Genomic DNA, 55,380 nt, shown 5'->3' on the forward strand with positions numbered 1-55,380 from the left:
CAGGGATGGCCCGTCGTGGCGTGCCCCTGAAACTTCGMTYCAACGAGGGWATTTTTCGCCCCAAGCGAAAAACCGGATGGAGGGGCAAGCGCTTTGGTTACTTTCTCGCGTTTGAGAAAGTGACTCGCCCGAGGGGGCGAAACCAGAAGTCCCAGTGCACTCCGAGGCGGTGCATGAACACTAAGCAAGAATGCTCAATTCACAACGTTCCGCACAAACCGCACCAGCACGTCCCCATGGTTCTGGTAGGAAAACGGTTGGTTGCTCTTGAACACATGGAATCCGCCGGCCTCGACCTCCACCGTCTCCTCGGCCAGCACGATGGTCAGCCGGCCCTCGATGACATAGGCCATGTCGTACCAGCCTTCGGCGTCGGGCTCGGCGTTGTAGCGGTCGCCGGGGGCGAGTGCCCAGTGCCAGAGTTCGGCCTGGCGCGTGGCGGGCGTGCTGGCGAGGAGGGTGCCGCGGCTGTCGGGCTGCTGGCCGCCCCAGGCGACGGCGTCTACGCGGGTCAGGCCGCCGGTGGCCGGTGGGCGTACCAGGTCGGCGAAGGTCACGTGGAGCGCGGCGGCGATGCGGTCGAGGGTTGCGAGGCTGACGTTGTTGTCGCCTCCCTCGATGCCGACCAGCATCCGCCGGCTGACGCCCGAGGCCTTGGCCAGCGCGTCCTGGCTGAGGCCGGCGCTACGACGGTGCGTCTTCACGTTATCGGCGACGTGGACCAGCACGCTGGGACGTTCAGAAGGGGTGGGCAGTATATTGCTCATTCTGGCCTTTTTGCGCATTATGTTGCGCATAACAGTCAATCAAGATTTTCCCACCGTTGCAACGCCTGTCCTGGTCCGCATCATGCCTCGCTCTCGCTTTCTTTCCACTGTCTTTCCCATCCTCATCCTGATCGTGTCCATGGCCTCGATCCAGACCGGTGCGTCCGTCGCCAAGAGCCTGTTCCCGGTGCTCGGCGCGGAAGGCGTGACTTCCATGCGCCTGATCTTCGCCGCCATCCTCCTGCTGGCGATCCTGCGGCCGTGGCGCACCTCCCTGCGCGGTAAACCGCTCAAGCCGCTGTTCATCTATGGCGTGACGCTGGGCCTGATGAACCTGACCTTCTACATGGCGCTGCAGACCATCCCGCTGGGTGTCGCCGTGGCCCTGGAGTTCACCGGGCCGCTGGCGGTGGCGCTGTTCTACTCGCGTAAACCCATCGACTTCCTGTGGATCGCCATCGCGGTGGTCGGTCTCGGCCTGCTGCTGCCGATCGCCGACTTCGGCAACGGCATCGACCCCAAGGGCGCCGCGCTGGCGCTGGGAGCGGGAGTCTGCTGGGGGCTCTACATCATCTTCGGCCAGCGCGCCGGCAACGACCTGGGCGCCCAGGGCGCGGCGCTGGGCATCAGCATCGCGGCGATCTGCGTGGCGCCGATCGGCCTCGCGCACAGTGGCATGGGGTTGTTCGATATCAGCCTATTCCCGGCGCTGCTGGGCGTGGCGATCCTCTCCAGCGCCTTGCCCTACACCCTGGAAATGATTGCGCTCACCCGTTTGCCTGCACGCACTTTCGGCACGCTGATGAGCATCGAGCCGGCGTTCGGTGCGTTGTCCGGCCTGGTGTTCCTCGGCGAGCAGCTGACATCGCACCAGTGGATCGCCATCGGTGCCATCATCGTCGCTTCGGTGGGCACCACGTTGAGCAGTCGGCCAAAGCCGGCGCTGGTCGCCGACTGAGAGCGGTGTCCGACAGGAAAAAGCCGCCCGAGGGCGGCTTTTTTGCGTGCGTGGGTGTCATCCCTCCACGCGCATTTCCTTCAGCAGGATCTGCCGCTTGGCGCTGCGCGACAGGCGGATGCACAGCATGACCGCCGCGCAGGTCAGGCCGACGATCAGGCCTTCCCACAGGCCGCGCGGGCCGGTGGGCTCCTGCAGCCAGTGGGCCAGGCCGAGGCTGTAGCCCACCGGCAGGCCGATGCCCCAGTAGGCGAACAGGGTCATGATCATGGTCGCGCGGGTGTCCTGGTAGCCGCGCAGGGCGCCGGCGGCAGTGACCTGCACGGCATCGGAGAACTGGAACAGCGCCGAGAACACCAGCAGCGTGGCGGCCAGCGCCAGCACTTCCGGGTCCTGGGTGTAGAGCCCGGCGATGTGCTCGCGCATCAGCAGCATGCCGCTGGCGGAAATGCAGGCGTACGCCAGCGCCGCGCCCATGCCCACGCCGGCGGCGAAGCGCGCATCGCGCGGTGCGCCGGCGCCGAGGGACTGGCCCACGCGCACGGTCACGGCCATGGCCAGCGAGTAGGGGATCATGAACACCAGTGCACTGAAGTTCAGCGCCACCTGGTGCCCGGCGACGACCTTCTCGCCGAGCTCGCCGATCAGCAGGGCGATCACCGAGAATATGCTGGATTCGGCGAATACCGCGATGCCGATGGGCAGGCCCACCGCCACCAGGCTGCCGATCACCTTCGGCTGCGGCAGTTCCCAGTGGCTGAACAACTGGCTCGGCTGGTAGACCTTGGCCCAGTTCACCCAGAACAGCATGCCCAGCAACATGAACCACATCACCGAGCCGGTTGCCCAGCCGCAACCGGGGCCGCCCAGGGCCGGGAAGCCGAGGTGGCCGTAGATCAGCACGTAGTTGATCGGGATGTTCAGCATCAGCCCGCAGATGCCCAGCACCATGCTCGGCCGGGTGCGGCCCAGGCCGTCGCTGTAGCAGCGCAGTACGTGGTACAGCGCCACCGCCGGCAGGCCGCAGGCGATACCGCGCAGGTAGAAGCAACTGGGCTCGATCAGCGCTTCCTCGACCTTCATCGCCCGCAGTACCGGCTCGGAGAGCAGCCACAGCGTCGCGCCCGCCAGTGGGCCGACCAGCAGCGCCAGCCACAGCGCCTGGCGTACCAGCGGGCCGGTCCCGGCCTGGTCGCCGGAACCATAGCGCTGGGCCACCTTGGCGGTGGTGGCAAGCAGGGTGCCGGTCATCAGCAGGAACACCGGAATCCAGATCGAGTTGCCCAGCGCCACGGCCGCGAGGTCACGCGGGCCGACGCTGCCGGCCATCACGGCATCGACGAAGCCCATGGCGGTAGTGGCCAGCTGGGCGATCATGATGGGCGCTGCGAGGGTCAGCAGTTCCTTGAGTTCGGTGGCGGTGCGCCGTCCGCGGGAGACGGGCTGGGCGAGGCTGGTCACGGCTTTCCTTGGCGAAAGAAATTGGCGGGAAGCCGACCAGTTTAAGGGCTGACGGGCCAGTCAGGAAGTCTTGCCCGCGCCGCGCGGGACCGCGCGCAGGGCTGAAGGATCGGCGCTGACGCAGGGCGGATAACGCGCCAGCGTTATCCGCCTTGAAGGGAGCGGCGGATAATCTGTTCCAGGTGATGCGCCCTACATGGCTGTGCGGGACCGCGCGCAGCAGCGCTGGTAAAGTACCTGCTGCCGATTTCTGGAGTCAGCCCATGCGTATCCTTGCCGATGAAAACATTCCCCTGGTCGAAGCCTTCTTCGGTGCCCACGGCGATATCCGCCGTCTGCCGGGACGCGGCATCGACCGTGCCGCCCTGGGCGATGCAGAAGTGCTGCTGGTGCGTTCGGTGACAGACGTCAGCCGCGAGCTGCTCCAGGGCAGCCAGGTGAAGTTCGTCGGCACCTGCACCATCGGCACCGATCATCTCGATCTCGATTACTTCGCCGAGGCCGGTATCGCCTGGTCCAGTGCGCCGGGTTGCAATGCCCGTGGCGTGGTCGACTGGGTGCTGGGCAGCCTGCTGGCGCTGGCCGACGTGCACGGCGCGAAGCTCGCCGAGCGCCGCTATGGCGTGATCGGCGCTGGGCAGGTAGGCGGTCGTCTGGTGGACGTGCTGCGCGGTCTGGGCTGGGATGTGCGCGTCTGCGATCCGCCCCGCGCGGCTGTCGAGGGCGGCGATTTTCGCAGCCTGGAGGAAGTGCTGCGCGAGTGCGACGTGATCAGCCTGCACACGCCGCTGACCCGCGACGGCGACAACCCGACCCGCCACCTGATCGACGCCGAGCGCCTCAAGGCACTGCGCCCCGGCACCTGGCTGATCAATGCCAGCCGCGGCGGTGTGGTCGACAACACCGCGCTACGCGTTCACCTGGAATCCGGCGCGAATCTCGACGTGGCGCTGGATGTCTGGGAGGGCGAGCCGGAGGTCAATGTGCGCCTGGCCGAACTCTGCCGCATCGCGACGCCGCACATCGCCGGCTACAGCCTCGACGGCAAGCTGCGCGGCACCGCGCAGATCTACGAAGCGTTCTGCGCCTGGCAGCAGCGCGCGCCGGAAGTCGATCTCGACGACCTGCTGCCCGCGCAATGGCTGGCCGAACTGAGCCTCAAGGAAGAGTGCGACCCGGACTGGGCGCTGGCGATGCTCTGCCGTGCGGTCTATGACCCGCGCAGCGATGACGCCAACTTCCGTCGCAGCCTGGTAGGCGATACCAAGACCCGGCGGGCGGCCTTCGACGCGCTGCGCAAGCACTACCCGCCGCGGCGCGAGATCACCGGGCTGTGGGTGGACATCCAGGGTGATTCGCCGCGCCTGGAAAGCCTGCTGACCGCCTTGGGCGCCAACCGGGTCGGGGAATAGGGCGGACGCGCCGCCGCACCGACTGTCAGCGGCGTGGCTGCTCGCAGGTCTTGTCCAGTTCCTGGCAGGCGCGCTGGATCATGTCTTCGGTGATCGGGACCTCGCGGCCCTGGGCATCGATGATCGAGCCGCCGACCGGCTGCTGCGGGTTGCGCGGGGCGGGGCGGGGAGTGGGTTCACGGTGGGTTTGCAGGCTCATGGCCAATCTCCTCTACATCAGGTTCGTTGCAGTCTAGGCAGATCAGATGAAAGCCCGGTGACAGAGGCTGCGCGTGGCAGCGCCGAAGAACCGTCACCGAAGACAGGCGACCAATGCCCTCGCAGATTGCATGCCAATCGCGTGGTCCCCGGTCGTCTGCTTGTCGTTATAGTGAGTGGAACCGTCGCTTCCCTGGTCCGACCCGGCCTTGCGCCGGTGGTTCGAAGAAGTTTCCCTCGAGGTTGAGTATGGACAGGATTCGCATAGGGCTGATCATCAATCCGCTGGCCGGTATTGGTGGGCCGACGGCGCTCAAGGGCAGTGACGGGGTGGCGGAGCTGGCCCTGGCGCGCGGCGCGCAGCCGCGGGCAGCGGAGCGCACCCGCGTGGCGCTGGAGCATCTGTTGCCGGTGCGCGAGCGCCTGGAGTTCCTCACTTTTCCCGGCGCCATGGGCGCCGAGCTGCTGGCGAGCATGGGCTTCGGCCACCGCCTGGTCGGCGTGCTGGAAAAGGAGCAGAGCAGTGCGGCGGATACCCGTCACGCCGTACAGGCGCTGCAGGAGGCTGGCGTGGCGCTGATCCTCTTCGCCGGTGGCGATGGCACCGCGCGGGACGTCGCCGAAGCGGCCCGCGAAGGCCAGCCGGTGCTAGGCATCCCCGCCGGGGTGAAGATCCACTCCGGCGTCTATGCCATCAGCCCGCGGGCCGCCGGGGAACTGGCACGACGACTGGTGGACGGCGGCCTGGTGCGCCTGACCCAGGGCGAAGTGCGCGACCTCGACGAAGCGGCGCTGCGCGAGGGGCGTGTCGCTGCGCGCTGGTATGCCGAACTGACGGTGCCCGAGGAAGGTCACTTCATGCAGCATGTGAAACAGGCTGGCATGGAGACCGAGGAGCTGGTGCTGGCCGATCTCGCCGCTTGGCTGGAAGACAGCTGGGAAGAAGACGTACGTTACGTCTTCGGCCCCGGTTCGACGCTGCATGGGCTGGCTGCCGACCTGCACCTGGATACCACGCTGCTGGGCGTCGACGTGGTCGAGAACGGTGAAGTGATCGCCCGCGATGTCACCGAGGCGCAGTTGTTCGAGCTGGTGCACGGCCACCCGGCCTTCCTGCTGGTGACGGCCATTGGCGGCCAGGGGCATATCCTCGGCCGTGGCAACCAGCAGATCAGCCCACGGGTGCTGCGCGCCATCGGCATCGAACGGCTGCGGGTGATCGCCACCAAGCGCAAGCTCGGCACCCTCGAAGGCCGGCCGCTGCTGGTGGACAGCGGCGACGCCGAGCTGGACGCAAGCTTCCCCGCTGCAGTGCGGGTGTGGGCCGGTTATAAGGAAGAACTGCTCTATCCACTGGGCTGGGGCAGCGAGGGTTGAAACCGCTCGAAGGCACGGTGGTGATTACCCGCGTTGCTGATCTAGACTCCTGCACTTCGTGAAAACGGGACGAGGGAGCAGGGCCATGCATTCGGGCGGTTGTCTGTGCGGCGCAGTGCGTTTCGAGATCGATGGCGAACTGGCGCCTGTCCAGGTCTGCCATTGCAGCCAGTGCCGCAAGGCCCAGGGCGGGCCGTTCGCCACCAACATTCCCGTGGACCGCGCGGCCTTCCGCCTGCTCGGCGGCGAGTCGCAGCTGGGCGAGTATCGCGCTACCGCCGATAAGAAGCGCGTGTTCTGCCGCACCTGCGGCTCGCCGATCTACAGCGCCCGCGATGCCCTGCCGGAGACTTTGCGGGTGCGTGCGGGAACCCTGGACGAGCCGGTACGGACAAAGCTCGAAGCACATTATTACGTCGCGTCCCGCGCCAGCTGGTGGCCGCTGGAGGACAATCTGCCCCGTCACGAGGGTGCAAAACCAGGATGAATGAGCTGGCGCAGCCGCCAGTACTCAGGGAGTAGCAGGGTCAGTGGGAATGGAACGAAAATTTCGCGTGCTGGTGCTCGGGGGCTACGGCAACTTCGGCAGCCTGATCGTACGGCGTCTGAGCGGTATCGAAGGAATCCGCGTCCTGGTGGGCGGACGCGACCAGCGCCGCGCCAATGAGCTGGCCGCGCAGGTGGGCGGCGAGGCGGTGTGCCTGGATATGAACCAGCCGACCCTGGCCGGCCGCCTCAACGAGCTGAAGGTGGACCTGGTGATTTCCACCGCCGGTCCCTTCCAGGGGCAGGATTACCGCGTCGCCCGTGCCGCCATCGGCGCCCGCGCCCATTACGTCGACCTGGCGGACGCGCGCCAGTTCGTCTGCGGCATCCACGAACTCGACCGCGCCGCGCGCAGTGCCGGCGTGCTGGTCTGCAGCGGCGCCAGTTCGGTGCCTGCGCTGGCCGCCTCGGTGATCGACGAACTGCTGCCACGCTTCCAGCGGCTGGACAGCATCCACCATGGCATCAGCTCCTCGGCAAAGATTCCCGGGGAGGCCACAGTGTCCGCAGTGCTCGGTTACTGCGGCAAGCCGTTGCGGCAGTGGCGGCAGGGACGCTGGCAGGACGTGCACGGCTGGCAGGGGCTCAATCGCCACCGCTTTCCCGCCCCCCTGGGCAAACGCTGGCTGGCCCATTGCGATGTGCCGGACCTGGATCTCTTCCCGCAGCGCTATGCCGGCGTGCAGGACGTACGTTTCTCCGCCGGCCTGGGGTTGCGGCTCACCCAGTTCGGTACCTGGGGCCTGTCCTGGCTGGTGCGCGCCGGCCTGGTGAAGGATGCCGCACGACTGGGCGCAGGCCTGCATCGCATGGCCGTGGCCATGGAGCCGCTGGGCGATGGCCGCAGTGGCATGTTCGTCCAGCTGCAAGGCCTTGACGGCGAAGGCAAGCCACTGCTGCTGTGTTGGGAAATACTTGCGCAGCGCGACCATGGCCCGAATATCCCCTGCATGGCAGCGGTGGCACTGGCCCGCAAGCTGGCCGCCGGGGAACTTCGTCAGCGTGGCGCCACGCCCTGTATCGGCCTGCTCAGCAAGGATGAATACGTGGCTGAACTGGAGGGCCTGGATATCTCCCACGGCCTGCGTGAGCTGGCCGTGCATTGAGTGCCGGCTGTTGCTCAGGCAACAGTCGATCAGCAGCGCTGTTGCCTGAGTGACATGAGTCATCCCCGGTCCCTCGCTCAAGTGCCCTGAAACCGCACATTTCCCTGTTGGTACGGCCCTTGCTCAAGGCTTCTGTACCTAGCGCAACAGTCAACAGGGAAAACCCATGACCAGCCCCATCAAAGTGGTCGCCGTCTCCGGCGGCACCTATCGCCCCTCGCGCACCCTGGTGCTTACCCAGGCCGTGCTCGACGCCCTCGGCGAGCAGCTCCCGGTAGAAGCCCAAGTCATCGAATTGGCTGACATCGCCCGCCCGCTGGGTGCCGCGCTGTCCCGCCAGGAGCTCTCCGCCGAGCTGGAAGCCACCTTGCGCGAGATCGAGACCGCCGACCTGCTGGTCGTCGCCTCGCCGGTCTACCGCGGTTCCTATCCGGGCCTGCTCAAGCACCTGTTCGACCTGGTGGACATGAACGCCCTGATCGACACCCCGGTGCTGCTCGCCGCCACCGGTGGCAGCGAGCGCCACGCGCTGGTCCTCGACCACCAGTTGCGCCCGCTGTTCAGCTTCTTCCAGTCGATCACGCTGCCCATCGGCGTGTACGCCAGCGAGGCGGACTTCGCCAACTACCAGATCACCAGCGACACCCTGCGCGCGCGCATCCAGCTGGCCGCCGAGCGCGCCGCGCCGCTGTTCGCCCGTCCGCAACTGCGCAAGACCGCCTGAGGAGCCCTCGATGAACGTGTTCTGGTTCCTGCCCACTCACGGCGACGGCCACTTCCTCGGCACCAGCGAGGGCGCGCGCCCGGTATCGCTGCCGTATCTCAAGCAGATCGCCCAGGCCGCCGATTCCCTCGGCTACTACGGGGTGCTGATTCCCACCGGTCGTTCCTGCGAAGATTCCTGGGTGGTCGCCTCGGCCCTGGCGCCCCTCACCGAGCGCCTGCGCTACCTGGTGGCGATTCGTCCGGGAATCATCTCTCCGACCGTCTCCGCGCGCATGGCCGCGACCCTGGATCGCCTGTCCGGCGGACGCCTGCTGATCAACGTGGTCACCGGTGGCGATCCGGATGAAAACCGTGGCGACGGCATCCACCTCAGCCATGCCGAGCGCTATGAAGTCACCGACGAGTTCCTGCGCATCTGGCGCCGCGTACTGCAGGGCGAGTCCGTGGACTTCGCCGGCAAGCACCTGCAGGTGGAGAACGCCAAGGCGCTCTATCCGCCGATCCAGAAGCCGTATCCGCCGCTGTACTTCGGCGGCTCTTCCGCGGAGGCCCACGACCTCGCCGCCGAGCAGGTGGACGTCTACCTGACCTGGGGCGAACCGCCACAGGCGGTCGCGCAGAAGATCGCCGACGTGCGCGAGAAGGCGGCGAAGCAGGGGCGCAGCGTGACGTTCGGCATCCGCCTGCACGTGATCGTCCGCGAAACCGCCGAGGAAGCCTGGCAGGCGGCCGACAAGCTGATCGCCAACATCTCCGACGAGACCATCGCCAACGCGCAGAAGTCCTTCGCCCGCTTCGATTCCGAAGGCCAGCGGCGCATGGCCGCGCTGCACGGCGGTCGGCGTGACCAGCTGGAGATCTACCCCAACCTCTGGGCCGGCGTCGGGCTGGTGCGCGGCGGCGCCGGCACCGCGCTGGTGGGTAACCCGCAGCAGGTCGCCGAGCGCATCAAGGAGTACGCGGACCTGGGGATCGACAGCTTCATCTTCTCCGGCTACCCGCACCTGGAAGAGGCGTATCGCTTCGCCGAGCTGGTCTTCCCGTTGCTACCCGAACCCTATGCGAGCCTCGCCGGACGCGGCGTGACCAACCTGACCGGGCCCTTCGGCGAAATGATCGCCAACGATGTGCTGCCCGGACGCAAGGCCGGCTGAGCCCCACCCATGAAGTGCCGGGCAGGAGCCCGGTACGCATTCAATCGAACAAAGAGGAAGCGAGCGTGAACGCCAAGACGCGTCTCGACGCACAGACACCTGGGCAAATAGCTCAACGACTGGCCGGCGGTTTCGCCGAAACCGCCGCCGAACGCGACATCCGCGGCGGCACGCCGAAAGCCGAGCGCGACGCGCTGCGCCAGAGCGGCCTGTTGTCGCTGATCATCCCCAGCGAATACGGCGGCCTGGGCGCCGACTGGAGCACCACGCTGGACATCGTCCGCCAGTTCGCCGTGGTCGATAGCTCCATTGCCCATGTGTTCGGCTTCCAGCACCTGATGCTGGCCACCGTGCGCCTGTTCTCGCGACCCGAGCAGTGGCAGCCGTGGTTCGAGCTGACCGCGCGCAACCAATGGTTCTGGGGTAACGCCCTGAACCCGCTGGACACCCGCACCGTGTCGCGCAGCTTCGCCGGCTGGCGCGAGTTCTCCGGGCGCAAGAGCTTCTGCTCCGGCGCGCTGGATTCGGAAATGCTCATCGCCTCGGCGCTGGACGGCGAGGGCGGCAAGCTGCTGATCGCCGCCATTCCCACCGCGCGCAGCGGCATCAGCCTCGCCCACGACTGGGACAACATGGGCCAGCGCCAGACCGACAGCGGCAGCGCCACCTTCGAGCGCGTGCGCGTGGAGGAGAGCGAACTGCTGCTCGACCCGGGCCCGCTGAGCACGCCGTTCGCCTGCCTGCGCCCGCTGATCGCGCAACTGATCTTCACCCATGTGTTCCTTGGCATAGCTGAAGGTGCGTTCGAAGAGGCGCGGCAGTACACGCTCAAGGAAGCCCGCCCGTGGTTCCGCTCCAACGCCGCCACGGTCAGCGAAGACCCTTACGTGCTCGCCCATTACGGCGAGTTCTGGGTCGGCCTGGAAAGCACCCGCCTGCTGGTGCGCCGTGCCGCGCAACTGCTCGACGAGGCCTGGGGCAAGGGCGCCGCGCTGGACGCCGAGGAGCGTGGCCGGCTGGCCGTGGCCATCGCCACCGCCAAGGTCGCGGCCACGCGCAACGGCCTGGAAATCTGCAACCGCCTGTTCGAGGTCACCGGCGCACGTTCCACCCATGCCGCACTGCGCATCGACCGCTACTGGCGCAACCTGCGCACCCAGACCCTGCACGACCCGGTGGACTACAAGGTCCGCGAGCTGGGTGACTGGGCGCTGAACCAGCAACTCCCGCAACCGACTTTCTACTCATGAATGCGACCACACCCGAGGGTCTGCTGACCCTGCCCAAGTCCCCCGCGCTGGCGACTTCCATCCGCGCCACGGCCCAGGTTTTCGAAGACCCGAAATCCCAGGCGTTGCTCGACCACCTGCAACAGGTCGCGCCCAGCGAGGCCAGCGTGCTGATCATCGGCGAGACCGGCACCGGCAAGGAATTGGTGGCGCGGCACATCCATAATCTCAGCGTGCGACGGGGCGGTCCGTTCGTGGCGGTGAACTGCGGCGCCTTCTCCGAATCCCTGGTGGAGGCCGAGCTGTTCGGCCACGAGAAAGGCGCCTTCACCGGTGCGCTGGCGGCGAAGGCCGGCTGGTTCGAGGAAGCCGATGGAGGCACCCTGTTCCTCGACGAGATCGGTGACTTGCCGATGCCGATCCAAGTGAAACTGCTGCGCGTGCTGCAGGAACGCGAAGTGGTGCGCCTGGGCTCGCGCAAGAGCATCCCGATCAACGTGCGGGTGCTGGCGGCCACCAACGTGCAGCTGGAGAAGGCGATCAACGCCGGGCACTTCCGCGAGGACCTCTACTACCGGCTCAACGTGGTCAGCCTGGAGCTTTCGCCGCTGCGCGAGCGGCCCGGCGACATCCTCCCGCTGACCCGCCATTTCATCGCCGAATACAGCCGTCGCCTGGGCTACGGGCAGAGCCAGCTGAGCGCCGAGGCGGCGCAGAAGCTGCGCAGCTATTCCTGGCCGGGGAACATCCGCGAGCTGGAAAACGTCATCCACCACACTTTGCTGATCTGCCGTGACGGCGTGGTGCGCGCGCAAGACCTGCACCTGTCCAACCTGCGCATCGAGCGCAGCGACGAGCCGCGCCTGGAATCGCTGGGCGCCGAGCAGATTCTCCAGCAGGCCTTCCAGCGCCTGTTCGAGGAGCAGGGCGGCAACCTGCACGCACGGGTGGAAGACGCGCTGCTGCGCGCGGCCTATCGCTTCTGCCACTGCAACCAGGTGCACACTGCCAATCTGCTGGGCCTGAGCCGCAACGTCACGCGCACGCGGCTGATCGAGATCGGCGAACTGGTGGTGAACAAGCGCCGGGGCGCGGCGGTGATCGACCCGGACAGGGGCGTGCGGTTGTCGATCTAGACTCGTCTATTTGGAGGTATTCGCCACGGGCAACTGATCCACGGCAACGAAACCGGCCACTGGCCAGCCTAGACTCCGGGACCGCCCCTCCCCAGCGAAAGGAGTCACCCATGCACGTGGACATCGCCATCGTCGGCGCCGGCCCCGCCGGGCTTTGCCTGGCCCGCTCGTTGTCGGGCAATGGCCTGTCGATCCTGCTGATCGAGCGCCAGCCGCTGGCCGCCGTGGCCGAACCCGCCGAGGATGGCCGGGAGATCGCCCTGACCCACGCTTCACGCGCCGAGTTGCAACGCCTGGGGATGTGGTCGCGGATCGACCCGCAGGAAGTCTCGCCGCTGCGCGATGCCCAGGTGCTCAACGGTCCGTCGCTGTTCACCCTGCGCATCGAGGCGGAACAGGCCGGGGCCGAACAGCTGGGCTACTTCGTGTCGAACCAGATGATCCGCCGCGCGGCCTTCGATGCAGTGCACGAGTGCCCGGACGTCTCGCTGGTCTGCGGGCGTGCACTGCGCTCGCTGCGTGTCGGGCAGAACGGCGTGGACCTGACGCTGGATGACGACAGCCGCGTCCATGCGCGCCTGCTGGTTGCCGCCGATAGCCGCTTCTCCGAGACCCGCCGCATGCTGGGTATCGGCGCGAGCATGGAGGACTTCGGCAAGACCATGATGGTATGCCGCATGGCCCACGAGAAACCGCACCACAACGTCGCCTGGGAATGGTTCGGCTACGGCCAGACCTTGGCGCTGCTGCCGATCAACGGCGACCGCTCCTCGGTGGTACTGACCCTGCCGCAGCGCGAGATGGCGCCGCTGCTGGAGATGGACGAGAAAGCCTTTGCCGACGAGATGGAACGTCGCTTCGACCGCCGCCTGGGCGGGATGGAACTGCTCGGCCCGCGGCACAGCTACCCGCTGGTGGGCGTTTACTCCGACCGCTTCGTCGGCCCGCGCAGCGCGCTGATCGGCGATGCCGCCGTCGGTATGCATCCGGTGACGGCGCACGGCTTCAATTTCGGCCTGCAGAGCCAGCGCCGGCTGGCCAATGAAATCCTCGCCACCCATCGCCGTGGCGGCGATATCGGCGGTTCCTGGCCGCTGCGCCGCTACGCCATGGCCCATCGCCTGGCGACCTGGCCGCTGTACCAGGCCACCCGGCTGATCGTCGGCATGTACACCGACCCGCGTCCTCCGGTTCGTCTGCTGCGCAATGCCGGCCTGCGCCTGGCGCAGAACCTGCCGCCGCTGCGGTCGGCGATTGCCAGGCACTTGACGCAAGGCGCCTGAGAGCGTTCTCCCGACGCTTCAGGCGGCCTCGGTCCGCCGCGCCTTCTTCTGCTCCAGCTCCTTCACCAGCGGCAGTACCTTCTCGCCGAAGTAGCGCACCTCTTCCTGGAAATGCAGGAAGCCCGCCAGCACCAGATCCACGCCGACTGCCTTTAGCGCGACGATGCGTTCGGCGATCTGTTGCGGCGTGCCGATCAGGTTGGTCTTGAACCCGTCGTTGTACTGCACCAGGTCCTCGAAGGTGGATTTCGCCCAGTTGCCTTCGCCTTCGGGCGAGGCGGCGCCGGCCTGTTTCGCCGCGTGGCCGAAGGCGTTCACTGCTTCCGGGTCGGCCTTGTCGATGATTTCGGCGAGCACCGCGCGGGCCTCTTCCTCAGTGTCGCGGGCGATGACGAAGGCGTTGACCCCGATTTTCACCGAATGACCGTTGGCGGCGGCCTTCTCGCGGATGTCGTCCACCTGAGCCTTGATGCCTTCCACGCTGTTGCCGTTGGTGAAGTACCAGTCGGATACCCGCGAGGCCATGTCGCGCGCGGCCCGGGAGCTGCCGCCCTGGAAGATTTCCGGGTGCGGGCGCTGGATGGGTTTGGGTTTCAGGTTGTAGTCGTGGAAGCGGTAGAAGTCACCCTTGAAGGTGAAGTTGTCCTGGGTCCAGATGCCCTTCAGGGCGCGGATGAATTCCTCGGAGCGACGGTAGCGCTCGTCGTGCTCCAGCCAGGGTTCGCCGATGGCCTGGAACTCGCCCTTGAACCAGCCGCTCACGATGTTCACGGCGATGCGGCCGGCGGTGAGCTGGTCGATGGTCGCCAGCTGCTTGGCGGCCAGCGAGGGCGTCCAGGGCCCGGGGAGGATAGCGGCGATCACCTTGAGCTTTTCGGTGGCGCCCAGCAGCGCGTGGCTGAAGGCGACGGACTCGTGCTGGTTCTCGGCGCCGTAACCGGCGGTGAAGCGAATCTGTGTCAGCGCGTAGTCGAATCCTGCGTTCTCGGCGATGCGCGCCAGTTCGCGGTTGTAGTCGATGTCCCAGTGGGTGCGCTGTTCGATCTTGCTGACCACCAGGCCGCCACTGACGTTGGGGACCCAGTAGGCGAAACGGATCGGTTGCTGGCTCATGGCTCGGCTCCTCGTTGCTGCACGGCGGCGAAGGTGCCGCAAGGTGAACAGAGCGAAAGCCGTGCCACGCGAGGAAACTCCAGCCTGATCAGCAGCTTGCCGATTCGCCGGGACAGCCGCCGGTGTTTTGCCGGGAGCAATGCTGCTGGCCAGGTGTTGGACAGGCAACAGTGGCGGGTGCGACAACCGGCCCCTGAGCAGGCTTGGGGAAGGCTGTCAGAATTCCCCGTTCACCTGCTCCCAGAAGCGGGAACCTCCTGCGTGCGAATCCATAACAGAAGAAATCCAGGGGGCACCATCATGGCTATCACTTCCAGCGATATCTGCAACGCCGCCGAGGGCCTGTCCGGCTTCGTCGGCTTCAATCTCAAGACCGGCAAGTACATCGTGCGCTTCAGCGAGGATTCCTTCGGTATGGACGTGGCCGAGGACAGTATCCGTCCGGCGTGCGAGTTCGTCTGGGCGCCCAGGAGCGGCGAGGTGATGACCTTGAGCAGAGAGTGCCTGCAGATCCTCGCCGAGCAGAATATCCACGACAGGCTGAACCTCAACGAGGCGTTGCTCACCTATCTGCGCCGCACCGATCTGCCGGAGATCGCCGCCGAGCGTCGGCTGAAGTAATCACCACGCCTGGGCGCCGGGCGTTCGCGGGAGCGGGGAGCGCCGGGTTGCGCGAAGCCGGGGAGGGGTTCGCGGACCCGCTCCTGCAGGGTACGAAATAGCAGGATACGTAGGAGCGGGCGCCGTCCGCGATAGGACCGCGTCGCGCGGAGACCATCGCGGAAGGAGTCCGCTCCCACGCTCATTGCACCTTACTCAGCCAGTTCCTTGCGCAGGTCCGCCACCTGGCTGGCGGTCACCGGTGTCGCCGCGTTGCCCCAGGTGTTGCGCACGTAGGTCAGCACCTTGGCGACCTTGTCGTCGTCGAGGTTCCAGGCGAACGAGGGCATGGCCGGCGCCGTCGGGGCGGCGTCGGTGCTTCCGGCGCGGCTGCCGGCCAGCACCACGCGGATCAGCGAGGTGGGGTCGTCGTTGTTGACCAGGGGGGCGGCGGCCAGGGTCGGGAACAGGTTCTTCACGCCCTGGCCGTTGCTCACATGGCAGGCGGAGCAGCGGTCCGCGTAGATCGCCTTGCCTGCCACCATGGCGGCGTCGTCCGCCGCCATGGGTGGGGGAGCGGGCTTGCCGGGGACGCCATCCTTGAGATACACGGCGACCGCCATCAGGTCTTCGTCGCTCCAGTGCTGGGTGGAGTTCTCCACCGCTTCGGCCATCGGGCCGGAGGCGATGTCGAAGCGGTTGGCGCCGGTTTTCAGGTACTGCACCAGGTCCTGGGTGCTCCACTGGCCGATGCCGCTGTGCGGGTTGGCGGTGATGTCCGGGGCGACCCAGCCCTGCAGGTTGGCGCCGGCGAGGAAGCGCTCGTTGTCGTCACCGCCGAGCAGGTTCTTCGGTGTGTGGCAGGTGCCGCAATGGCCGAGCCCCTCCACCAGGTAGGCACCACGGTTCCATTGTGCCGACTTGTCTGGCTTGGGAACGAATTCGCCCTGGGTGAAGTTCAGCCAGTTCCAGCCGATCAGGCTGGTGCGCACGCTGAAGGGGAAGGGCAACAGGTTGGTTTCCACCGGGTTGTGCACCGGCTGCAAGGTCTGCAGGTAGGCCCAGAGCGCCCGGTTGTCCTCGCGGTGCACCTTGGTGTACGCGGTGAACGGCATGGCGCCGTACAGGCGTTTGCCGCCGCGACTGTGACCGGTGGACATTACTGCCTGGAAGTCCTCGAAGCTCCAGCGTCCCAGGCCGGTGTCCGGGTCCGGGGTGATGTTGGCACCGACCAGTTTGCCGAACGGTGTCTCGATGGCCACGCCGCCGGCGAACGGCGCGCCGCCGGGCAGGGTGTGGCAGGCGGTGCAGTCGCCGACGACGGCGAGATAGCGACCCTTTTCCACCAGGTTGTAGGAGTCCGCGCCCGTTCCTGCACTGGCTTGCTGCAGGTTCAGGCCCAGCAGGGCGAGGGTGCCGATGCGAAGGAGAGTCTTCATGCGCTGATCATCTCCCCGGGGCGTTTAAGGTATAGCCTGCGGATCGCATCGGCGGCCTTGAAGGCCAGTGCGCCGACAGTGCCGGTAGGGTTGTAGCCGGGGTTCTGCGGGAAGGCCGAGGAGCCCACCACGAACAGGTTGGGCACGCCCCAGACCTGCAGGTGCTTGTTCACCGAACTGTTCTTCGGATCGGCGCCCATGATGAAGCCGCCGACGATGTGCGAAGACTGGTAAGAGGTATTCGACCAGGGGCCTTTGCGCGGAGCCGGGACTATCTGCTGCGGGTTCATGCTGCGGGCGATCTCTGCCACCTTGTCGGTGCAGTACTGCGCCATCCGCAGGTCGTTTTCCGGGAAGTCGAAGGTGATGCGCAGCAGCGGTCGACCGTGGGGGTCGTTGTAGTTGGGGTCCAGCGACAGGTAGTTGCTGCGCGTGGTGTAGCTGCTGGCCTCACAGCCGATGGACATGTTGCTCAGGTAGCTCTCTACCGTGGCTTTCTTCCATTGGGAGCCCCAGGCAGGCGTGCCGGGCGGAACCGGCCGCGAGTCGATGGGGGCGGCGCCGATCGGGGTCACGCGAGTGCTGCCGCCGCCGACGAAACCCAGGCCGGAGTGGTCGAAGTTGTCGTTGTTGAACTCGTCGATGCCCATGCCGATGGCGCCGCCACCGATGAAGGAATTGAAGTTCTTGTCCTTGAAGAACAGCTTGACGCTGTTGGCCGTCTGGTAGGCGAAGTTGCGCCCGGTGGTGCCGGTATTGGCGATCGGGTTGTAGGGTTCGCCGACGCCCGAAAGCAGCATCAGCCGCACGTTCTCGAAGATGAACGCGGCGACCACCACGATGTCCGCCGGCTGTTCCCATTCCTCTCCGCTGGAGTCGACGTAGACGATACCGGTGGCACGGGAACCGCTGCTGTCCATGGTCACCTTGAGCACTTCGGAGTTGGTCCTGGCGGTGAAGTTGGGTTTGCGGATCAGCGCCGGCAGGACGTTGACGATGGCGCTGGCCTTGGAATAGTTGGCGCAGCCGTAGTTGGTGCAGAAACCGCAGAAGGTGCAGGGCCCCATGGTCACGCCCAACTGGTTGGTGTAGCCCTGGGAGGCCAGTGCCGAGGGCACCGGGAAGGGTTTGTAGCCCAGGTTGCGCGCCGCTTCGGCGAACAGCGTCGGGGCGTAGGTCTGCGCGGTGGGCGGGTTGGGGTACTCGCGCGAGCGCGCGCCCTCGAAAGGGTTGCCGCCTTCGACTATCTGCCCGCCCAGATTGCCGGCCTTGCCGGAAACGCCGGCGAGCCGCTCGAAGGCGTCGTAATGCGGCTCCATTTCCTCCCAGGTGGTGCCCCAGTCCTGCAGGGTCAGCTCGGCGGGCACTTCCTTGCCGTAGCGCTCCTTCAGGTGGCTGGCCAGGCGGAATTCCTCGGGCTGGAAGCGGAAGGTGATGCCGGCCCAGTGGTTGCCTGCGCCGCCGGTGCCGTTGCCGGGGTGGAACGAACCCCAGACGCGCATCGGCAGGGCGGTTTCCGACTCCTTGTTGCGCATCGTGCAGGTGTTCTGCCGGGTGCGCAGCATCAGCTCCTGGCGGCGGTTGTAGCGCAGTTCGTCGGCGGCCGAGGCGAGGTTGAAGTCGCTGGCGGTGTCGCGCCAGGGGCCGCGTTCGAAGCCGATCACATCGAGGCCGGCGTCGGCCAGTTCGTGGGCGATGATGGAGCCCGCCCAGCCGAGCCCGACAACCACGACGTCGGTGGAAGGTAGTTTCTTGGCCATGGCGTTGTTAACCCTTCTTGGTCCAGGCGGAGCTGCCGACGATGGAGAGCGGCACGAGATTCAGCTTCTGGTTGTGCAGGCCGATGTAGTCGCGGTAGTCGTAGCGCGCGCCGGGGAAGCCGAGCATCTTCCACGACACCATGTCGCGATTGCCGCCATAGATGGGGTCGGCGAAGAAGCCTTCCATGGTGTTGTCCAGCACCTGCTGGAAGAACGCCTTGGCGTCGATGCCGTCGAGGGTGATGGCGCCTTTCTCCAGGTCGGTCAGCACCTGGTCGCGCTGTTCGCCGGGCAGGGCGCTGAACGGCTTCTGGAACTTGCCCTGGCAGTACTTGCCCAGCGCGGCCAGGCCGATGCGATAGCGCTCGCGCGGCACCAGTGGCGACTGGTCGGCCTGCGCGGGCGTGCCCGGCGTGAAGGGCCCGGTCATGTACAGGCGGCCGAAGTCGCCGTAATCGCTCACCAGCTGGCGGTCGATGAACACCGCGCAACCGGCGTCCTTGCCGCTGACGCTCAGGTCATCGGCGGGAATCAGTTGCTCGACAATGGCCTCCACCTCGGTGGCTTCCTCGGCGGTGAAGAACTGCCAGCCGGGGCTGTCGTAGTGCGGCGGGCCGTTGTGGTCGAAGGGCAGCCATTTCGGCGTGCCGATCACGGTGGCGGCCTGGGTGCTGGCGGCGGCGCCCACGGCCAGGGAGGCGGCGGAAGACTTCAACAGCTGACGCCGGGTGAATCCCTTGGGGTGTTCGGTCATTTCGGCTCCTGAGGCAGCACCCGTCCGCTCGTTATCGAGGTGGCAGGAACGGGTAGTGCCAGGTCAGTTCACGGTGATCTGCGCTCGCGGCAGGTGCCGGATGAGCGGAGCGAGGGTGCGAAGTCGTCCCATCGGGGCGCGGTGCAGATCGGCTGAACGGGTCCTTCGCCCAGGCGGAATCTGCGATTCGTCTTCTCCACGCGCGTTTTTAGACTAGAGGCCGTAACAGAATGTTGCAGGAATTTTCGCGGTAAATGTTTATTGCGTATATCGAGAAAGTCCGCAGCCTAGGCGGTCGGACGGGGCAGGAACGGACTCTTTGCGCGATGGGGTCCGGCGCGATGCGGACCCCATCGCGGACGAAGTCCGCTCCCATGATCATGCTGTCGTCCGGATCAGAGGAACATGCCGCCAGACGCCTCCACGCGCTGGCCGTTGATCCAGCGGCCGCCATCGGAGAGCAGGGCGGCAATCACCGCGCCGATATCGTCCGGCAGGCCGACGCGGCCCAGGGCGGTGTTGCTGGCAATCTGCTGGTTCAGTTGGGCGTTGTCGCGCACCACGCCGCCGCCGAAGTCGGTCTCGATGGCACCGGGGGCGAGGATGTTCACCGCGATGCCGCGAGCGCCGAGTTCCTTGGCCTGGTACTTGGTCAGGGTCTCCATCGCCCCCTTCATGGTCGCGTAGGCGGCGTAGCCGGGCAGGGAGAAACGCGTCAGGCCGCTGGAGACATTGAGGATGCGGCCGCCGTCGGCGATCAGCGGCAGCAGCTTCTGGGTCAGGAAGAACGGGCCCTTGAGCTGGATGTTCATCAACTGGTCGAACATCTCCTCGCTGGTCTCGGCGAAGCTGGCGTAGAGGCCGATGCCGGCGTTGTTCACCAGGAAGTCGAAGTTCTGACGGCCAAACGCCTCGCCCAGGGTGGCGCGGATCTGCTCGGCAAAGGCGGTAAAGCTGGCACTCTCCGCCACGTCCAGGTGCAGCATCACGGCGCGGCCGCCGTGCTGTTCGATCTCGGCGGCGACGGCCTGGGCTTCGTCGGCCTGGCTGCGGTAGGTGCCGATGATGTCGACGCCTGCGGCGGCGAGGTGCAGGGCGGCGTTGCGGCCAAGGCCACGGCTGGCGCCGGTGATGAGAGCGATCTTGCGGGTCATGGCGAAGCTCCTTGTTTGCGGTAGCTGGCGGGTGGGGTTGAGGGATAGCTTATTGTTCGATTGAATGGCGATAAACCGGCGAGAATCGGAAATACTGGTCGGTATTAGCGAACAATGATCCGCGAACAACAGGCCTGCCCATGATCCGCCCCGACCTCCTGCGTACCTTCGTCCGCGTTACCGAACTGGCCAGCTTCACCCAGGCTGGCGAGCAACTCAGCCTGCCGCGCTCCACCGTCTCCGAGCACGTGCAGGCGCTGGAGGAGCTGCTGGGCACGCGCCTGCTGCAACGCACCACCCGGCGCGTCACCGCAACCCAGGACGGGCTGGTGCTCTACGAGCGCAGCAAGGACATGCTGGCCCAGCTGGACGAGTTGCAGGGCCTGTTCCGCCAGGACGACGAAGCCCTCGGCGGCCGTCTGCGGGTGGACATGCCGACGGTGATGGCGCGCAAGCTGGTAATGCCGCGCCTCGGCGAGTTCCTCGCGCGGCACCCGGCGCTGGAGCTGGAGGTGAGCTGCACCGACCGCCGTGTCGACCTGGTGCGCGAGGGCTTCGATTGCGTGGTGCGGGTCGGTGCGGTGAACGATCCGTCGGTGGTGGCGCGCACCCTCGGGCAGTTCCCGCAGGTGACCTGCGCCAGTCCGTCCTACCTTGCCGAGCGCGGCGTGCCGCAGTCGCTGGACGACCTGGCGGGGCACCAACTGATCCACTACGTGACGGTGCTGGGCGCGCGGCCGCCGGGCTTCGAATACCTGCATCAGGGCGAGGTGCGCTACATACCGATGGGCGGAGCGCTGTCGGTGAACAACGCCGAGGCCTACGAAAGCGCGGCGATGGGTGGGCTGGGGATCATCCAGGTGCCCATTCATGGCGTGCTGGATGACCTGGAGGCGGGGCGACTGGTGCAGGTGCTGGGGCACATTCCGTTGCCACCCATGGAAATCTCCCTGCTCTACGCTCATCGTCGCCTGCCGCAGCGGGTACGGGCGTTCATGCAGTGGCTGACGCAGCTGCTGGGCGAGCCCGGTGTGCTGGGCACGCCCCTGGAGGCGAAGCCCTAGCTGGCCCAGTCGGAATTCAGGATCACTTCGCAGAAGTTGCCGCGCACGAAGTCCGCATCCTTCATGGCCAGCACGTCGGCCTTGACGTTGCCGAAGGTGGTTTCCGGCTTGGCTTTGATGCCGTCGTAGAAGGTCTGCAGGATGTCCTGCTTGAACTGCCCGCCGCGCGGGTGGGCGGCGACCACTGCGTCACGCTGGGCGTCGGGGAACTGGTCGTAGGCGATGCCGAGCACGTCCATTTCCACGCCGGCGGTGACCAGGGCGATCTCCGGCTTCATGTGCTGCGGAATGCCCGGCGTGGTGTGCAGGGCTATGGCGGTCCACACGGTGTCGATATCACTTTCGGCGATGCCATGGCTGCGCAGGAACTGCGCCGCGCAGTCGGCGCCGTCCACTTCGAAGCGTTCGCACTGGCTGCAATAGCGCGGCATCAGGCCCATGTCGTGGAACATCGCGCCGGCGTAGAGCAGCTCGGCATCGAACTTCAGTTCCTTGCGCGCGCCGGTCAGCGCGCCCCAGTAATAGACGCGGGATGAGTGGTGGAACAGCAGCGGGGTGGCGTTGTCGCGGACCATCTCGGTGATGGCATTGGCGAGACTGCTGTCAGGGACTTTGACACCGTTCAGATCGAGGCTCATGGCGGGCTCCGGGGCAGGGTTTCCAGGGTGCGTCGCGGGCTGCGTCGCGGTCGGTTCCATTGGAAATCCACGGCCTTGTGCGGACAACGAGAGCGAGGGAGTGAATCCGGACAGCCGTCGTTCGTTTGCTGCCAATGGGGAGTCTTCAGGCGAACCGGTCTTGATGCGTCTGACGGAAAACTTGTCGTTTTTCATCAAGAGCCGCCGCAGGCGTGCCCCTAGATTTGTCCTCGAACCGAGCCGCCGGACCATGAGCCGGCCACGCCAGAAGAAGCCGAGGAGAGTCGAACATGTCGTCCATCGAGAGCCTGAAATTGCGTACTTCCATCGACGGCTGGGACCGCCAGGACCCGGAGCAGGCCTTCACCCTGCCGTCGCGCTATTTCTTCGACGAGGCGCTGTTCAAGGCCGAACGCGACAATATCTTCCTGCGCTCCTGGCACGTCGCCGGGCACCTGAGCGAGTTCGCGGAGGTTGGGCAGTACGTGGTCTGCGACCTGTTCGACCAGAGCATCGTCATCGCCCGCAGCCGCAGTGGGAACATCCGCGCCTTCCACAACGTCTGCCAACACCGCGGCAACCGCCTGCTGGAGGAGCGTCGCGGCAACACCGGTGGCATCGTGCGCTGCGCCTACCACTCCTGGTGCTACGAGATGGACGGCGCGCTGCGCAGTGCGCCGCGCTGCGAGCGGATCAAGAACTTCGACAAGGAAGCGTTCGCCATCCCGCAGGTGCGCCTGGAGGAACTGGGCGGCTTCCTCTACTTCAACCTCGACCCGAACGCGCCGTCGCTGGCCGAGCTGTTCCCTGGCGCCGACGAGGAGATGCACCGGGTGTTCCCGAACCTCGCCGACATGCGCCTGATCGAGGAGGCGGACGTGATCGTCCCGGCCAACTGGAAGGTGATCATGGACAACTCCATCGAGGGCTATCACTTCAAGCTCTCCGGGCCGTGCCACATCGACCTCGCCAAGCTGATCGACTTCAAGGGCTACCGACTGACCAAGCGCGACAACTGGTGGACCTACATCGCCCCGGCGAATCTTGAGGCCGGCGAAGCCTACGGCGTGAAACTGCGCAGCGATCTGAACCCCGACGAGTGCTTCTTCAACATCGGCCTGTGGCCGAACAACACCTTCTACACCTTCCCGTTCTCCGAGTTCCTCGGCACCTTCATCATGATTCCGCTGGACGCCGAGCGTTCGCTGCTGCGCTTTGGCTACTACTCGGCGAACGAGCAGACCGCCGAGGTGAGCAAGGCCTGCATGCGCTGGATGAACGAGGAGCTGGGGCCCGAGGACATCGCACTGAACATCAGCGTGCAGAAGGGCTTGCACTCCATGGGCTACGACCAGGGCCGCTACATGATCGACGCCGAGCGCAGCAACGAGAGCGAGCACCTGGTGCACCACTTCCACCGCCTGGTGTTCCAGGGCATCCACGGCGCGCAGCGCTGAGGAATGGCCATGGACTACGACTACGTCATCGTCGGCGCGGGCTCGGCCGGCTGTGTGCTGGCCAACCGTCTGGGCGCCGATCCGGCCGTGCGCATCCTCATGCTGGAGGCGGGCCCGGCGGACAAGAGCTGGACCATCGACATGCCCTCGGCGGTGGGCATCGTGGTCGGTGGTACCCGTTACAACTGGAGCTACAGCAGCGAGCCGGAGCCGTACCTGGATGGCCGGCGGATCGCCACGCCGCGCGGGCGTACGCTGGGCGGCTCGTCCTCGATCAATGGCATGGTCTACATCCGTGGCCACGCCCGCGATTACGACGGCTGGGCCGCGCAAGGCTGCGCGGGGTGGGACTACCAGCATGTGCTGCCGTATTTCATTCGTTCGGAGAACCACGCCAATGGCGCCGACGATTACCACGGCGCGGCGGGGCACCTGCATGTCACTCCGGGTGATATCGACACGCCGCTGTGCGCGGCTTTCGTCGCGGCGGGCGAGGAGGCCGGCTACGGGCGCAGCAGCGATCTCAACGGTCATCGCCAGGAGGGCTTCGGCCCGGTGGACCGCACCACGCGTCAGGGGCGGCGCTGGAGCACATCACGCGGGTACCTGAGCGAGGCGCTGGGGCGCGGCAATGTCACTGTCGCCACCGGGGCGCTGGCGCTGCGTGTTCTCTTCGAGGGTGAGCGTGCCGTGGGCGTGGAGTACGAACAGAACGGCCAGGCACTGACCGCCCGCGCAAGCCGCGAAGTGCTGCTGACTGCGGGGGCGATCAATTCGCCGCATCTGCTGTTGCTCTCGGGCATCGGCCCGGCGGATGAGCTGCGCCAATTGGGCATCGCAGTGAAGCATGATCTACCCGGCGTCGGCCGCCGGCTCAACGACCATCCGGACAGCGTCGTGCAGTTCCGCTGCAAGGCGCCGGTGTCGATCTATCCCTGGACCCGCATGCCGGGCAAGTGGTGGATCGGCGCCCGCTGGTTCGCCAGCCATGACGGGCTGGCAGCGAGCAACCATTTCGAGGCCGGCGCCTTCATCCGCTCCCGCGCTGGAGTCGAGCACCCGGATCTGCAACTGACCTTCATGCCGCTGGCGGTGCAGCCGGGCAGCGTGGCGCCGGTGCCGGAGCATGCCTTCCAGGTGCACATCGACCTGATGCGCCCCACGAGTCTAGGCAGCGTGACCCTGCGCAGCGCCGAGGCACGGCAGGCGCCGCGCATTCTCTTCAATTACCTGCAGACCGAACGGGACCGCGCTGACATGCGAGCCGGCGCGAGGCTGGTGCGCGAATTGATGCGCCAGCCGTCGATGCGCGGCCTGGCCGGCGAAGAGCTGACGCCCGGCCCGCTGGCATACAGCGACGCCGAGCTGGACGCCTGGGCGCGCCGGGTGACCGAGACCGGCTACCACGCCAGCGGCACCTGCAAGATGGGCCTGGTCAATGACCCCGAAGCGGTAGTCGATCCACAGTTGCGCGTGCAGGGGCTGCAGGGGCTACGCGTGGTGGACGCGTCGATCATGCCGAACATCGTCAGCGGCAACACCAATGCGCCGACGGTGATGATCGCCGAGAAGGCCAGCGATATGATCCGGGGGTTGCCGCCGCTGCCGGCGGCCAATGTCCCGGTGTGGCTGCATCCGCAGTGGCAGCACCAACAGCGCTAAGGAGCGTCGATGGCCAGTGTTGCACCGCCTTCCCGGTTCCGCCGCGAACCTTTGCGCGTGGGCCTGCTGTTGTTGCCGTCGTTCCCTGGCCTGGGGCTGGCGGCGGTGGTCGAGCCGCTGGCGATCGCCAACTGGCTGGGCGGCGAGGCGCTGTTCGAGTGGCAGCTGCTGTCGCTGGACGGCGAGCCGGTCACCGCCAGCAATGGCCTGACCAGCGTGGTGCACGAGGCCATCGACCCGGAGCGGGGCTGGGATGCCTGCTTCGTCATCGCCAGCTTCGACGTGCACAAGCATGCGCGCAATCGACTGCTGAAGAGCTGGCTGCGCCGGCAGGCGGCGTTCGGCGCCACGCTGGCGGGCATCGAGACCGGCACCGAACTGCTGGCCGCCGCCGGGGTGCTCGACGGGTTTCCCGCAGCGGTGCACTGGGACAACCTGCAGGGCTTCCGGGAGAGTTACCCGAAGGTCCAGGCCCGCGCGCAGCTCTACACCCTCGACCGCCAGCGCCTGACCTGCGCCGGGGCCAGCGCCATCCTCGACCTGATGCTGGGCTGGATCGCCCAGCGGGTGGACACAGACCTGTCGCGGGAGATCGCCATGCACCTGCTGCTGGGCGAAACCCGCGAGCCCGGCGCGCACCAGTTGCAGGGCCGGCAGAGCGACGCTCACGCCCACGGTGGCAAGGTGCGCCGCGCCATCGCGCTGATGGAGCAGGCGCTGGAGGAACCACTGGAGTGCGATGCCATCGCCGAGCGCGTCGGGCTTTCCAGGCGCCAACTGGAGCGGCAGTTCAAGCAGCACACCGGGTTGTCGCCGCTCAAGTACTACATCGTCCTGAGGCTGGGCCGCGCCCACAGCCTGCTGCAGCAGACGCGCCTGAGCGTGGCACAGGTCGCGGCGAGTTCCGGCTTCGGTTCGCTGGAGCATTTCTCCCGCGCGTATCGAGCGCATTTCGGTTGCCCGCCCAGTGCGGACCGCACCCAGACCTACACGGCACCGGTGATGCGCCAGCCTTTGGGGCGCGATAGCTGACGGCGTAAAGGCTTTGCGTAGGAGCGAGGGGGATACCTGGTTCTTGCTCGGGAATCACTTGCCGGAAACTTGGTGCTTCCGGGCGGGCTCTCGTAGGGCGAATAACCCGGAACGGGTCATCCGCCACTCACGGCGGATAACGCCCGTGGCGTTATGCGCCCTACGCAGACCTGCAACTACGGGCTTCAATCGGCGAACGCCGGTTCGCTCTCCAGCAACATCTCCCGCAGCGCCGCGAAATGCCGCTCGGCGAAGCCCGGATACTCCAGCCACTGGTGCATGGTCTTGCGCGCGACCTCGTCGCTGGCGATGCGCAGCGGGCGGCCGGTGGCCAGGGCGGTGAGGTAAACCTCGCAGGCGCGCTCGAAGTAATAGAGGTCGTCGAAGGCCTGGGCCACGCTGGGCGCCGCGACCAGCACGCCGTGGTTCCCCATCAGCAGGATCGGCTTGTCGCCCAGCAGGCGGCTGACGCGCTCGGCCTCATCGCCCAGGCCCATGCCGTCGAAGCCCTCGTCGATGGCCACGCGCTCGAAGAAGCGCATGCTGTTCTGCTCGATGGGCGGCAGCCGTGAGTCGGCCAGGCAGGCGAGGGCGGTGGCGTACTTCGAGTGCACATGCAGGGTGCAGCGTGCCTGCGGGTTGTTGCGGTGCAGTGCGCCATGCAGCGCCCAGGCGGTGATATCCGGTGCGTCCGGGCGGTTGATTGCCTCGGGGTCGTCCGCGGGCAGGCGCAGCAGGTCGCTGGCGCGCATCTGCGAGAAGTGCCGGCCGTAGGGGTTGATCAGGAAGTCCCGGCCATCGGCGGACAACGCCAGGCTGAAGTGATTGGCGATGGCCTCGTGCAGGTTCAGGCGTGCGGCCCAGCGGAAGGCGCAGGCGAGGTCGATACGGCCCTGGCGTTCCAGGCCGGTGTCGAGGGTGCGGCTGGCAAGCGTTGGCATGGCGGCTCCGGGAGCGATGCCCGTGCCGGGCTGGCCGGGCCTGGCTTCCGAGTCTAGGGGCGTGGCGCCGCTGGACTTGATGCGGAACGACCGGGCGTGCCGCTCGGCCGGTCGTCGAATGCGTCGCTGTCCTAGACGAACTGCGCCGCCGCGTAGCCCGAAGCCCAGGCCCACTGGAAGTTGAAGCCGCCCAGGTGGCCGGTGACGTCCAGCACTTCGCCGACGAAGTACAGGCCGGGGGATTTCAGCGACTCCAGGGTCTTGGACGACACCTCGCGGGTGTCCACGCCGCCCAGGGTGACTTCCGCCGTGCGGTAGCCCTCGGTGCCGGCGGGCACCAGTTGCCAGTCGCCCAGGCGTTCGGCGATGGCCTTGAGCTCGCCTGGCGTGTACTGCTTCATGGGTTTGGAGACGAACCACTGTTCGGCCAGCAGGCCGGCCATCTTCTTGGTGAACAGCTCGCCCAGCAACGTCTTCAGCTCGCTGTTGGGGCGCTCTCGCTGCTGCTCGGCGAGCCAGGCTGGCAGGTCGATATGCGGCAGGAGGTCGATGCTGAGGGTGTCGCCAGGCTGCCAGTAGGAGGATATCTGCAGGATCGCCGGACCGCTGAGGCCTCGGTGGGTGAACAGGATGTTCTCGACGAAGCTCTGGCCGTTGCAGCTGACCCGGCAGTCCTCCACCGAGGTGCCGGACAGCTCGGTGCACAGGGCCTTGAGTTGCGGATCGGTAAGGGTGAAAGGCACCAGGCCGGCTCGGGTCGGCAGCACGCTGTGGCCGAACTGGCGGGCGATCTGGTAGCCGAAACCGGTGGCGCCCAGGGTCGGGATGGACAGGCCGCCGGTGGCGATCACCAGGGATTCACAACGCGCCGGGCCGAGGCTGGTCTGCAACTGGTAGCCGCCTTCGTCGAGGCGGGCGATCTCGCTCACCGAGGTGTCCAGGCGCAGGTCGACGCCGGCCTGGTCGCACTCGTCCAGCAGCAGGCCGAGGATGTCGCTGGACTTGTTATCGCAGAACAGCTGGCCGAGCTTCTTCTCGTGGTAGGGCACGCCGTGCTTGGCCACCAGAGCGATGAAGTCCCACTGGGTGAAGCGCGCCAGCGCGGACTTGCAGAAATGTGGATTGTGCGAGAGGAAGTTGACCGGCTCGCAGTACAGGTTGGTGAAGTTGCAGCGCCCGCCACCGGACATGAGGATCTTCTTGCCGGCCTTGTTGGCGTGGTCGATCAGCAGAACCTGGCGACCGCGCGCGGCGGCGCTCATGGCGCACATCAGTCCCGCGGCGCCGGCGCCGATGATGATGACCTGGGAGGTGAGCACGGTGGTTTCCTTGTAGTACGGGTTGGCTGACGCTGGAGGCGGCGCATCTTACCCGAAGCACGGGCCTGCGCTCGACCATGCGTCGAGTACGCATCTGCCATGAGGGCAAGCGTCCAGACCGGCGCCGGGTACATCGGGATATCCCCGCGGCGCTTTTGTCCGGATAATGCCGGCCAGTTCGCTTTCTACTGGTAATGCCCGCATGGAAATCAAGGTCAATTTTCTCGACAACCTCCGACTCGAAGCCAAGTTCGACGACTTCACGGTGATTGCCGACCAGCCCATCCGCTACAAGGGCGATGGCTCGGCTCCCGGTCCGTTCGACTACTTCCTGGCTTCCTCGGCGCTGTGCGCGGCTTACTTCGTCAAGCTCTATTGCCAGACCCGCGACATCCCCACGGACAATATCCGCCTGTCGCAGAACAACATCGTCGACCCGGAAAACCGCTACAAGCAGATCTTCAAGATCCAGGTGGAGCTGCCGGCGGATATCTCCGAGAAGGACCGCCAGGGCATCCTGCGCTCCATCGACCGCTGTACGGTGAAGAAGGTGGTGCAGACCGGCCCGGACTTCGTCATCGAGGAGGTGGAAAACCTCGACGCCGACGCCCAGGCGCTGCTGATGCCGAGTGCGAGCGCGGATACCACCACCTACATTCCGGGCAAGGACCTGCCGCTGGAGCAGACCATCGCCAACATGTCGGAAATCCTCGCCGGCCTGGGGATGAAGATCGAGATCGCCTCCTGGCGCAACATCGTGCCCAACGTCTGGTCGCTGCACATCCGCGACGCGCAATCGCCGATGTGCTTCACCAACGGCAAGGGCGCCACCAAGGAAAGCGCGCTGGCTTCGGCGCTGGGCGAGTTCATCGAGCGGCTGAACTGCAACTTCTTCTACAACGACCAGTTCTGGGGCGAGGAGATCGCCAACGCGCCCTTCGTGCATTACCCCGACGAGCGCTGGTTCAAGCCCGGCCCCAAGGACGCGCTGCCGGAGGAAATCCTCGACGAGCACTGCCTGGAGGTCTACAACCCGGACGGCGAACTGCGCGGCTCGCACCTGTACGACACCAACTCGGGCAACACCGAGCGCGGCATCTGCTCGCTGCCGTTCGTGCGCCAGTCCGACGGCGAGACGGTGTACTTCCCGTCGAACCTGATCGAGAACCTCTACCTCTCCAACGGCATGAGCGCCGGCAACACCCTGGCCGAGGCGCAGGTGCAGTGCCTGTCGGAAATCTTCGAGCGCGCGGTGAAGCGTGAAATCCTCGAAGGCGAGCTGGCGCTGCCGGACGTGCCGCAGGAGATGCTGGCCAAGTACCCGGGCATCGTCGCCGGCATCAAGGGCCTGGAGGAACAGGGCTTCCCGGTGCTGGTCAAGGACGCGTCCCTGGGCGGCGAGTTCCCGGTGATGTGCGTGACCCTGATGAACCCGCGCACCGGTGGCGTGTTCGCCTCCTTCGGCGCGCACCCCAGCCTGGAAGTGGCGCTGGAGCGCAGCCTCACCGAGCTGCTCCAGGGCCGCAGCTTCGAGGGCCTCAACGACCTGCCGCGGCCAACCTTCGAAAGCCAGGCGGTGACCGAGCCGAACAACTTCGTCGAGCACTTCATCGACTCCAGCGGCGTGGTGTCGTGGCGCTTCTTCAGCGCCAAGGCCGATTTCGAGTTCGTCGAGTGGGACTTCTCCGGCCACGGCGAGGACTCCAACGCGCAGGAAGCCCGGACCCTTTTCGGTATCCTCGAAGAGCAGGGCAAGGAGGTCTACATGGCCGTGTACGAGCACCTGGGCGCCACCGCCTGCCGCATCCTGGTGCCCGGCTACTCGGAAATCTACCCGGTGGAAGACCTGATCTGGGACAACACCAACAAGGCCCTGGCGTTCCGCGCGGACATCCTCAACCTGCACAGTCTGAACATCGTCCGCCTCAAATCGCTGCTCAAGCGCCTGGAAGCCTGCGAGGTGGACGACTACACCGACATCACCACGCTGATCGGCATCGAGTTCGACGACAACACGGTCTGGGGCCAGCTGACCATCCTGGAGCTCAAGCTGCTGATCAATCTCGCGGTGAAGCGTTTCGAGAACGCCAAGGAGTTGGTGGAGATGTTCCTCCAGTACAACGACAACACCGTCGAACGCGGGCTGTTCTACCAGGCGCTCAATGCGGCGCTGGAAGTGCAGCTGGACGAGGAACTGCAGATGGCCGACTTCGAGCCCAACTTCCGCCGCATGTTCGGCAACGAGCGCATGGACGCGGTGCTGGGTTCGCTGGACGGCAGCGTACGTTTCTACGGCCTGACACCGACCAGCATGAAGCTGGAAGGGCTGGACAAGCACCTGCGCCTGATCGAGAGCTACAAGAAGCTGCACCAGGCGCGGGCCAGGGCAGTGGCGCGCTGATCGGGCCTCTGAGCAGAAAGGCACCTTCGGGTGCCTTTTTCGTCTGCAGGGTTCCTGCGTGGCGAACCCGGCATACCGCCCGACCGGTCGTCCGGTGAGGCACAAAAGTCCGCCTAGACTTGTCGATTCCGCCGTCGCCCAGGCGACCAAGCTGCATGCCGGTCACGCCGACCGCGTGAGAATCAGGAGAGTCACCATGTCCAGCCTGCAACGCGTCACCCCCTGCCTGTGGTTCGACGGCAAGGCCGAGGAAGCGGCCAAGTTCTACACCGGGATATTCCCCAACTCGCGGATCGTCCAGACCGCCTATTACCCCGAAGCCGAGAAGGACCGCCACGGCGGCGTGCCCGGCTCGGTGCTGACGGTGGAGTTCGAACTCGACGGCCAGACCTTCATCGCCCTCAACGGCGGGCCGGCGTTCAACTTCACCGAGGCGCTGTCGCTGCAGGTGATGTGCGACAGCCAGAAGGAGATCGACCACTTCTGGGACAAGCTCGGCGCCGGCGGTCCGGTGGAAGCACAGATCTGCGGCTGGCTGAAGGATCGCTACGGGGTGTCCTGGCAGATCTGCCCGCGCCACGTCGGCGACATGGTCGCCGACCCGGACAAGGCCAGGGCCAGCCGCACGCTGCAGGCGGTGATGGGCATGAAGAAGCTGGACATGGCCGCCATCGAGCGTGCCCACGCGGGTAATTGAGGCCTGCACGGAAGAAGAGGGCGCGCGACATGTTCAGCCATATCACCGTCGGCACCAACGACCTGCCGCGGGCCATCGCTTTCTACAGCAAGCTGCTCGAGCCGCTGGGGATCGTCCTCAAGGCGCACCGCCATGCGCCGGAGCGGGCGATCTTCGCCCATCCGGAGAGCGACGTGGTGTTCTGCGTCTACGAGCCCATCGACGGCCAGGCGGCGAGTGCCGGCAATGGCAGCCTGGTGGCCTTCGAGGCGCGTACGCGGCATCAGGTGGACAGTTTCCATGCTCGTGCCATGCAGTTGGGCGGCGTCGATGAAGGGCCGCCGGGCCTGCGTCTGCATTATTCGCCGACCTATTACGGTGCCTATGTGCGCGACCTGGATGGCAACAAGCTGTGTTGCGTCTGTCATCTGCCGGAGTGAGCGGCGAGCGAGGGCGCTAGAATGCGCACTTGCCATCCTGTCGACGAGAATGCCCATGACTGCTGCCAGCACTTTCGCTCCGCTGCTTTCCGTGGCCCTGTTATGGGCCGTGGCGGTGGTCACGCCGGGGCCGAACTTCTTCACCACGGCGCGCATCGCCGCTGTGCATTCGCGTCGCCATGGACTCATCGCCGCCCTGGGAGTTGCCTGCGGCACGGTGATCTGGGGGCTTGCCGGCGGCCTGGGAATCAAGTCGCTGTTCAGCGCCGCGCCCGCGCTGTACATGGGCTTCAAGCTGGCCGGCGGCGCCTACCTGATCTATCTCGGCATCAAGCTGCTCAAGCGCAGGACGCCGGCCGATGGTGGAGAGAGCCTCGCTGAAGTCAGCCGTGAACGCAGTGCCTTCTCGGCGTTCCGTCTCGGCCTGCTGGGCAACCTGACCAATCCGAAGACCGCGCTGTTCGTGGCGACCCTGTTCGCCACCACCATGCCGGCTGCGCCCTCGGCTGCATTGCTGGGCATGGCTATCGCGCTGATGGTGACGCTGTCGTTCAGCTGGTACTGCTGCGTGGTGCTGGTCTTTGCCAGCGAGCGCATGGCGGGCGTCTACCGCCGCTTCCGCCGGGCGCTGGATCGCTTTGCCGGCTGCTGCTACCTGCTGTTCGGCGCGCGGATGGTAGCGACCCACTGACGGTCGCATCTGGCAGATATTTCGAACCTCAGTGCGTAGCGGCCCGTCCAACTCCCTGAGCGCCACAGTCAACCGGCACGCACCGTTCGCCCGACTGCGGCACCGCCAAGCGGCGAGGGTGCGCTCGCCGGACAGGGAGAATCTGCGATGGTCACTCACTACAAGGTCAAAGGCCACCTGGCTTGCGGGCACGCGGGCAAGCACCTGGAATCCACCACCGAGCTGAACCGGGTGAAATGCCGGAGCTGCCGTAACACCGACGTTTACAAGGAGGCCCGCCGCGATGCACGCAACGCCGCGCGCCGTGCCCAGCGCAAGGCCCGCGCAGAAGCCGTGCACAACGACTGGCGCAGCTTCTGGGAGAAACGCCTGGCCGCGATGCCTGGCACCCAGCGCCTGCCGCGTGGGTTCCAGGACCAGGCATTCGTGGGCGCTGCTGCCGGCGCTCCTGTAGCGGCTGCCGCTTGAGCCGGGCCTGAGGGGAGGGTTGGCCGGATGCATGTCCGAGCATTGCGCTCGGGCAAGTCGTGCTAGCATCTGCTCCGGCCCCGAATCCTCCTGCGGCGCTGGCAACCCGCCAGCGCCGCCATCCCTCACAGAAGGACCCAAGCAATGGCTCAAGTCACCCTCAAGGGCAACCCGGTATCCGTCGACGGCAAGCTGCCGCAGAAAGGCGAGCAGGCTCCGGCGCTGTCGCTGGTCGCCGGCAACCTGTCTGACGTCACCCTGGAAACCTACGCTGGCAAGCGCAAGGTGCTGAACATCTTCCCCAGCGTCGACACCCCGACCTGCGCCACCTCCGTGCGCAAGTTCAACGCCGAGGCGAGCAAGCTGGCCAACACCGTGGTGCTGTGCATCTCCGCTGACCTGCCGTTCGCCCAGGCGCGCTTCTGCGGCGCCGAAGGTCTGGAGAACGTGGTGAACCTGTCCACCCTGCGTGGCCGCGAGTTCCTCGCCAACTACGGCGTAGCCATCGCCGACGGCCCGCTGGCCGGCCTGGCGGCCCGCGCCGTGGTGGTGCTGGACGAGCAGAACAAGGTGCTGCACAGCGAGCTGGTCGGCGAAATCGCCGACGAGCCGAACTACGCCGCCGCCATCGCCGCCCTGGCCTGATGACGCTGCTGCTTTCGTGAGAAAGCCGGGCCGGCCCATCCAGGGTCGGCCCACTGGCGGGGAACCCTGCCGGTCAATCCGGGTCGCAATGCCCCGGAATTTCGTAACTCCCGGTAAATCAAAGGTAAATAGCGGGTAAAGAGACTTTGCCTGCGGCCTGGCTGTGCTTATCGTTCAGCCTCGCTATTCTCACTTTTTTGCGTGAAGCCCTCTTTTCAACAAGACAGAGTCCCATGACTGCAAGCAACGGATCGCCCTCCAAACTCCGCAAACTGCGCCCCTGGCTTATCACGGCACTGCTGTTCGCCGCCGTGGTGGGGCTGATCATGTGGCTGCACTCGACCTCCACTGGTGCACCGGCGGCCCAGGGCGGGCGTGGCGGGCGACCGGGGCCGGGGCAGATGGCCGCGGGGCAGGGCGGTACGGCGGTGACCGTCAGCGTCGCGCCGGTGACCAGGGGCGACTTGCCGGTTCACTACCATGCGCTGGGTACGGTGACGGCCTACAACACCGTGAACGTCCGCGCGCGGGTCAGCGGCCAGCTGGTCAAGGTGCCATTCCAGGAAGGCCAGGAAGTGAAGGCCGGCGACGTTCTCGCGGTGATCGACCCGCGTCCGTTCCAGGCCGCGCTGGACCAGGCCCAGGGCACCTTGCTGCAGAACCAGGCACAACTGAAGAACGCGCAGATCGACCTCGCCCGCTACAAGGGCCTGTACGCCGAGGACTCCATCGCCAAGCAGACCCTGGACACCCAGGAAGCCCAGGTGCGCCAGTACGAAGGCACCCTGAAGACCAACCAGGGCCAGGTCGCCGACGCCAAGCTCAACCTCGAATTTACCCAGGTGCGCGCGCCCATCGCAGGCCGCGTCGGCCTGCGCCAGGTGGACGTGGGTAACCTGGTCACCTCCGGCGACACCACGCCGCTGGTGGTGATCACTCAGGTCAAGCCGATCTCCGTGGTGTTCAGCCTGCCGCAGCAGCAACTGGGTACCATCGCCCGCGAGCTGTACAGCAACAAGCCGGTGCCGGTCGAGGCGCTGGACCGCAACCAGAACCAGACCCTGGCCACCGGCGTGCTGAAGACTCTGGACAACCAGATCGACACCACCACCGGTACGGTCAAGCTCAAGGCCGGTTTCGAGAACGCCGACCACAAACTGTTCCCCAACCAGTTCGTCAACGTGCGCCTGCTCGCCGAGACGCTACCGGGCGTGCTGACCATCCCGGCCAACGCCGTGCAGCGCGGTAACGACGGCACCTACGTCTACCTGGTCGGCGAGGAGAGCAAGGCCAAGCGCCAACTGGTCACCCTGGGCACCAGCGAGAGCGAGCGCGTGGTGGTGGCCGAGGGCCTGAAGGAAGGCGACCGCGTGGTCGTCGAAGGCACCGACCGTCTGCGCGAAGGCACCCGCATGAACATCGTCGCCTCCGATGAAAAGGCCCGCGCGGCCGCGACGGAGGAGGGCGACAAGTCCACCGCCAAGCCGTTCGGCTCGGACACTCCGGTCCAGGACAGCGGTAAGAGCGAATGAACCCGTCCCGCCTGTTCATCCTGCGGCCGGTCGCCACCACGCTATTGATGGTGGCGATCCTGCTGTCGGGGATCATCGCCTACCGCTTCCTGCCGATCTCGGCCCTGCCGGAGGTGGACTACCCGACCATCCAGGTGGTGACCCTGTATCCCGGCGCCAGCCCGGACATCATGACCTCCTCGGTGACCGCGCCGCTGGAGAACCAGCTGGGGCAGATTCCCGGCCTGAACGAGATGTCTTCCACCAGTTCCGGTGGCGCTTCGGTGATCACCCTGCAGTTCAGCCTGCAGATCAACCTGGATGTCGCCGAACAGGAAGTCCAGGCGGCGATCAACACCGCGCAGAGCCTGCTGCCCAAGGACCTGCCGAACCAGCCGGTGTACAGCAAGGTGAATCCGGCGGACGCACCGATCCTGACGCTGGCGGTGATGTCCCCGGACATGCCGCTGCCGCAGATCCAGGACCTGGTGGACACGCGCCTCGCGCAGAAGATTTCGCAGATTTCCGGCGTCGGCCTGGTCAGCATCAGCGGCGGCCAGCGCCCCGCGGTGCGCATCCGCGCCAACCCCGGCGCCCTGGCGGTGGCCGGCCTGAGCCTGCAGGACCTGCAGACCACCGTCACCAACAACAACCTCAACGGTCCCAAGGGCAGCTTCGATGGCCCGACCCGTTCCTCGACCCTGGACGCCAACGACCAGCTCAAATCCGCCGACGCCTACCGCGACCTGATCATCGCCTACAAGAACGGCTCGCCTTTGCGCGTGCGTGACGTGGCAAGCGTGGAGGACGACGCCGAGAACGTGCGCCTGGCCGCCTGGGCCAATACCTCGCCGGCCGTGGTGCTGAACATCCAGCGCCAGCCGGGCGCCAACGTCATCGAGGTGGTGGACAGCATCAAGAAGATGCTCCCGCAACTGCAGGCGACCCTGCCGGGCAGCCTGGAAGTAACGGTGCTCACCGACCGCACCACGACCATCCGCGCCTCGGTGGCGGACGTGCAGTTCGAGCTGTTCCTCGCCGTCTGCCTGGTGGTGATGGTCACCTTCCTGTTCCTGCGCAATATCTCCGCGACGCTGATCCCCAGCTTCGCCGTGCCCCTGTCGCTGATCGGCACCTTCGGCGTGATGTACCTGGCCGGCTTCTCGATCAACAACCTGACGCTGATGGCGCTGACCATCGCCACCGGCTTCGTGGTGGACGACGCCATCGTCATGGTGGAGAACATTGCGCGCTACCTGGAGCAGGGCGATCCGCCGCTGGAGGCCGCGCTCAAGGGCTCGAAGCAGATCGGCTTCACCATCATCTCGCTGACCTTCTCGCTGATCGCCGTGCTGATCCCGCTGCTGTTCATGGGCGACGTGGCTGGCCGGCTGTTCCGCGAGTTCGCCATCACGCTCGCCGTGGCGATCCTGATCTCCGGTTTCGTCTCCCTGACCCTGACGCCGATGCTCAGCGCCAAGTTGCTGCGCCATGTCGAGCCGGAGCAGGAAGGGCGCTTCGCCCGCGCTGCCGGGCGCTTCATCGACAAGATGATCGAGCGCTATGCCGCCGCCCTGCGCGTGGTGCTGCGGCACCAGCCGCTAACGTTGCTGGTGGCCATCGCTACGGTCGTGCTCACCGCGCTGCTGTACATCTTCATGCCCAAGGGCTTCTTCCCGGTGCAGGACACCGGGGTGATCCAGGGCATCGCCGAGGCGCCACAGTCGATTTCCTTCCAGGCCATGGCGAGCCGCCAGCAGGACCTGGCAAAGATCGTGCTGCAGGACCCGGCGGTGGAAAGCCTGTCCTCGTTCATCGGCGTCGACGGCACCAACGCCACGCTCAATACCGGGCGCCTGCTGATCAACCTCAAGCCCCACGCCGACCGCGACGTCACCGCCACCGAGGTGATCCACCGCCTGCAGCCGGAACTGGACCAGATCGCCGGCATCAAGCTGTACATGCAGCCGGTGCAGGACCTGACCATCGAGGACCGGATCGCCCGCACGCAGTACCAGTTCACCCTGCAGGATGCCGACCCCGACGTGCTTGCCGACTGGGTGCCGCGCCTGGTGGACCGCCTGCAGCAATTGCCGGAGCTGGCCGACGTGGCCACCGACTGGCAGGACAAGGGGTTGCAGGCCTACATCAACATCGACCGCGACACCGCCTCCCGCCTGGGCGTGAGCCTGTCGAACATCGACAGCGTGCTGTACAACGCCTTTGGCCAGCGGCTGATCTCCACCATCTTCACCCAGGCCACGCAGTACCGCGTGGTGCTGGAAGTGGCGCCGGAATTCCAGATCGGCCCGCAGTCGCTGGAGAACCTCTACGTGCCGTCCAGCGACGGTACCCAGGTGCGCCTGTCGAGCCTGGCCAAGGTGGAGGAGCGCCACACCCTGCTGGCGGTCAATCACATCGCCCAGTTCCCGGCGGCGACCATCTCCTTCAACCTGGCCAAGGGCGTCGCCCTCGGCGAGGCGGTGCAGGCGATTCGCGACGTCGAGGCGCAGATGGAAATGCCCGTCAGCCTGCAGGGCAGTTTCCGTGGCGCCGCCCAGGCGTTCGAGGCCTCGCTGTCCAACACCCTGCTGCTGGTGCTGGCGTCCATCGTCACCATGTACATCGTGCTGGGCATCCTCTACGAGAGCTTCATCCACCCGGTGACCATCCTTTCCACGCTGCCCTCGGCCGGCGTGGGCGCGCTGCTGGCGCTGATGCTGTCGGGGCAGGACATCGGCATCGTGGCGATCATCGGCATCATCCTGCTGATCGGCATCGTCAAGAAGAACGCGATCATGATGATCGACTTCGCCCTGGACGCCGAGCGTAACGAGGGCAAGCCACCCCATGAGGCGATCTACCAGGCGTGCCTGCTGCGCTTCCGGCCGATCCTGATGACCACCATGGCCGCGCTGCTGGGCGCCTTGCCGCTGATGCTCGCCGGCGGCGCGGGCGCCGAGCTGCGCCAACCGCTGGGCGTCACCATGGTTGGCGGTCTGCTGGTCAGCCAGTTGCTGACGCTGTTCACCACGCCGGTGATCTACCTGTACTTCGATCGCCTTGCCGCACGCTGGGCTGCCTGGCGCGGCCGCCACGGCCTGGACGTGAACAGCATCGACCCGGCGGAGCGCACCTGATGGGCGGCCTCTCGCGCCTGTTCATCCTGCGCCCGGTCGCCACCTGCCTGCTGACCCTGGCGCTGATGCTGGCCGGCGCGCTGTCGTTCAGCCTGCTGCCGGTGGCGCCGCTGCCCAACGTCGACTTCCCGACCATCCTGGTGCAGGCCGCGCTGCCCGGCGCCAGCCCGGAAACCATGGCGTCCACCGTGGCGACGCCACTGGAACGCTCGCTGGGGCGCATCGCCGGGGTCACCGACATGACCTCCAGCAGCTCCCTGGGCAACACCACCATCATCGTGCAGTTCGACCTGTCCAAGGACATCGACGGTGCCGCCCGCGAGGTGCAGTCGGCGATCAACTCGGCGATGGGCCTGCTGCCCACCGGCATGCCGAACAACCCGACGTACCGCAAGGCGAACCCGTCGGACATGCCGATCATGATCCTCACGCTGACCTCGGACACCTACACCCGCGGGGAGATGTACGACCTGGCCTCGACCATCGTCTCGCCCAAGCTGGCGCAGGTGAAAGGCGTGGGGCAGGTGAGCATCGGCGGCTCGTCGCTGCCGGCGGTACGGGTCGACGTCAATCCGGACCAGCTCAGCCACTACGGCATCTCCCTGGACACGGTGCGCACGGCGATCAACAACACCAACGCCGATGGACCCAAGGGCTCGCTGGAGTTCGGTGAGCGCCATTGGCAGGTGGACTCCAACGACCAGCTGCGCAAGGCCAGCGAATACGCCCCGCTGATCGTCCATTACAACGCCGAGACTGGCGCAGCGGTGCGTCTGAAGGACGTCGCCACGGTCACCGACTCGGTGGAAGACGTGCGCAACGCCGGCTTTTCCGACGACCTGCCGGCGGTGCTGCTGATCATCACCCGGCAGCCCGGCGCGAACATCATCGAGGCCACCGATGCCATCCACGAGCAGTTGCCGATCATCCAGGACGTGCTCGGCCCGCAGGTGAAACTGTCGGTGATGGACGACCGCAGCCCGTCGATCCGCTCCTCGCTGGAAGAGGCCGAGCTGACCCTGATCATCTCCGTGGTGCTGGTCATCCTGGTGGTCTACCTGTTCCTGCGCAATGGCCGCGCCACGCTGATCCCCAGCCTCGCGGTACCGGTGTCGCTGGTGGGGACCTTCGCGGTCATGTACCTGTGCGGCTTCTCGCTGAACAACCTGTCGCTGATGGCGCTGATCATTGCCACCGGTTTCGTGGTGGACGACGCCATCGTCGTGGTGGAGAACATCGCCCGGCGCATCGAGGAGGGCGACCCGCCGATCCAGGCCGCTATCCGTGGTGCGCGGGAAGTAAGTTTCACCGTGCTGTCGATGACCCTGTCGCTGGTGGCGGTGTTCATCCCGCTGCTGCTCATGGGCGGCATCACCGGGCGGCTGTTCCGCGAGTTCTCGGTGACCCTGGCGGCGGCCATCCTGGTGTCACTGGTGGTCTCGCTGACGCTCACGCCGATGCTCTGTGCACGCCTGCTCAAGCCGGTCGAGCGCGGGCCGAAGAAGGCCTCGGTGGAGCGTCAGAGCAACCGCTACTTCGTCGCCTTCATGCGGCGCTACCGCGCCAGCCTGAGCTGGGCGCTGGAGCACTCGCGGCTGATGTTGGTGATCATGCTCGGCTGCATCGCGCTGAACCTGTACCTGTTCGTGGTGGTGCCCAAGGGCTTCCTGCCGCAGCAGGATTCCGGGCGCCTGCGCGGTTTCGCGGTGGCCGACCAGAGCATCTCGTTCCAGGCGCTGGACAAGAAGATGGCGCAGTTCCGCAGGATCCTCTCCGAAGACCCGGGCGTGGAGAACGTGGTGGGCTTCGTCGGCGGCGGCAAGTGGCAGTCGAGCAACACCGGCTCCTTCTTCGTCACCCTCAAGGACATCACCGAGCGCGACTCGGCAGAAGCCATCGTCAATCGTCTACGCAAGAAACTGGCAGAAGTGCCTGGCGCCAATCTGTTCCTGGTCGCCGGCCAGGACGTGCGCATCGGCGGCCGTCAGGGCAACGCGCAGTACGACTTCACCCTGCGCAGCGACGACCTCACGCTGCTGCGCGAATGGGCGCCGAAGGTCGAGGCGGCGATGAACAAGGTGCCGCAGATCGTCGACGTGAGCAGCGATGCCCAGGACAAGGGCGTGCAGAGCCGCCTGGTGATCGACCGCGACCGCGCGGCGAGCCTGGGGGTGAACGTTGCCGAAGTCGACGCGGTGCTGAACAACTCCTACGGCCAGCGCCAGGTCTCGACCATCTTCAACCCGTTGAACCAGTACCACGTGGTGATGGAGGTCGCCCAGCCGTACCAGGAAACCCCCGAGGAGCTGCGCCAGGTCTACGTGATCAACAGCGAAGGGCAGCGTATCCCGCTCTCGGCCTTCACCCACATCGAGCCGAGCCGCGCACCGCTGGAGGTCAACCACCAGGGCCAGTTCGCCGCGACCACCTTCTCCTTCAACCTCGCCCAGGGCGCGCAGATCGGCCCGGCCCGCGACGCGATCCTGGCGGCGGTGGAACCCATCCATCTGCCGATGGAAATCCAGGCCACCTTCGAAGGCAACGCCGGCGCGGTGCAGGACACGCAGAACGACATGCCCTGGCTGATCCTGCTGGCGCTGGTGTCGGTTTATATCGTGCTGGGCATCCTCTACGAGAGCTACGTGCATCCGCTGACCATTCTTTCGACGCTGCCCTCGGCGGGCGTCGGTGCGTTGCTCACGCTGATGCTGTTCCGCACCGAACTGTCGCTGATCGCGCTGATCGGGGTGATCCTGCTGATTGGCATCGTGAAGAAGAACGCCATCATGATGATCGACTTCGCCCTGGACGCCGAACGCACACTCGGTCTGTCGCCGCGCGATGCGATCCTCGAAGCGGCGATGAAGCGCTTCCGGCCGATCATGATGACCACCCTGGCCGCCATCCTCGGCGCGCTGCCGCTGATCTTCGGCATCGGCGGCGACGCCGCGCTGCGCCGCCCGCTGGGCATGACCATCGTCGGCGGCCTGATCGGCAGCCAGTTGCTGACCCTCTACACCACCCCCGTCGTCTACCTCTACCTCGACCGCCTGCGCCATTGGGTCAACAAGAAGCGCGGTGTGAAAACCGACGGCGCCCTGGAGACACCCGTATGATCCGTTCCCGTTCCCTGCTCACTCCGCTGGCTCTGGCGCTGGCCGTGGCCCTGGCCGGTTGTGCCATCGGTCCGGACTACCAGCGCCCCGAGCTGACGGTGCCCGCCAGCTTCAAGGAGGGCGAGGGCTGGCAACTGGCGAAGCCGCAGGACGGCTTCAACCATGGCGCCTGGTGGGAACTGTACGGCGATGCCACGCTGAACGACCTACAGACCCGACTGGTTGCCGCCAACCAGACCCTGGCGCAGTCGGTCGCTTCCTACCGCCAGGCCCAGGCGCTGGCCAAGGGCGCGCGTTCCTCGTTCTTCCCGACCATCAGTGCCGACGTCGGCAAGACCCGTTCCGGCCAGGGCACCGGCAGCGGCGGCAGCGTACGCCTGCCCGATGGCTCCACCGTCAGCAGTGGTGGCGGCAGCAGTTCGATCAGCAACAGCTATTCGGCGAGCCTGGGCGTGAGTTGGGAGCTCGATCTGTGGGGCAAGCTGCGCCGCCAGCTGGAAGCCGACACTGCCAGCATGGATGCCAGCGCCGCGGACCTGGCCAACTCGCGTCTTTCCCTGCAATCCCAGCTGACCCAGAACTACCTGCAGCTGCGCGTGATGGACCAGCAGATCAAGCTGCTCAACGACACGGTCACGGCCTACCAGCGCTCGCTCAAGCTCACCGAGAACCAGTACAACGCCGGCATCGTCACCAAGGCCGACGTCGCCCAGGCGCGCACCCAGCTGAAAAGCACCGAGGCCCAGGCCATCGACCTGAAGTACCAGCGTGCACAGCTTGAGCACGCCATCGCGGTGCTGGTCGGCGTACCGCCGGCGCAGTTCTCCCTGGCCGCCGTGGAAGGTGTGCCGAGCCTGCCGTCAGTGCCCGCGCTACTGCCGTCGGAGATATTGCAGCGCCGCCCGGACGTGGCCTCGGCCGAGCGCCAGGTGATCTCCGCCAACGCCAAGATCGGCGTGGCCAAGGCTGCCTGGTTCCCCGACCTGACCCTCACCGCCGCCGGCGGCTACCGCAGCGGCAGCTTCCAGAACTGGATCGAGACGCCTAACCGTTACTGGTCCATCGGCCCGCAGTTCGCCATGACGCTGTTCGACGGCGGGCTGATCGCCTCCCAGGTCGAGCAGGCCGAGGCGAGTTACGATCAGACCGTGGCCAGCTACCGGCAGACCGTGCTGGACAGCTTCCGCGAGGTCGAGGACTACATGGTCCAGCTCAAGGTGCTGGAAGAGGAGAGCGGGGTGCAGCAGGAAGCGCTCGACGCCGCGCGCGAGGCGCTGCGCCTGACCACCAACCAGTACAAGGCTGGGACCATCGACTACAGCGATGTCGTCACCACCCAGACGGCCGCGCTGTCCAACGAGCGCACGCTGCTGACCCTGACTGGCAGCCGGCTGACTGCCAGTGTGCAATTGATCGCCGCACTGGGCGGTGGCTGGGATGCGGCGAAGATCGCCGAGGAAGGGCAGGCGACCCGGGACTGACGCTGGGTCAGTCCTCGCTCAGTGCGCTCAGAGGGATACGGAAGCGGCTCTCGCCATCCAGCGAGGTGATTCCGCGCGGTCGCGCGGTGCTCACCAGCGCCGTGCCATCGCCTCGTTCCAGGACTTCACAGTCGATATGGCCGACTGCCGGAAGGCTGTCGTCTTCCTGCTCGGTACGCAGCCGCGCGCGCGGCTTGAGAAAACGCCAGGCACGGCCCGCTGCATCGATCAGGCGGCACTCGGCCCAGCCGGCGAAACACTCGTCGGTATAACGCACGATCTCGACCCGAACGCTGGACATGCACATGCATCCCTTAATGAGGTGTGGTTCAGCCGTTGAAGCGGCGGGCGGTGGTGAAACTGCGCTGCCAGTAGCTTTGCGCCAGCGAATCCATGCGGACGCTTTCGCCGGTACTGGGCGCATGGATGAACTGGTTGTTGCCGATGTACAGCCCGACGTGGCTGACACTGCCGCGACCGTTGCGATTGAAGAACACGGCGTCGCCGGGGCGCAGGTCGTGGCGATCGACGCGCCTGCCACCGCTCTCGATCATTTCGCCGGTGGTGCGTGGCACTTTCATTCCAGCTTCCGTGCGGAACAGATAGACCAGCAGGCCGCTGCAGTCGAATCCACTGGTTACCGTGGTGCCGCCGAAGCGATAGGGGATGCCGACCAGCTGGCGCGCACGGGCAACTACCCGCGAACTGCTGCTCAGCTGGGGCTTGTGCACGCCGGACTGCAACGGGCGCTTCGCCGCTGTGTGCAGGCGGACGTTGTTCCGGTTGAGCGGTTTGCCCTGTGCTGCGCGCGCGAGTTTCGCGCTGGTCTTGTGCGGTAGCAGGCCTTTGCTCTCGCGGGCTTCGGCCGGCGGAACGGAAAGAATGAGCAGCAATGCTGTACTCAGGAGAATCAGGGGGCGCATTTGGGCTACATCGTGTGACTAACGAGTAAAACGGGGCGCCATCTTAGAAATCTCCTGGGAAGAGTTAACGTGGGAATACTGCAAATTCGGGTAGGGCATTTCTGATTGATGGTGTGTAGGTGACCTGCCCTCGATGATCAGTCGTATCAACCACTGAAACGGCGGGCCGTGGTGTAGCTGCGGTTCCAGTAGCTGTTGTCCAGGGAGTCGATACGAATGGTCTTGCCGGTTCGCGGCGCGTGGATGAAGCGGTCGTCGCCGATATACAGGCCGACATGGCTGGCGCTGCCGCCGCCGTTGTGGTTGAAGAAGACCGCGTCGCCGGGTTGCAGTTCGGCGCGGCTGACTTCGTTCTGGCGCTGGGCAATCATCGAATGGGTGGTGCGCGGCAGCTTGCGGTTGGCGATGCTGCGGTAGAGATAGACGAGCAGACCGCTGCAGTCGAAGCCGTTTTCCTCGCTTTCACCGCCCCAGCGGTAGGGAGTGCCGATCAGCTCGTGGGCGCGCTCGACGATGCGCGAGGTGTCTACCGGGCTGAATTGCCGGCTGCCCAGGTCGTGGCCACGGGAGGCCAGGACCGCGGCGCTTCGTTGGTGTGCTTGTGAGAATTCCCCGTTGCGCTGCATGCGATGGGCCACGCCGCGTTGCTCGCCGCCACGCGAAGCGTGGCCAGCGGGCGAGAAGCTCCGGTCGATCACGGCGCTTTCGTAACGACGCCAGTCTGGCGCGTCGTAATCATCTGCCAGGGCGATGGACGCACCCAGGGTGCAGAACAGGTAAAACGGAATCCAGCGGATGGGGCGCACGTCGAGTCACCTCAGGGTGAGCGTTGGAGACGGGCGTTATCCTAGGAACTGGCTATCAGGTGCTATGTAGGAGATTTCCATGTGGCATGAAGGCGATTTCCACGCCTGACCGACGGTCAGGAAGCGAACAGCTGGCCGATATCCTTGAACGACTTGAACTCCAGGGCATTGCCGCAAGGGTCGAAGAAGAAGAACGTCGCCTGCTCGCCCACCTGTCCCTGGAAGCGCACGTGGGGCTCGATGACAAACTGCGTGCCGTGCTCGCGCAGGCGCTGCGCCAGGCGCTCCCAGTCCTCCCAGTCCAGCACTACGCCGAAGTGCGGCACCGGCACATCGTGGCCGTCCACGGCAGTGGTATGCGCGGCCGTCTGGCTGGCTGTACGCGGGTGCAGGTGGATCACCAACTGGTGACCGAAGAAGTCGAAATCCACCCACTGAGCGCTGCTGCGGCCCTCGCCGAGGCCCAGTACCTCGCCATAGAAACGCCGCGCCAGTGCCAGGTCATAGACGGGGATGGCCAGGTGGAAGGGCGACAGGGCCATGGGCATGCTCCTTGTCGGTTTCAGGCCGGTACGGCCAGCAGGCGAGTGATGGTAGCCTTGGCCGCGCTTATCTGACCCTGGCGGGCGAGGCGGGTGAATTCCAGCAGGGCACGTTCGTGCTCGGCGAGTTCGTCGAGTATGTCGCGGTCATCGTCGTCACCCTCGATGGCCAGGCTGTCGTAGCGCTGGACGTAAGGTGCCACCAGGACTTCGAGTTTCTCCAGAGTCTGCGACCAGCCGAGCCCGAGCCAGTCGGCGGCACGTTGCCGGCCCTGGGCGGCGGCATGGGCGGTGTCGCCCAGCGGCAGGCCGTGGCGCTGCAGCAGGCGTGCCATGCGCAGGCCGGTCTGGCGCTCCAGCCGTGCCAGCAGGAGCATTGAGGCTGCGCCTTCGGGCAATTGCTCGGCCAGGCCGAGAAAGAAGTTTTCGCCGCGGACCTCGCCCAGGTAGGCGGCCTGCAGTTCACTGGCTTGTCGGTGCATGCGTCGGTCCCCCTTGCTCAATGGGGACCAGCCTAGACGATGTGTGCCGGGCATCGAACCCGGCATGTCGTGTCTGGGCCAGAACGGGTCGCTCAGCGTTCGAAACCGTACTCGCGCTCGACGCGGCTGATGCGCACGCGGAAGGCGCTGTACCAGTCGCGGCGGCCGGCCTGCTGCGCCATGCGGTGTTCACTCTGCTGCTTCCAGCTGCAGATGGCGACTTCGTCGCGCCAGTAGGACACCGTGATGCCCAGGCCATCGGCACCCCGGGCGGACTCGACGCCAAGGAAGCCGTCCTGCTGCGCCGCCAACTCGAGCATGCGCTCGGCAGTGGCGCCGTAGCCTTCGTCCAGCTCGGTTCGGTAGGAAGTGAAGGTCACGGCGTAGTATGGCGGTTGCGGTGTGCTGGCGATCATGCGGGACTCCCTATTCGGCTGGAATGATGGCGGAACGCGGCGGACAGGAGCGCCTCGGCCAGCGGTACGGCGATGCCGGCCAGGGCCTTGCGCTCGGGTTGAAACAGGGTGGCGATGAAGAACGGATGGTCGGCGGCTTCCAGCGCGCGAATGCTGTCGTCCTCGCCGCGGGCACAGGCGCGCAGCGAGCCGCCGAACAGGACGTCCTGGAACTCGGGGTTCACGCCGTAGCGGCAGCGGTAACCTTCACGAATCTCCGGCAGCCCGTAGATGGCCGCCAGGTTCGAACCGGGCGTGAGACGGATGGTCTCGCTGACTTCCAGCAGGGAGCAGGGCAGCGCATGGACCACCTGTTGCGTCGCCTCCGGTTCCAGTTCCCCATGGGCCGCGTCGCTCCAGGCCAGTACATGGCGAGCGCGCTCCAGCAGGGCATGCTGGAAGCCACCGCAGGTACCAAGGAAGGGCACCTCGCGCTCGCGGGCGAAGCGGATCGCGCGCAAGGCACCTTCGGTGTTCAGGTAGGGGCTGCCGGGGATGCACCAGAAGCCCGAGTACCCCTCCAACTCCAGGCCTTCGGCGAGGCGCGGGGTATCCAGCCAGTCCACGCGCAGGGTCCCCGAATGCGGCAGCAGCGATTGCTGCAGGGCCAGGGGTATCGCCCAGTGGGCGGTGACGCGGCTGTCGCGGTCGCCGATCAGGCCGATCCGCAGTGTTTTACGACGTTTTCCCATCCGTTGTTCCCCCCGGCGTCGTGGCCCATTGGCGGGCCCATGGGAGGCAATTTATAGTTGCGCAGGCGCAATCGAAAATGGGCGGTTGCGCAACCTTGGAGTGCGTCGATGCAATACCGTCTGGAATACGCCGATCTCGCCCTGGTGCTGGCGCTGGTGCGCGGGGGCAGCCTTGCCCGTGCCTCGGAATTGCTCGAGGTAGACGTTTCCACCGTATTCCGTGCCGTGCGCAGGCTGGAGAAGGCGCTGGGTACCGCGCTGTTCGAGAAGGGCCGCAACGGCTACCTGGCGACCGCCACCGCACAGCAACTGGCGACCCAGGCGGAACTGGCCGAGCAGGCGCTGGAAGCGGCACGCCTGGGGCTGGAGCAGGGGCACGACGTGCTCAGTGGCACCGTGCGCCTGACCTGTTCCGATACCGTGTTGCAGGGCCTGCTCCTGCCTGCGCTGGCGCGCTTCATGAAGCGCTACCCGGCGCTCAACCTGGAGCTGACCACTTCCAATGCCTTCGCCAACCTCAGTCGCCGCGATGCCGACATCGCCCTGCGTCTGACCAATGCGCCGCCGGAGCACCTGGTGGGACGCAAGCTGGGCGAGGTGCACTACATCCTCTGCGCCCATCGCGATTACCTGGCCGAGCAGGGCGACCGTCCCTGGCAGGAAATGAGCTGGATCGCCCCGGATGACTTTCTCCCCGATCACTCCAGCGTTGCCTGGCGTCGCCAGGCTTACCCCTCGGTGCTGCCGGCTTACCGCTGCAACAGCATGCTGTCGGTGCTGGACCTGTGCCGCGCAGGCCTGGGCTTGGCGGCGCTGCCGGCGTTCCTGCTGCGCCCGGACGACGGCTTGCAGGTGCTGGAGCCGGAACTGCCCGGCTGCAGCATCCATCTCTGGCTGCTGACCCGGCCAGACTGCCGGGCCTTGCGGGCGGTGGTGACGTTGTTCGAGGAACTGGCCGGCAGCATTCGCCTGCCGGCCTGAATGAAAGACCCCGCCAGGAGGCGGGGTCTTTTGTCCGTAATGGCTATTACCAGTGACGGTAGTGTCCCGGCGGGCCGTAGTAGCCAGGGCCGTAATAGCGCGGCAGACCATAGTAGCGAGGCGGCCCGTAGTAACGCGGGCCCGGCACCACCACCACCGGGCGGTAGACCGGCTGGTAGACGGGTTGGTAGACCGGCGCCGGTTGGTAGTAAACCGGCTGCGGCGGGTAGTACGCCACCGGGGGTGGCGGCGCGTAATAGGGCGCTGGCGCGGGTTGCGAGCCGGCAACCACTGCACCCCCGACAACGGCACCGACCACGGCGCCGATGGCAGCGGCATCAGTGTTGCTGTTGGCCGCGGCTTGACCTGCGAGGGCTAGGCCAGCGCAGAGCAGGGCGATCTGGGGGAGACGGTGAAGCATGATGCACCTCCTGAGGAACCCGGCGAGGATCCCGGTATCTATGAGACATCGGCCTCGAAAGAATCGTAACGCCGCTGGTGTAAAGGTTGTGTAAATGGTGCTGCAAGGCTCTGCGACGGGCCTGCATGTATCAGCCTGCAATACATCCATCGCGCCGCCGCAGCCCTGGGGCTGGTAAGGTGGCGCCTTTCGCGTTTTTTCCATGAAGAACCAGGGAGACCTTCCATGCCCTTCAACCGAGTGACTCTCTTGTCGCTTCTCGCTGTCGCCGCGCTAGCCGGTTGCAGTTCTAAGGATTCCCCGTCCGATGCCGCCCAGCCGGCCGCGGACAGCTCGCCGGCGATGACCGGCACCTGCAATGCCAAGGCGGTGCAGTCGATCATCGGCAAGGTCGTTACCCCGACGCTGACCGAAGAGGCGCGCCGCGATGCCGGCGCCAGTGTCGCCCGCGTGCTCACTCCGCACCAGCCGGTGACCATGGAGTACAACTCGCAGCGCCTGAACATTGATGTTGACGACAATCAGGTGGTGAAGCAGGTTTCCTGCGGCTGAGCCGAGCACCTGTCAGCACCCATGAAAAAGCCCCGCCTAGGCGGGGCTTTTCCTGTCCAGTGATTATCAGCGGTTGGCGGGCTTCTTGATCACGCGTAGTGCCTGGCTGGACTGGTTGACGCACTCCTCGTAGTTGCCGGCCTTCTTCGCTTCCTCGGCTTTGGCGAGGTACTCATGGACCGCGTTGACCTTTACGCCGGTCGCGTTCTTGCTAGCGGTCTTGAGGAAGTCGTTGATCTGCTGCAGGTTGCCATCGCACAGCGCACTGTCAGCGAAAGCCGGTACGGAAAACACCATGGCCAGGAGCAGAGCGTACTTTTTCATGCAGGTTCTCCTTGCATCTCATTTGCCGAATCGAAGAAATTCGAAATTAAGTTAGCTTGCTAACAATCGACAAGCGCTTTCCCCGCGAATTCATTTCATTTCTGACGCTAGTCAGGAAAATGCCGATCCGCCGTGTCGCTGGTCAGATGGCGCTGAACTTCCGCTCCAGGCCCTGGCTGCGGAAGTGCTCGATGACATAGTCGACGAATACCCGCGTCTTGGCCGGCAGCAGTTTCTGCGCGGCATAGTAGAGCGCCGTGTTGCCGGCATCCACGTACCACTGCGGCAGCACGCGTACCAGGCGGCCGTCGTCCAGGTAGGGCACCGCGTGCTGCATGCTGACCAGGGTCACGCCCAGGCCCATGAGCGCGGCGACGCACGCCGCCTCCGGGTCGCTGAAGGTCATGCGCTCCTTCAGCGCGATCGGCGCCTGGGACTGCTGGCGGTTGGTCAGCGGCCAGGGGCGGACGCGCCCGGTCTGCGGCGAGCGGATGCGGATGCCGTCATGGCTGGGCAGGTCCGACGGATAGCGGATCGCCGGGCGGCCTTCCAGGTACGCCGGCGAGGCCAGCAGCACCAGGTGCGCCGGGCAGAGCTTGCGTGCGACAACGCCGGGCGGCAGTTCGAAGCCGCCTCCGATGGCCGCGTCGAAGCCCTCGGCGATCAGGTCGACCTGGCGATTGTCGAAGTGCCAGTCCGGGCGGATCGCCGGATAGCGGGCCAGGAAGTCTCCCAGCAGCGGCAGGATGTAATCGCGGCCGAACACCAGCCCCATGCTCACCTTCAGCGCCCCGCTGGGCTGGCCATCGGCGCTGGCCAGGTTGGCGATGGCGCTCTGCAGGCTGGCCAGGCCGCCGCCGGCTTCATCGAGAAATCGCTCACCCGATTCAGTCAGGGTCAGGCTGCGGGTACTACGCTGGAACAGCCGCACGCCCAGGTTGTTTTCCAGGCGGGCGACGTTCTTGCTCACTGCCGCCGGGGTCAGGCCCAGACGCCGCGCGGCCGCCGCGAAGCTGCCGGCTTCGGCGCTGCGGACGAAGCATTCGATACTGATCAGGCTTTCCATGGGTGGTATTCCGGACGTTTGGTATCGACTGAATATAGCGATTGCTGGCTACCGAGTAACGAGTACGAAGGGGAAACTGGCCCCGTCGAACTTAATCCCACTTCCTGTTTCGGAGACGCATCATGACCACCACCACCCAATCCCTTGCTGGCAAAGTCGCTTTCGTACAAGGCGGTGCCCGCGGCATCGGCGCTGCCATCGTGCAGCGCCTGGCCCGCGAAGGCGCCGCCGTGGCCTTCACCTACGTCAGCTCGGCGCAGAAGGCCGAAGACCTTGCCGCCAGCATCGAAGCTGCCGGCGGCCGCGCCCTAGCGCTGAAGGCCGACAGCGGCGACGCGGCGTCCGTGCAGAGCGCCATCGATACCGCCGCCCAGCGCCTGGGCGGCATCGATATCCTGGTGAACAACGCCGGCGTGCTGGCCATCGCCCCGGTGGAAGAGTTCAGCCTGGAAGACCTCGACCGCACCCTGGCAGTGAACGTGCGCAGCGTGTTCGTCGCCACCCAGGCCGCTGCGCGGCATATGGGGCAGGGCGGGCGCATCATCACCATCGGCAGCACCAACGCGGACCGCATGCCCTTCGGCGGCGGCGCGGTCTACGCCATGAGCAAGTCGGCCATCGTCGGTCTGACCAAGGGCCTGGCTCGTGACCTCGGCCCGCGCGGCATCACCGTGAACAACGTGCAGCCCGGTCCGGTGGACACTGACATGAACCCGGCCGACAGCGACTTCGCCGCATCGCTGATGGACCTGATGGCGGTAGGCCGTTACGGCCGCGCGGAAGAGATCGCCGCCTTCGTCGCCTACCTGGCTGGCCCGGAAGCCGGCTACATCACCGGCGCCAGCCTGACCATCGACGGCGGCTTCGGCGCCTGATGGGCTCTTGGTAAGCGCAGCACGGCCGGGCTCAGGCCCGGTCGCGGCTCTGGATGTTCCAATGGGTGGAGGTGCTGGCGAGTTTTGCCGAGAGCATCTCCACCTGCTCGTAGAGGCGCAGAGTCAGCCAGTAGAAACCCTGTTTCTCGAAGGAATCGGTCAGGTTGTGCGGCCGTGCCGGCAGGTTGTCCAGGCCCTGGCAGGCCTGGACCAGCTTGCTGGTGCGGCTGAACTTCAGGGCGTGGGCCGATTGCAGCAACAGGCGTCCGATGATCTGCCGGTGGGTGTCGAGGCTGGCAGGCACCGGTTCTATCTCCCCGGCCTGGGCGGCGAACTGCCGCGAGGCGATCAGCGATTCCAGGGTGCCCATGATGGCGCGATGGATGCGCTGGAGTATCTCCAGCTCGCGCAGCGGCATGCCCGTCTCCCGCGATACCGGACCCAGGTGGGCACGCGAAGCCACCAGCCGATGGTCCAGTTCTTCCAGCTGGCGGGCGAAATGCTCGGCGGTAAAGTCGTGGTTGGACGACAACTGCCCGTACATTCGCGCACAGGCGCGCAGGTTGTCCGAGAGCAGGTAGCGCCAGACGTAGACCGCCCGCAACGGGTAGATCTGCGAGAAGACCAGGGCCACCGCGACACCGATCAGCACATTGGCCGAGCGCCACAACCCTTCGGTAAAGCCAGTCTCGCCGGGGCCGGCGACAATGCACATGGTGATCCCCGCCAGCAGCGCGACATAGCCGGGACGGCGAATCGCATAGAAGGCCGAGGCTGCGCCCAGCACCGACATCACCAGGTAGGTGAGGGCGAGCGAGCGCGTGCGGTCGTAGACCGCGATCACGCACAGACCCAGCGCCGCGCCAGCCAGGGTGCCGAGCACCCGTTCGTAGGACTTGCCGCGGATCGTCCCCTGGTGCACCAGCCCGCCCATCACCACCAGCACCGTCACCGAGGCCCAGAGCCCGTGCGGCAGTTTCAGCGCGCTGGTCAGCAGCATCGAGGCGAGCAGGGCGAGGCCGACGCGCACGCAGTGGATCCAGGCGGCGTAGCGATAACGGGTGTAGGGATTGGCCAGGCGGCGGAACGGCAAGGTCAGTATCGAGGGTTGCTTCGCCAAGGGAAGCGGCTCCGGTGAGGGGGGACAAGGCAAGGGTAGCCGGTCCGGCTGGCAAGGTCCTGCGATGGATCATCCGGCCGTGCCGCTGAATGGTCTCAAGGCGGCTGCGGGCATGCCGATAGAAATTCCACCGCAAGCGCTGGTTCCGCTTAACCGGTCTTCGCTAGAATTCCAGGCTTTTGCGCGCCCGCTCGGGCGCGAAGCCGTATTTTGCCCGCGCGCCTTGTTGTGCATCGAGATTCCCCATGCTTACCGGTAGTTACGATCCCGCCCTCGTCCTGATCTCGCTGTGCGTCGCCATGCTGGCGTCCTACACCGCCCTGGACCTGGCCGGGCGCATCGCGACTACCCGCGGCTGGCCGGTGCTGCTGTGGATCGGTGGCGGCGGGGTGGCCATGGGAATCGGCGTGTGGTCGATGCACTTCATCGGCATGCTTGCCTTCAGCCTGCCGATCCCGCTGGGTTACGACCTCACCCTGACCCTGCTGTCGCTGGCCATCGCCGTACTCAGTTCCGGCTTCGCCCTGGCGCTGGTCAGCCAGGAGCGGCTACCGCTCTGGCAACTGATCTGCGGCGCGCTGGCCATGGGCGCCGGGATCAGTTGCATGCACTACCTGGGCATGTACGCAATGCTGATGCAGCCGGGCATCGACTACGACCCGACGCTGTTCGGGCTCTCTCTGGCGATCGCCGTGGCGGCGTCCGGCGCCGCATTGTGGATCGCCTTCAAGCTGCGGCAGAACACCCCCTATGTGCGCCTGGCCCGGGGTGGCGCAGCGTTGGTGATGGGCCTGGCTATCGTCGGCATGCACTACACCGGCATGGCCGCGGCGCGCTTTCCCGAGGGCAGCTTCTGCGGCGCATCCCCCAACGGGCTGAGCAGCGACTGGCTGGCGATGCTGGTCGTCATCGTGACCCTGGCGATCATTGGCATCGCGCTGCTCACGTCGGTGCTGGATGCGCGCCTGGAGTCGCGCACGGCACAGCTCACCTCGTCGCTGGCCCAGGCCAACCAGGAGCTGACCCAGCTCGCCCTGCACGACAACCTCACCCGTCTGCCCAACCGCATCCTGCTGGAAGACCGCGTCGAGCAGATGATCGGCAAGGTCCAGCGCAACGGCGGCTACTTCGCGCTGATGTTCCTCGACCTCGATGGCTTCAAGCCGGTCAACGATGCGTTCGGCCACCATGTCGGCGACCTGTTGCTCAAGGATGTGGCGTTGCGTCTGTGTGGCAACCTGCGCAGCGACGACACCGTGGCGCGCATCGGCGGCGATGAATTCGTGATGTTGGTGGCGCTCGCCGAAGCCGAAGACGCGGTGAGCGTCGCCAGCCAGCAGGTCAGCCTGCTGGCCCAGCCGTTCCAGGTGGCCGGGCAGGAGCTGCGCATCGCCGCCAGTATTGGTATCGCGCTCTATCCGGGCGACGGCACCAGCCAGCAGGAGCTGCTGCGCAACGCCGACGCAGCCATGTACCACGCCAAGGGCAATGGCAAGAACGGCTACAGCTTCTTCGAACAATCGATGAACACCAATGCGCGTAACCACCTGCAGCTGCTGCACGACCTGCGCGCCGCCCTGGACCGTCGTGAATTCATCCTGCATTACCAGCCCAAGTTTGCCGCCAGCGGCGAACCCATCGGCGCCGAGGCGCTGCTGCGCTGGCAGCATCCGCAACGCGGGCTGCTGATGCCCGATACCTTCATCGCCCTGGCCGAACGCACCGGGCTGATCATCCCCATCGGCGACTGGGTGCTCGACGAGGCCTGCCGGCAGATGCGCGAGTGGTACCTGCAGGGCCACGAAAGCTGGCGGGTGGCGGTGAACCTCTCGGCCCTGCAGTTCTGCCATGCGGCACTGGTGCAATCGGTGGCCGATGCGCTGCAGCGCCATCATTTGCCGGCGCGCTGCCTGACCCTGGAAATCACCGAGACCACGGCGATGCGCGATGCCGATTCCAGCCTGGAAATCCTCGGCAAGCTGTCGGAGATGGGCGTGGACCTGTCCATCGACGACTTCGGCACCGGCTATTCCAGCCTGCTGTACCTCAAGCGCCTGCCGGCCAACGAGTTGAAGATCGACCGCGGTTTCGTCCGCGACCTGGAGCAGGACAGCGACGACGCCGCCATCGTCTCGGCCATCGTCGCCCTGGGCCAGGCGCTGGATTTGCGCATCGTTGCCGAAGGGGTGGAAACCTCCGGCCAGCAGAGCTTCCTCACCCGCCTGGGTTGCGATTCGCTACAGGGCTTCCTGCTCGGCAAGCCCGTGCCGGCCGAGCAATTCTTCGAGCGTCTCGGCGCTACGGGCTGAGTGGCTCAGTACTCCGCTGGCAGCGCCGCCAGCTGGGTACACAGATCACGCAGTTGCTCGCACAGGCGGCGCCCGGCACTGCCCAGTTCCGGGCGGGCGTAGAGTGCCAGCTCCAGCCCCTCGATGGGCGCAAAACCCTCCTCGGCGGTCAGCACCCGGTGGCCTTCGTGGCGCCCGCGCAGTGGCAACAGGCTGACGCCCATGCCGGCTGCCACCGCGGCTGACAAGCTGGCCAGGCTCGCGCTGCTGTAACTGATGCGCCATCGCCGGCCGCTGGCTTCCAGCGCGTGGATCATCTCCTGGCGGTACAGCGCGCCCAGCGGAAATACCACCAGCGGCAACGGGTCGCGCGCGGCGGCGGGGGTGGCGGCGCTGTCCTGCCAGGCCAACGGTTCGGGCCAGTGCGTTAGGCAATCGGCATCGGCGCCCCATTGCTTGACCAGCGCCAGGTCCAACTCGCCGCTGCGGTACTGGCGCAACAGCTCCTGGCTGAGACCGCTGGAGACCTCCAGGCGCAGCCGCGGGCGTTCGGCGCTGAAGGCCGCCAGCAGCGGCATCATCCGCTCGCCGGCGAAGTCTTCCGGCATCCCCAGGCGCAGCACGCCCTCGCTGTGCTCACTGCTCAGAGCCTCACGGGCCTCCGAGCCCAGTTCGAGGATGCGCCGTGCATAGCCCAGCAGCCGTTCGCCCTGTTCAGTGGGCAGCACCTGGCGCTGGCTGCGGTCCAGCAGACGACAGTCCAGGCTCTGTTCAAGGCGCAGGATCTGCTGGCTGACGGTGGACTGGGTGAGGTGCAGCAATTCGGCGGCGCGGGTGAAGTTGCCGGCGTCCACTACCATCACGAAGCTGCGCAGCAGGTTGGGGTCAAGCATTTGGATTCCCACTGAAACTCATGTTTCTATTTAATTTCAGCATAGAAAATCCCTTTGTCATACTGCGACTGCTCATTATCGAGAGTGATTCGAGGCACGACAGCC

General features: G+C 66.3%; 52 protein-coding genes. 29 read left to right on the forward strand and 23 right to left on the reverse strand.

The window, feature by feature from the left end; genetic code table 11:
• Positions 1–194: 194 nt before the first annotated feature.
• Positions 195–797 carry a helix-turn-helix domain-containing protein gene (locus tag A9513_RS01890; protein ID WP_065083834.1) on the reverse strand — a complete coding sequence of 201 codons (603 nt, stop codon included), beginning with the start codon at positions 795–797 and terminating at the stop codon, positions 195–197.
• A 52-nt stretch (positions 798–849) separates the two neighbouring features.
• Between A9513_RS01890 and rhtA the strand changes: the two genes are divergently transcribed.
• A complete protein-coding gene (gene rhtA, locus A9513_RS01895) occupies positions 850–1,725 on the forward strand; it encodes a threonine/homoserine exporter RhtA (RefSeq protein ID WP_065083835.1) in 876 nt (291 codons plus the stop codon).
• A gap of 57 nt (positions 1,726–1,782) precedes the next feature.
• On the opposite strand, the gene A9513_RS01900 is transcribed toward rhtA, so the two are convergent.
• Positions 1,783–3,186, reverse strand: a complete 1,404-nt coding sequence (locus A9513_RS01900; protein ID WP_024762377.1) for an MATE family efflux transporter — start codon at positions 3,184–3,186, stop codon at positions 1,783–1,785.
• Positions 3,187–3,449: 263 nt separating this feature from the next.
• Between A9513_RS01900 and pdxB the strand changes: the two genes are divergently transcribed.
• Positions 3,450–4,598, forward strand: a complete 1,149-nt coding sequence (gene pdxB / locus A9513_RS01905) for a 4-phosphoerythronate dehydrogenase PdxB (protein ID WP_065083836.1) — start codon at positions 3,450–3,452, stop codon at positions 4,596–4,598.
• Positions 4,599–4,623: 25 nt separating this feature from the next.
• Here the strand turns inward: pdxB and A9513_RS35950 are convergent, their stop codons facing one another.
• Positions 4,624–4,797 carry a PA1571 family protein gene (locus A9513_RS35950; RefSeq protein ID WP_164488251.1) on the reverse strand — a complete coding sequence of 58 codons (174 nt, stop codon included), beginning with the start codon at positions 4,795–4,797 and terminating at the stop codon, positions 4,624–4,626.
• A gap of 248 nt (positions 4,798–5,045) precedes the next feature.
• On the opposite strand from A9513_RS35950, the gene A9513_RS01910 reads away from it, so the two are divergent.
• From A9513_RS01910 to ubiM, 8 genes are all read left to right on the forward strand, one after another.
• Entirely contained in the window at positions 5,046–6,173 is a 1,128-nt protein-coding gene (locus A9513_RS01910; protein ID WP_065083837.1) for an ATP-NAD kinase family protein, read from the forward strand.
• Between the two features lie 85 nt (positions 6,174–6,258).
• Entirely contained in the window at positions 6,259–6,660 is a 402-nt protein-coding gene (locus A9513_RS01915; RefSeq protein WP_024762374.1) for a GFA family protein, read from the forward strand.
• Between the two features lie 49 nt (positions 6,661–6,709).
• On the forward strand, positions 6,710–7,825 hold the full coding sequence (locus A9513_RS01920; protein ID WP_024762373.1) for a saccharopine dehydrogenase family protein: 1,116 nt from the start codon (positions 6,710–6,712) through the stop codon (positions 7,823–7,825).
• Between the two features lie 166 nt (positions 7,826–7,991).
• The gene (msuE, locus tag A9513_RS01925) at positions 7,992–8,549 is read left to right on the forward strand and encodes an FMN reductase (RefSeq protein ID WP_024762372.1); all 558 of its coding nucleotides are present in this window, start codon (positions 7,992–7,994) and stop codon (positions 8,547–8,549) included.
• A 10-nt stretch (positions 8,550–8,559) separates the two neighbouring features.
• Positions 8,560–9,705 (forward strand): FMNH2-dependent alkanesulfonate monooxygenase, encoded by a 1,146-nt coding sequence (ssuD, locus tag A9513_RS01930; RefSeq protein WP_065083838.1) that lies wholly within the window; start codon positions 8,560–8,562, stop codon positions 9,703–9,705.
• Between the two features lie 65 nt (positions 9,706–9,770).
• Entirely contained in the window at positions 9,771–10,955 is a 1,185-nt protein-coding gene (locus A9513_RS01935) for an acyl-CoA dehydrogenase family protein (protein WP_065083839.1), read from the forward strand.
• Positions 10,952–12,070 carry a sigma-54-dependent Fis family transcriptional regulator gene (locus tag A9513_RS01940; RefSeq protein ID WP_024762369.1) on the forward strand — a complete coding sequence of 373 codons (1,119 nt, stop codon included), beginning with the start codon at positions 10,952–10,954 and terminating at the stop codon, positions 12,068–12,070. Before A9513_RS01935 ends, A9513_RS01940 begins: the two co-directional genes overlap by 4 nt.
• 110 nt (positions 12,071–12,180) lie before the next feature.
• Positions 12,181–13,353, forward strand: a complete 1,173-nt coding sequence (gene ubiM, locus A9513_RS01945) for a 5-demethoxyubiquinol-8 5-hydroxylase UbiM (protein ID WP_065083840.1) — start codon at positions 12,181–12,183, stop codon at positions 13,351–13,353.
• An 18-nt stretch (positions 13,354–13,371) separates the two neighbouring features.
• Here ubiM and sfnG read toward each other — a convergent pair whose 3' ends face one another.
• A complete protein-coding gene (gene sfnG, locus A9513_RS01950) occupies positions 13,372–14,466 on the reverse strand; it encodes a dimethylsulfone monooxygenase SfnG (protein WP_024762367.1) in 1,095 nt (364 codons plus the stop codon).
• A 300-nt stretch (positions 14,467–14,766) separates the two neighbouring features.
• Between sfnG and A9513_RS01955 the strand changes: the two genes are divergently transcribed.
• Positions 14,767–15,087, forward strand: coding sequence for a DUF2025 family protein (locus A9513_RS01955; RefSeq protein ID WP_024762366.1), 321 nt, complete (start codon positions 14,767–14,769; stop codon positions 15,085–15,087).
• Positions 15,088–15,278: 191 nt separating this feature from the next.
• Here A9513_RS01955 and A9513_RS01960 read toward each other — a convergent pair whose 3' ends face one another.
• The 4 genes from A9513_RS01960 to A9513_RS01975 form a co-directional block, all read right to left on the reverse strand.
• On the reverse strand, positions 15,279–16,505 hold the full coding sequence (locus tag A9513_RS01960; protein WP_065083841.1) for a cytochrome c: 1,227 nt from the start codon (positions 16,503–16,505) through the stop codon (positions 15,279–15,281).
• Positions 16,502–18,265, reverse strand: a complete 1,764-nt coding sequence (locus tag A9513_RS01965; RefSeq protein ID WP_065083842.1) for a GMC family oxidoreductase — start codon at positions 18,263–18,265, stop codon at positions 16,502–16,504. The genes A9513_RS01960 and A9513_RS01965 overlap by 4 nt, the downstream gene beginning before the upstream one ends.
• Positions 18,266–18,272: 7 nt before the next feature.
• Positions 18,273–19,019: a gluconate 2-dehydrogenase subunit 3 family protein gene (locus A9513_RS01970; protein ID WP_065083843.1), complete on the reverse strand. Its 747-nt coding sequence runs from the start codon at positions 19,017–19,019 to the stop codon at positions 18,273–18,275.
• A 395-nt stretch (positions 19,020–19,414) separates the two neighbouring features.
• Entirely contained in the window at positions 19,415–20,173 is a 759-nt protein-coding gene (locus A9513_RS01975) for an SDR family NAD(P)-dependent oxidoreductase (protein ID WP_037010652.1), read from the reverse strand.
• A 140-nt stretch (positions 20,174–20,313) separates the two neighbouring features.
• Here A9513_RS01975 and A9513_RS01980 point away from each other — a divergent pair, with 140 nt between their 5' ends.
• Positions 20,314–21,237: a LysR family transcriptional regulator gene (locus tag A9513_RS01980; protein WP_065083844.1), complete on the forward strand. Its 924-nt coding sequence runs from the start codon at positions 20,314–20,316 to the stop codon at positions 21,235–21,237.
• Here A9513_RS01980 and A9513_RS01985 read toward each other — a convergent pair.
• Complete coding sequence (locus tag A9513_RS01985; RefSeq protein ID WP_037010653.1) at positions 21,234–21,875, reverse strand: HD domain-containing protein; 642 nt, start codon at positions 21,873–21,875, stop codon at positions 21,234–21,236. The two genes, A9513_RS01980 and A9513_RS01985, sit on opposite strands and share 4 nt — an antisense overlap.
• Positions 21,876–22,165: 290 nt before the next feature.
• Between A9513_RS01985 and A9513_RS01990 the strand changes: the two genes are divergently transcribed.
• The 3 genes from A9513_RS01990 to A9513_RS02000 are packed head-to-tail and all read left to right on the forward strand — an operon-like array spanning position 22,166 to position 26,026.
• On the forward strand, positions 22,166–23,332 hold the full coding sequence (locus A9513_RS01990) for an aromatic ring-hydroxylating dioxygenase subunit alpha (RefSeq protein ID WP_065083845.1): 1,167 nt from the start codon (positions 22,166–22,168) through the stop codon (positions 23,330–23,332).
• A 3-nt stretch (positions 23,333–23,335) separates the two neighbouring features.
• On the forward strand, positions 23,336–24,994 hold the full coding sequence (locus tag A9513_RS01995) for a choline dehydrogenase (protein WP_065083846.1): 1,659 nt from the start codon (positions 23,336–23,338) through the stop codon (positions 24,992–24,994).
• 9 nt (positions 24,995–25,003) lie between these two features.
• Positions 25,004–26,026, forward strand: a complete 1,023-nt coding sequence (locus A9513_RS02000) for a GlxA family transcriptional regulator (protein ID WP_024762356.1) — start codon at positions 25,004–25,006, stop codon at positions 26,024–26,026.
• A 185-nt stretch (positions 26,027–26,211) separates the two neighbouring features.
• Here the strand turns inward: A9513_RS02000 and A9513_RS02005 are convergent, their stop codons facing one another.
• Both A9513_RS02005 and A9513_RS02010 read right to left on the reverse strand, forming a co-directional pair.
• Positions 26,212–26,967, reverse strand: a complete 756-nt coding sequence (locus A9513_RS02005) for a class II aldolase and adducin N-terminal domain-containing protein (RefSeq protein WP_065083847.1) — start codon at positions 26,965–26,967, stop codon at positions 26,212–26,214.
• Positions 26,968–27,098: 131 nt separating this feature from the next.
• Positions 27,099–28,286: an NAD(P)/FAD-dependent oxidoreductase gene (locus A9513_RS02010; protein WP_024762309.1), complete on the reverse strand. Its 1,188-nt coding sequence runs from the start codon at positions 28,284–28,286 to the stop codon at positions 27,099–27,101.
• 202 nt (positions 28,287–28,488) lie between these two features.
• Here A9513_RS02010 and A9513_RS02015 point away from each other — a divergent pair, with 202 nt between their 5' ends.
• The 10 genes from A9513_RS02015 (at position 28,489) to A9513_RS02060 (ending at position 42,855) form a co-directional block, all read left to right on the forward strand.
• Positions 28,489–30,687 carry an OsmC domain/YcaO domain-containing protein gene (locus tag A9513_RS02015; RefSeq protein ID WP_065083848.1) on the forward strand — a complete coding sequence of 733 codons (2,199 nt, stop codon included), beginning with the start codon at positions 28,489–28,491 and terminating at the stop codon, positions 30,685–30,687.
• Between the two features lie 196 nt (positions 30,688–30,883).
• Positions 30,884–31,384, forward strand: coding sequence for a VOC family protein (locus A9513_RS02020; protein WP_065083849.1), 501 nt, complete (start codon positions 30,884–30,886; stop codon positions 31,382–31,384).
• 29 nt (positions 31,385–31,413) lie between these two features.
• Positions 31,414–31,803, forward strand: coding sequence for a VOC family protein (locus tag A9513_RS02025; protein ID WP_024762307.1), 390 nt, complete (start codon positions 31,414–31,416; stop codon positions 31,801–31,803).
• A gap of 55 nt (positions 31,804–31,858) precedes the next feature.
• Positions 31,859–32,494 (forward strand): LysE family transporter, encoded by a 636-nt coding sequence (locus A9513_RS02030; protein WP_231387765.1) that lies wholly within the window; start codon positions 31,859–31,861, stop codon positions 32,492–32,494.
• Positions 32,495–32,641: 147 nt separating this feature from the next.
• Positions 32,642–32,962 (forward strand): hypothetical protein, encoded by a 321-nt coding sequence (locus A9513_RS02035; protein WP_054908929.1) that lies wholly within the window; start codon positions 32,642–32,644, stop codon positions 32,960–32,962.
• Positions 32,963–33,106: 144 nt separating this feature from the next.
• Complete coding sequence (gene tpx, locus A9513_RS02040; RefSeq protein ID WP_024762304.1) at positions 33,107–33,607, forward strand: thiol peroxidase; 501 nt, start codon at positions 33,107–33,109, stop codon at positions 33,605–33,607.
• Positions 33,608–33,840: 233 nt separating this feature from the next.
• Positions 33,841–35,139 carry an MdtA/MuxA family multidrug efflux RND transporter periplasmic adaptor subunit gene (locus A9513_RS02045; RefSeq protein WP_065083851.1) on the forward strand — a complete coding sequence of 433 codons (1,299 nt, stop codon included), beginning with the start codon at positions 33,841–33,843 and terminating at the stop codon, positions 35,137–35,139.
• Entirely contained in the window at positions 35,136–38,258 is a 3,123-nt protein-coding gene (locus tag A9513_RS02050) for an MdtB/MuxB family multidrug efflux RND transporter permease subunit (RefSeq protein ID WP_065083852.1), read from the forward strand. Before A9513_RS02045 ends, A9513_RS02050 begins: the two co-directional genes overlap by 4 nt.
• Entirely contained in the window at positions 38,258–41,374 is a 3,117-nt protein-coding gene (locus A9513_RS02055) for a multidrug efflux RND transporter permease subunit (protein ID WP_065083853.1), read from the forward strand. Before A9513_RS02050 ends, A9513_RS02055 begins: the two co-directional genes overlap by 1 nt.
• A complete protein-coding gene (locus A9513_RS02060; RefSeq protein ID WP_024762300.1) occupies positions 41,371–42,855 on the forward strand; it encodes an efflux transporter outer membrane subunit in 1,485 nt (494 codons plus the stop codon). Before A9513_RS02055 ends, A9513_RS02060 begins: the two co-directional genes overlap by 4 nt.
• 7 nt (positions 42,856–42,862) lie before the next feature.
• Here A9513_RS02060 and A9513_RS02065 read toward each other — a convergent pair whose 3' ends face one another.
• The 7 genes from A9513_RS02065 to A9513_RS02095 form a co-directional block, all read right to left on the reverse strand.
• Positions 42,863–43,156, reverse strand: coding sequence for a hypothetical protein (locus tag A9513_RS02065; RefSeq protein WP_024762299.1), 294 nt, complete (start codon positions 43,154–43,156; stop codon positions 42,863–42,865).
• 28 nt (positions 43,157–43,184) lie between these two features.
• Positions 43,185–43,778, reverse strand: coding sequence for a C40 family peptidase (locus tag A9513_RS02070; RefSeq protein ID WP_065083854.1), 594 nt, complete (start codon positions 43,776–43,778; stop codon positions 43,185–43,187).
• Positions 43,779–43,924: 146 nt separating this feature from the next.
• Positions 43,925–44,584: a C40 family peptidase gene (locus A9513_RS02075; protein WP_065083855.1), complete on the reverse strand. Its 660-nt coding sequence runs from the start codon at positions 44,582–44,584 to the stop codon at positions 43,925–43,927.
• Between the two features lie 116 nt (positions 44,585–44,700).
• Positions 44,701–45,126 (reverse strand): VOC family protein, encoded by a 426-nt coding sequence (locus A9513_RS02080; RefSeq protein ID WP_065083856.1) that lies wholly within the window; start codon positions 45,124–45,126, stop codon positions 44,701–44,703.
• Between the two features lie 20 nt (positions 45,127–45,146).
• Complete coding sequence (locus A9513_RS02085; protein WP_065083857.1) at positions 45,147–45,608, reverse strand: hypothetical protein; 462 nt, start codon at positions 45,606–45,608, stop codon at positions 45,147–45,149.
• A 92-nt stretch (positions 45,609–45,700) separates the two neighbouring features.
• Entirely contained in the window at positions 45,701–46,024 is a 324-nt protein-coding gene (locus A9513_RS02090) for an antibiotic biosynthesis monooxygenase (RefSeq protein WP_065083858.1), read from the reverse strand.
• Positions 46,021–46,755: a hypothetical protein gene (locus A9513_RS02095; RefSeq protein WP_065083859.1), complete on the reverse strand. Its 735-nt coding sequence runs from the start codon at positions 46,753–46,755 to the stop codon at positions 46,021–46,023. Before A9513_RS02095 ends, A9513_RS02090 begins: the two co-directional genes overlap by 4 nt.
• Before the next feature lie 108 nt (positions 46,756–46,863).
• Here A9513_RS02095 and A9513_RS02100 point away from each other — a divergent pair, with 108 nt between their 5' ends.
• Entirely contained in the window at positions 46,864–47,736 is an 873-nt protein-coding gene (locus A9513_RS02100; RefSeq protein WP_065083860.1) for a LysR family transcriptional regulator, read from the forward strand.
• Positions 47,737–47,782: 46 nt separating this feature from the next.
• On the opposite strand, the gene A9513_RS02105 is transcribed toward A9513_RS02100, so the two are convergent.
• Positions 47,783–48,157 (reverse strand): hypothetical protein, encoded by a 375-nt coding sequence (locus A9513_RS02105; RefSeq protein ID WP_065083861.1) that lies wholly within the window; start codon positions 48,155–48,157, stop codon positions 47,783–47,785.
• Positions 48,158–48,382: 225 nt separating this feature from the next.
• Between A9513_RS02105 and A9513_RS02110 the strand changes: the two genes are divergently transcribed.
• On the forward strand, positions 48,383–48,709 hold the full coding sequence (locus tag A9513_RS02110) for an I78 family peptidase inhibitor (RefSeq protein WP_024762290.1): 327 nt from the start codon (positions 48,383–48,385) through the stop codon (positions 48,707–48,709).
• Positions 48,710–48,775: 66 nt separating this feature from the next.
• Here A9513_RS02110 and A9513_RS02115 read toward each other — a convergent pair whose 3' ends face one another.
• Both A9513_RS02115 and A9513_RS02120 read right to left on the reverse strand, forming a co-directional pair.
• Positions 48,776–49,033: a hypothetical protein gene (locus tag A9513_RS02115; protein WP_024762289.1), complete on the reverse strand. Its 258-nt coding sequence runs from the start codon at positions 49,031–49,033 to the stop codon at positions 48,776–48,778.
• 142 nt (positions 49,034–49,175) lie between these two features.
• Positions 49,176–50,099 (reverse strand): LysR family transcriptional regulator, encoded by a 924-nt coding sequence (locus tag A9513_RS02120; RefSeq protein WP_037009195.1) that lies wholly within the window; start codon positions 50,097–50,099, stop codon positions 49,176–49,178.
• A 122-nt stretch (positions 50,100–50,221) separates the two neighbouring features.
• Between A9513_RS02120 and A9513_RS02125 the strand changes: the two genes are divergently transcribed.
• Positions 50,222–50,974, forward strand: coding sequence for a 3-oxoacyl-ACP reductase family protein (locus A9513_RS02125; RefSeq protein WP_065083862.1), 753 nt, complete (start codon positions 50,222–50,224; stop codon positions 50,972–50,974).
• Between the two features lie 31 nt (positions 50,975–51,005).
• Here A9513_RS02125 and A9513_RS02130 read toward each other — a convergent pair whose 3' ends face one another.
• Entirely contained in the window at positions 51,006–52,094 is a 1,089-nt protein-coding gene (locus A9513_RS02130) for an FUSC family protein (RefSeq protein ID WP_024762286.1), read from the reverse strand.
• A 179-nt stretch (positions 52,095–52,273) separates the two neighbouring features.
• On the opposite strand from A9513_RS02130, the gene A9513_RS02135 reads away from it, so the two are divergent.
• The gene (locus tag A9513_RS02135; protein WP_369690179.1) at positions 52,274–54,403 is read left to right on the forward strand and encodes a putative bifunctional diguanylate cyclase/phosphodiesterase; all 2,130 of its coding nucleotides are present in this window, start codon (positions 52,274–52,276) and stop codon (positions 54,401–54,403) included.
• Between the two features lie 5 nt (positions 54,404–54,408).
• Here the strand turns inward: A9513_RS02135 and A9513_RS02140 are convergent, their stop codons facing one another.
• The gene (locus tag A9513_RS02140) at positions 54,409–55,275 is read right to left on the reverse strand and encodes a LysR substrate-binding domain-containing protein (RefSeq protein WP_065083864.1); all 867 of its coding nucleotides are present in this window, start codon (positions 55,273–55,275) and stop codon (positions 54,409–54,411) included.
• Between the last annotated feature and the right edge of the window lie 105 nt (positions 55,276–55,380).

Source organism: Pseudomonas sp. AU12215, assembly GCF_001675465.2.
Lineage (GTDB): Bacteria > Pseudomonadota > Gammaproteobacteria > Pseudomonadales > Pseudomonadaceae > Pseudomonas > Pseudomonas nitroreducens.

What these genes read in the sequence shown, in the direction of transcription:
- A9513_RS02060 (WP_024762300.1), top strand. Translation starts at nt 41,371, where the DNA reads ATGATCCGTTCCCGTTCCCTGCTCACTCCGCTGGCTCTGGCGCTGGCC.
- A9513_RS01960 (WP_065083841.1), bottom strand. Translation starts at nt 16,505, where the DNA reads ATGAAGACTCTCCTTCGCATCGGCACCCTCGCCCTGCTGGGCCTGAAC.
- sfnG (WP_024762367.1), bottom strand. Translation starts at nt 14,466, where the DNA reads ATGAGCCAGCAACCGATCCGTTTCGCCTACTGGGTCCCCAACGTCAGT.
- A9513_RS35950 (WP_164488251.1), bottom strand. Translation starts at nt 4,797, where the DNA reads ATGAGCCTGCAAACCCACCGTGAACCCACTCCCCGCCCCGCCCCGCGC.
- A9513_RS02020 (WP_065083849.1), top strand. Translation starts at nt 30,884, where the DNA reads ATGTCCAGCCTGCAACGCGTCACCCCCTGCCTGTGGTTCGACGGCAAG.
- A9513_RS01965 (WP_065083842.1), bottom strand. Translation starts at nt 18,265, where the DNA reads ATGGCCAAGAAACTACCTTCCACCGACGTCGTGGTTGTCGGGCTCGGC.
- A9513_RS01920 (WP_024762373.1), top strand. Translation starts at nt 6,710, where the DNA reads ATGGAACGAAAATTTCGCGTGCTGGTGCTCGGGGGCTACGGCAACTTC.
- A9513_RS02120 (WP_037009195.1), bottom strand. Translation starts at nt 50,099, where the DNA reads ATGGAAAGCCTGATCAGTATCGAATGCTTCGTCCGCAGCGCCGAAGCC.
- A9513_RS02025 (WP_024762307.1), top strand. Translation starts at nt 31,414, where the DNA reads ATGTTCAGCCATATCACCGTCGGCACCAACGACCTGCCGCGGGCCATC.
- A9513_RS01980 (WP_065083844.1), top strand. Translation starts at nt 20,314, where the DNA reads ATGATCCGCCCCGACCTCCTGCGTACCTTCGTCCGCGTTACCGAACTG.
- A9513_RS02115 (WP_024762289.1), bottom strand. Translation starts at nt 49,033, where the DNA reads ATGAAAAAGTACGCTCTGCTCCTGGCCATGGTGTTTTCCGTACCGGCT.
- rhtA (WP_065083835.1), top strand. Translation starts at nt 850, where the DNA reads ATGCCTCGCTCTCGCTTTCTTTCCACTGTCTTTCCCATCCTCATCCTG.
- A9513_RS01990 (WP_065083845.1), top strand. Translation starts at nt 22,166, where the DNA reads ATGTCGTCCATCGAGAGCCTGAAATTGCGTACTTCCATCGACGGCTGG.
- A9513_RS02045 (WP_065083851.1), top strand. Translation starts at nt 33,841, where the DNA reads ATGACTGCAAGCAACGGATCGCCCTCCAAACTCCGCAAACTGCGCCCC.
- A9513_RS02110 (WP_024762290.1), top strand. Translation starts at nt 48,383, where the DNA reads ATGCCCTTCAACCGAGTGACTCTCTTGTCGCTTCTCGCTGTCGCCGCG.
- A9513_RS02055 (WP_065083853.1), top strand. Translation starts at nt 38,258, where the DNA reads ATGGGCGGCCTCTCGCGCCTGTTCATCCTGCGCCCGGTCGCCACCTGC.
- A9513_RS02090 (WP_065083858.1), bottom strand. Translation starts at nt 46,024, where the DNA reads ATGATCGCCAGCACACCGCAACCGCCATACTACGCCGTGACCTTCACT.
- A9513_RS02085 (WP_065083857.1), bottom strand. Translation starts at nt 45,608, where the DNA reads ATGCACCGACAAGCCAGTGAACTGCAGGCCGCCTACCTGGGCGAGGTC.
- A9513_RS02140 (WP_065083864.1), bottom strand. Translation starts at nt 55,275, where the DNA reads ATGCTTGACCCCAACCTGCTGCGCAGCTTCGTGATGGTAGTGGACGCC.
- A9513_RS01910 (WP_065083837.1), top strand. Translation starts at nt 5,046, where the DNA reads ATGGACAGGATTCGCATAGGGCTGATCATCAATCCGCTGGCCGGTATT.
- A9513_RS01970 (WP_065083843.1), bottom strand. Translation starts at nt 19,019, where the DNA reads ATGACCGAACACCCCAAGGGATTCACCCGGCGTCAGCTGTTGAAGTCT.
- A9513_RS01985 (WP_037010653.1), bottom strand. Translation starts at nt 21,875, where the DNA reads ATGAGCCTCGATCTGAACGGTGTCAAAGTCCCTGACAGCAGTCTCGCC.
- A9513_RS02105 (WP_065083861.1), bottom strand. Translation starts at nt 48,157, where the DNA reads ATGCTTCACCGTCTCCCCCAGATCGCCCTGCTCTGCGCTGGCCTAGCC.
- A9513_RS02030 (WP_231387765.1), top strand. Translation starts at nt 31,859, where the DNA reads ATGACTGCTGCCAGCACTTTCGCTCCGCTGCTTTCCGTGGCCCTGTTA.
- A9513_RS02050 (WP_065083852.1), top strand. Translation starts at nt 35,136, where the DNA reads ATGAACCCGTCCCGCCTGTTCATCCTGCGGCCGGTCGCCACCACGCTA.
- A9513_RS02095 (WP_065083859.1), bottom strand. Translation starts at nt 46,755, where the DNA reads ATGGGAAAACGTCGTAAAACACTGCGGATCGGCCTGATCGGCGACCGC.
- A9513_RS02100 (WP_065083860.1), top strand. Translation starts at nt 46,864, where the DNA reads ATGCAATACCGTCTGGAATACGCCGATCTCGCCCTGGTGCTGGCGCTG.
- A9513_RS01995 (WP_065083846.1), top strand. Translation starts at nt 23,336, where the DNA reads ATGGCCATGGACTACGACTACGTCATCGTCGGCGCGGGCTCGGCCGGC.
- msuE (WP_024762372.1), top strand. Translation starts at nt 7,992, where the DNA reads ATGACCAGCCCCATCAAAGTGGTCGCCGTCTCCGGCGGCACCTATCGC.
- A9513_RS02070 (WP_065083854.1), bottom strand. Translation starts at nt 43,778, where the DNA reads ATGCGCCCCCTGATTCTCCTGAGTACAGCATTGCTGCTCATTCTTTCC.
- A9513_RS01940 (WP_024762369.1), top strand. Translation starts at nt 10,952, where the DNA reads ATGAATGCGACCACACCCGAGGGTCTGCTGACCCTGCCCAAGTCCCCC.
- pdxB (WP_065083836.1), top strand. Translation starts at nt 3,450, where the DNA reads ATGCGTATCCTTGCCGATGAAAACATTCCCCTGGTCGAAGCCTTCTTC.
- A9513_RS02000 (WP_024762356.1), top strand. Translation starts at nt 25,004, where the DNA reads ATGGCCAGTGTTGCACCGCCTTCCCGGTTCCGCCGCGAACCTTTGCGC.
- A9513_RS02015 (WP_065083848.1), top strand. Translation starts at nt 28,489, where the DNA reads ATGGAAATCAAGGTCAATTTTCTCGACAACCTCCGACTCGAAGCCAAG.
- tpx (WP_024762304.1), top strand. Translation starts at nt 33,107, where the DNA reads ATGGCTCAAGTCACCCTCAAGGGCAACCCGGTATCCGTCGACGGCAAG.
- ssuD (WP_065083838.1), top strand. Translation starts at nt 8,560, where the DNA reads ATGAACGTGTTCTGGTTCCTGCCCACTCACGGCGACGGCCACTTCCTC.
- A9513_RS01975 (WP_037010652.1), bottom strand. Translation starts at nt 20,173, where the DNA reads ATGACCCGCAAGATCGCTCTCATCACCGGCGCCAGCCGTGGCCTTGGC.
- A9513_RS02035 (WP_054908929.1), top strand. Translation starts at nt 32,642, where the DNA reads ATGGTCACTCACTACAAGGTCAAAGGCCACCTGGCTTGCGGGCACGCG.
- A9513_RS02065 (WP_024762299.1), bottom strand. Translation starts at nt 43,156, where the DNA reads ATGTCCAGCGTTCGGGTCGAGATCGTGCGTTATACCGACGAGTGTTTC.
- A9513_RS01955 (WP_024762366.1), top strand. Translation starts at nt 14,767, where the DNA reads ATGGCTATCACTTCCAGCGATATCTGCAACGCCGCCGAGGGCCTGTCC.
- A9513_RS02125 (WP_065083862.1), top strand. Translation starts at nt 50,222, where the DNA reads ATGACCACCACCACCCAATCCCTTGCTGGCAAAGTCGCTTTCGTACAA.
- ubiM (WP_065083840.1), top strand. Translation starts at nt 12,181, where the DNA reads ATGCACGTGGACATCGCCATCGTCGGCGCCGGCCCCGCCGGGCTTTGC.
- A9513_RS02080 (WP_065083856.1), bottom strand. Translation starts at nt 45,126, where the DNA reads ATGGCCCTGTCGCCCTTCCACCTGGCCATCCCCGTCTATGACCTGGCA.
- A9513_RS01890 (WP_065083834.1), bottom strand. Translation starts at nt 797, where the DNA reads ATGCGCAACATAATGCGCAAAAAGGCCAGAATGAGCAATATACTGCCC.
- A9513_RS01915 (WP_024762374.1), top strand. Translation starts at nt 6,259, where the DNA reads ATGCATTCGGGCGGTTGTCTGTGCGGCGCAGTGCGTTTCGAGATCGAT.
- A9513_RS02005 (WP_065083847.1), bottom strand. Translation starts at nt 26,967, where the DNA reads ATGCCAACGCTTGCCAGCCGCACCCTCGACACCGGCCTGGAACGCCAG.